We start from the raw sequence: 57671 nt of genomic DNA, 5'->3' as shown, positions 1-57671 counted from the left end.
GCGGGTTTTCGCTTCGTCTTCCCAGTAGCCGTGCATCACCGAGTAGCCACGCGTGCAGAGCTCGCCAGGTGTACCGCGCGGCACCAGGGCACCGGTTTCGGGGTCGACGATCTTGATCTCCAGGTGCGGCTGCACCGTGCCGACGGTCGACACGCGCTGGGCCAGCGGGGTGTTGGTGCTACTCTGGCAGCTCACCGGGCTGGTCTCGGTCATGCCGTAGGCGATGGTGATCTGCGCAAGGTGCATCTGGTCGACCACGCGCTTCATCACCTTGGTCGGGCAGGGCGAACCGGCCATGATGCCGGTGCGCAGCGTGGACAGGTCGAACGCGCCGAAGCGCGGGTGGTCGAGCTCGGCGATGAACATCGTTGGCACGCCGTGCAGACCGGTGCACTTCTCGGCCTGCACCGTTTCGAGCACCATGAGCGGGTCGAAGCCGTCGCTCGGGTAGACGATGGTGGCGCCGTGGGTGAGGCAGGCCAGGTTGCCCAGCACCATGCCGAAGCAGTGGTACAGCGGCACGGGGATGCAGAGCCGGTCGGCCGGCGTGAGCTGCATGCATTCGCCGATGAAGAAGCCGTTGTTCAGGATGTTGCGGTGCGTCAGCGTGGCGCCCTTGGGGAAGCCCGTGGTGCCACTGGTGAACTGAATGTTGATCGGGTCGGTGGCCTGCAGGCCGCTGCCGATCTGCGCGATGCGAGGGTCGTCAGGGCTGCCGCTGGCCAGCAGGTCGGAGAAGCGCCGCATGCCGGGCTGGTCCGCTTCGCCGTCACGGTCGATCCACGCGATGTGGCGCAGCAGCGGCACGCGATCAGGCCCCAGTTCGCGCAGCATGCCCAGGTAGTCGCTGGTCTTGAAGCTGGCCATCGTGACCAACGCTTTAACGCCCGCCTTGTTGAGCGCGTATTCGAGTTCCGAGGTGCGGTACGCCGGGTTGATGTTGACCAGGATGATGCCGACCTTGGCGGTGGCGATCTGTACCAACACCCAGGCCACGTTGTTGTGCGACCAGATGCCGACGCGGTCACCGGGCACCAGGCCCAGGTTCAGCAGAGCGCTGGCGAGGCGGTTCGATGCGGTCTGCAGTTCGCCGTAGCTGAAGCGACGGCCTTCGTGCTGGCTCACCAGCGCCTCGCGCTCGGGTTGCCTGGCGACCATGTTGTCGAAGAATGCGCCGAGCGTCTGCTCGATCAGCGGTACCTCGGTGCTGCCTTGGGCGTAGCTCGGGGTCGGTGCCATGGTGTCTATCCTCACGCCGTTTCTGCAAACAACTCGCGGCCAATCAGCATGCGGCGGATCTCGCTGGTGCCCGCGCCGATTTCGTACAGCTTGGCATCGCGCCACAGGCGTGGCGTGGGGTATTCGTTGATGTAGCCGTTGCCGCCCAGAATCTGGATCGCCTCGCCTGCCATCCAGGTGGCTTTTTCGGCCAGGTACAGGATGGCACCGGCGGCATCCTTGCGCAGCGTACGGGCGTGGTCGGCCCGGTCGCAGGCCGCAGCCACGGCATAGCCGTAGGCGCGGCAGGCCTGCCAGGTGGTGTACATGTCGGCCAGCTTGCCCTGCATCAGCTGGAATTCGCCAATGCTCTGGCCGAACTGCTTGCGGTCGTGCACATAGGGCACCACCACGTCCATGCAGGCCGCCATGATGCCCAGCGGGCCGCCGCACAGCACGGTGCGCTCGTAGTCCAGGCCCGACATCAGCACTTTGACACCCTGGCCCACGCCGCCCAGCACGTTTTCGGCAGGCACTTCGCAGTCTTCGAAAAACACCGGGTAGGTGTTGGAGCCGCGCATGCCCATTTTGTCCAGCTTGGTGCCGAAGCTCAGGCCTTGGAAGCTCTTTTCAATGATGAAGGCGGTCATGCCTTTGGCACCGGCGTGGATGTCGGTCTTGGCGTAGACGATCAGGGTGTCGGCATCGCCGCCGTTGGTGATCCACATCTTGGAGCCGTTGAGCACGTAGCGGTCGCCCTTTAAATCGGCGCGCAGCTTCATGCTGACTACGTCAGAGCCCGCATTGGGCTCGCTCATGGCCAGGGCACCCACGTGGTCGCCGCTGACCAGTTTGGGCAGGTACTGGTCTTTTTGGGCTTTGGTGCCATTGCGGTGCAACTGGTTGACGCACAGGTTGGAGTGCGCGCCGTAGCTCAGACCCACCGAGGCGCTGGCGCGCGAGACTTCTTCCATCGCCACCATGTGGGCCAGATAGCCCATTTCGGTGCCGCCGTACTCTTCCGACACCGTCATGCCGTGCAGGCCCAGGCTGCCCAGCTTCTTCCACAGGTCGGCGGGGAACAGGTTGTCGTGGTCGATGGCGGCGGCGCGCGGGGCGATTTCTGCCGCGGAGAAGCTCTGCACCGTGTCGCGCAGCATGTCGATGGTGTCGCCAAGGTTGAATGAAAGCGAAGGCAGGTGGGCCATGGGGGTGTCTCCTCAAAAAGTTTTGCCTAGTGTCCGCCCGTGGTGCGGTCAATGTATGCCAATGTGGTTGCAAATCGTGCCAAAGTTGATTAGCCTCGGGCCCATGCCACACCGTTCCCCAGCCGTTACTTCCGCCCCCCCCCGCGCCGCCACACCCATCGCCTTTGTGCAGGCGGTTTTGCTGGCCTACGAACGCTACGGCCAAGACCCGGGCCTGGCCTTGCAGGCTGCACAAATTACGCCAGCCCTGTTGGCCGATCCGCAGGCGTGCATCACGGCAGCGCAAATGGAAACGCTGTGCAATGCCGCCATGCGCGAGCTGGACGACGAGGCCCTGGGCTGGTTTTCCCGCAAGCTGCCCTGGGGCAGCTATGGCCTGCTGTGCCGGGCCTCGCTGGGCGCACCCAGCCTGGAGGTGGCCATCAAGCGCTGGTGCCGCCACCACCGCTTGCTGACGGGTGACTTGGAGTTGTCACTGCGCATCGAGGGCGATGAGGCCGTGGTAACGCTGGCCGAACAGCAGGCGTTTGGCCCGCTGCGCGAGTTCTGCCTGGTCACCAGCCTGCGCTACTTGCACGGCTATGCCTGTTGGGCGATTGACTCGCGGATTCCGCTGCACGGGGTGGCGTTTCCGTTCCCCGAGCCCGCCCACGGACAGGTGTATCCGCTGATTTTTCCGGGGCCGACGGTGTTCAACGCGCCGCAGGCGGGCTTTCGCTTCGATGCCCGCTACCTGGGCCTGGCCTTACGCCGCGACGAATCGGCCCTGCAGACCATGCTGGAGCGGGCGCTGCCTTTGACGGTGCTGCAGTACCGGCACGACCGGCTGTTGCAGCAGAGCGTGCGGGCGCTGTTGCGCACCCGTTCTGGCGAGCTGCGCAATGCCGAGGCCCTGGCCATGGCGCTGGGCGTGTCCACCCGCAGCCTGCACCGGCAGTTGCAGTTGGAGGGCGTGTCGCTGCAGGCCCTGCGCGACGAGGTGCGACGCGAAGTCGCCCTGGACCTGCTGCGCCGCACCGACTGGCCGGTGAAGCAGATTGCGCACACCGTGGGTTTTTTGAACGAAAAGAGCTTTTCGCGCGCATTCAAGGCCTGGACCGGGCTCACACCCAGCGAAATGCGCTGAGGTTTAGGTGGTTTTGTCGAGCATTTGCTGGCCCACGCGCCGAAACTCCGGGTGGCCCGATTCCAGCAGCACCGAGCCTACCTTCTGTAAATACGCCGGGGTGGCGGTCAGCGGCACCTTGTTCAGCCACTGCAGTGCTTCCGGCAGCCGCCCGCGCGCGGCCAGCATGCCGGCATAGTTGAACTGGCCACGAAAGTCGCCGCCCTGGGCACCTTCCTGGTAGCAAAAGAAGGCGGTCTCCTCGTCTTTTTCCACCACCAGCCCGTTCTCGTAGTAGCGGCCAATCTTGGTCATGGACTTGGCGTGGCCCAGGTCGGCGGCCTGGCGGTACAGCTGCAGCGCGGCGGCGTGGTCTTGCGGCACGCTTTTGCCCTCGGCGAGCTGGTTGGCCAGGTTGTACAAGCCGGCATCCAGGCCCAGGCTGGCGGCTTTTTTGTACCAGGCCACGGCGGCAAACAGGTCAATGGGTGCGCCCCAGCCGTTTTCCAGGCAGCGCCCGGCCATGTTCATGCCCATGGCGTGGCTGTGTGCGGCGGCTTGCAAAAACCAGTGCAGGGCCTGGGCGGGGTTGCGTTCCATGCCGTGGCCGTCCAGCAGCCACTGGCCCAGCACGGCTTGCGCGTCGGCATTACCCTGGGCGGCGGCGGTTTGTACCCAGGGCAGGGCCTGCGCGGGCGGGCTGGCCAGCACGGCGGTCCATTCGGCTTGGGTGGGGGCGGGGGAAATGGGAGGAAGCGGGGGCAGGGCGGTCATGGGCAGTACAAATGAGACAGATGAGACAGATAAGAATTGGTCCGAATTATGCGTAAGCTATGGTCCTATGAAAGCTTACCGCGCCGCCATCCTCCGTTTTGCCCCCGACCACTCGGCTATTTTTGAAGAAGATGGCCTGCTGGTGGTCGGTCCTGATGCGTCGGGCACCCGGCGGGTGCAAGCCGTGGGGCCGTACCGAACTCTGGGGCCCAAATACCCCGGCCTGCCGGTGGAGCACCTGCCGGGTCGCATCCTGGCACCGGGTTTTGTGGACATGCACATCCACTACCCGCAGACCGACATCATTGGCGCGCCCGCCGACGGCCTGCTGCCCTGGCTGGAGAACTACACTTTTCCTGCGGAAAAACAGTTCTCAGCGCCCGATCATGCTGCGGAAGTAGCTAGTTTTTTTGTAGCGGAGCTGCTGCGCAACGGCGTGACCACGGCGCTGGCCTTTGCAACCTCGCACCCGGCCTCCGTCAATGCATTGTTTGCCGAGGCGCAGAAGAACCACATGCGCTTGATCACCGGCAAGGTGCTGCAAGACCAGAACTCGCCCGACGGCGTGCGCGACGACACCGAGCAAAGCCTGCTCGACACCGAGGCGCTGATCCAGCGCTGGCACGGCGTGGACCGCCTGGGCTACGCTATCACCCCGCGCTTTGTACCCACCAGCACGCCCGCCCAGTTGCGCGGTGCAGGCGCGCTGGCCGCCAAGTACCCCGATGTGTGGGTGCAGTCCCACGTGGCCGAAAACCTGGGCGAAATCGCCTGGGTGCGCGAGCTCTATCCCGATGCGCGCAGCTACCTCAGCGTATACCAGGACTTTGGCCTGCTGCGTCCGCGCGCGGTGTACGCCCACTGCATCCATTTCGACGATATCGACCGCGCCCTGATGCGCGACAGTGGCACCGTGGCCGCCATCAGCCCGACCAGCAACCTGTTTCTGGGCAGCGGCTTTTTTGACTACGAGGGCGCAGACCGCATCGGCTTTGGCTACGGCCTGGCCAGCGATGTGGGCGGCGGCACCAGCTTCAGCCCCTTCCACACCATGCGTGCGGCTTATTACGTGGGGCGAGAGGGCCAAACCAAACCCGGCCTGTCGCTCAGTCCGCAAAATCTGTGGTGGCAGCACACGGCAGGCGCAGCGCAGGCACTGGGCCTGGGCGGCGTGGTGGGCAACCTGGCGGTAGGCTGCGAGGCCGACTTTCTGGTGCTCAACCCGCAGGCCACGCCCTTGCTGGCGCGCAAGACGGCACGGGCGCAGAGCCTGGACGAGCTGTTGTTTGGCCTGATCATCCTGGCCGACGACCGGGCCGTTGAACGCACGGTGATATCCCAAGCCAAATAGACCGTTAGCGCATGTAACGCATGTGCATATAGCTATTACTTTGGTAGCGATGGGGTGTCTGCGCGGTACAATCGTGGCCAACCTCAGAGACTGCCCAATGACTATCAAAAGCGACAAGTGGATTCGCCGCATGGCCGAGCAAACCGGGATGATCGAGCCGTTTGAGCCCGGCCAGATCCGCGAACGCGACGGCAACAAGATCATCAGCTACGGCACCAGCAGCTATGGCTACGACATCCGCTGCGCGCCCGAATTCAAGGTGTTCACCAACATCCACAGCACCGTGGTCGATCCGAAAAACTTCGACGAAAAGAGCTTTGTGGATTTTTCGGGCGACAGCTGCATCATCCCGCCCAACAGCTTTGCGCTGGCCCGCACGGTCGAATATTTCCGCATTCCGCGCAATGTGCTGACCATCTGCCTGGGCAAAAGCACCTACGCCCGCTGCGGCATCATCGTCAACGTGACCCCGTTCGAACCCGAGTGGGAGGGTTACGTGACCCTGGAGTTCAGCAACACCACGCCGCTGCCCGCCAAAATTTACGCGGGCGAGGGCTGCGCCCAGGTGCTGTTCTTTGAAAGCGACGAGGTTTGCGAGGTCAGCTACAAGGACCGTGGTGGCAAATACCAGGGCCAGGTGGGCGTGACTTTGCCACGAGCCTAAACCAGGTATCAGCCGGAATAACAGTCGAAAAGGCCTGATTCTTGCAACTGCGCAGGGCGACTCCAAGGAAATACCATGTGCCAAATGCTCGCCATGAACTGCAACAGTAGCGCCAGCATCAACTTCTCGTTTGCCGGTTTTTCGGCCCGCGGTGGGCAGACCGGCGAACACGCCGACGGCTGGGGCATTGCCTTCCACGAGCGCACCGGCTGCCGGGTGTTCATCGACGACGGACGGGCCAGCGACTCGGCCCTGGCCGACTTTGTGCGCAGCTACCCGATCAAATCCAAGTCGGTGCTGGCGCACATCCGCAAAGCCACCCAGGGCGCGGTCACTTTGTCCAACTGCCACCCGTTCCAGCGCGAATGGCTGGGCCAGCACTGGGTGTTCTGCCACAACGGCGACCTCAAAAACTACCACCCCAACCTGCGCGGCAACTACCTGCCGGTGGGCACCACCGACAGCGAAAAAGCCTTTTGCTGGATGCTGCAAGAGCTGCGCAGCGCATTCAAAGGGGCCTGCCCGCCCAGCTGGAAGCAGGTGGCCCCGGTGCTGGCCGAGCTGTCGCGCCGCATCGCCAGCCACGGCACCTTCAACTTCCTGCTGTCCAACGGCGAGGCCATGTACGCACATTGCTCCACCCAACTCAGCTGGGTATCGCGCCAGCACCCGTTCCAAACCGCCAAGTTGATCGACTGCGACATGACACTGGACCTGCGCCAGGCTAACGGCGAAAGCGACCGCATGGTGCTGGTGGCCACTGAACCCTTGACCGCCGACGAACCCTGGGACAGCTTCGCCCCGGGCGAACTCAAGGTGTTTGTCGACGGTGCCCAGGTCTGGAGCAGCACCAGCCTGCCACCCAAACCCGTGAAGGCTGTGAAAGCCGCTCGGGCCGTGCCGCCCAAGCTGGTTGCCGTGCGTGCCAGCCTGGGAGCGCCTGCGTGACTGCTCCCACAGGGGAGGACAGTCGCCGGGTGCTGGATGTGCAGCATTTGAGCGTGCGGTTTGAAACCAAGGAGCGCGTGGTGGATGCCGTGCGTGACCTGTCTTTTTACGTCAACGCGGGCGAAACCCTGGCGATTGTGGGCGAATCGGGCTCGGGCAAGTCGGTATCGTCCCTGGCGCTGATGCGGCTGGTGGAAAACGGCGGCGGGCGCATCCTCGGCGGCAGCATGCAGTTCCACCGGCGCGACGGCAGCAGCCTGGACCTGGCCCAGGCCAGCCCGGCCACCATGCGCGGCATCCGCGGGGCAGAGATGGCCATGGTGTTCCAGGAGCCCATGACTTCGCTGAATCCGGTGTTCCCCGTGGGCGAGCAGATTGCCGAATCTATCCGCCTGCACCAGGGGCTGGGCCGCGCTGCCGCCCTGGCCGAGGCCCTGCGCATGCTGGACCTGGTGCGCATCCCAGAGGCGAAGAATGTGCTGGGCCGCTTTCCGCACCAGCTGTCTGGCGGCATGCGCCAGCGGGTAATGATTGCCATGGCCCTGGCCTGCAAGCCTCGCCTGCTGATCGCCGACGAGCCCACTACCGCGCTGGACGTGACTATCCAGGCCCAGGTGCTGTCTCTCATCCGCCTACTGCAAGACGAGATGCAGATGGGCGTGGTCTTCATCACCCACGACATGGGCGTGGTAGCCGAGATGGCCGACCGCGTGCTGGTCATGTTGCGCGGCGACAAGGTCGAAGAAAACGACTGCGCCCGCCTGTTTTCCGCTCCCCAACACCCCTACACCCAAGCGCTGCTGGCGGCCGTACCCACGCTGGGGGCCATGCGCGGCACCGACAGCCCGGCCAAATTTCCGCTGCTGGACGCGGCGCATGCCGTGGCTTGGCCGGAGCGCGATACGGTTAAATACGATATGCCGCCGGTGCTGAGTGTGCAGGGTTTGACCACCCGTTTTCCGGTGCGTACCGGAGTGCTGGGGCGCATCACACGCCAGGTGTGTGCGGTGGAGCAGGTCAGTTTCAGCCTGCGGCGGGGCGAGACGCTGGCCCTGGTGGGTGAGTCGGGTTGCGGCAAGTCCACCACCGGGCGCTCGCTGGCGCGGTTGGTGGAGTTCAACGCAGGCAGCGTGGACGTGAATGGACGGGCGATTGCGCCGTTAAAAGGCCAGGCTTTGCAAACCCTGCGGCGCGATGTGCAGTTTATTTTCCAGGACCCGTTTGCCTCGCTAGATCCGCGTTTGACGGTGGGCTTTGCCATCATGGAGCCGCTGTTGGTGCATGGCGTGGTCAAAGGCGCGGAGGCCGAAAAGCGGGTGGCTGCTCTGCTCTATCGCGTGGGCCTGCCCGCCAACGCCGCCCAACGCTACCCGCATGAATTCTCGGGAGGGCAGCGCCAGCGGATTGCGATTGCCCGGGCGCTGGCATTGAACCCCAAGGTGGTGATTGCCGACGAGGCGGTATCGGCACTCGACGTGTCCATCCGCGCCCAGATCGTCAACCTGATGCTGGACTTGCAGCGCGAATTCGGCATCGCTTTTTTATTCATCTCGCACGACATGGCGGTGGTGGAGCGCATCAGCCACCGGGTTGCGGTGATGTACCTGGGCCAGATTGTCGAGATCGGCCCGCGCCGTGCGGTGTTCGAGAACCCGCAGCACGCCTACACCCGCCGCCTGATGGCCGCCGTGCCGGTGGCCGACCCGGCACGCCGCCACAACCGGCGCGAACTGTTGACGGGTGACATCCCCAGTCCGATCCGTGCCCTGAACGACCTGCCGCAGGTGGCCCCGCTGGTCGAGGTGGGCCCCGGCCATTTTGTGGCGCGCCACGCGGTCGGTGGTATTTACTAGTTTTAGTCTTTCGTTTATCGGGATTTTTTGTAACTCTGGAGTTTTGAGCATGCAATACGCTTTATCGCTGTCTAAATTGTCTGCCGCGCTGGCCGTGGCGGCGGCGCTGGCCTTTACCGCTTCTTCTGCTTTTGCCGCCAAAAACGTGGTGATCGCGGTGGATTCGACTTTCACCACCCTGGACCCGTACGATGCCAACGACACCTTGTCGCAAGCGGTGGCAAAGTCGTTCTACCAGGGCCTGCTGGGCTTTGACAAAAGCATGAAGATGGTGCCGGTGCTGGCCGAGAGCTACAAGGCCAGCAAAGACGGCCTGAACTACACCTTTGTCCTCAAAAAAGGCATCAAATTCCAGGACGGCACCGACTTCAACGCCGAAGCCGTCAAGGCCAACTTTGACCGGGTCACCAACCCCGATAACAAGCTCAAACGCTACACCTTGTACAAGAACATCGCCAAGACCGAAGTGCTCGATGCCAATACCGTGCGCATTGTGCTCAAAGAGCCGTTTTCGCCCTTCATTAACTCGCTGGCCCATCCGTCGGCTGTGATGATTTCGCCTGCCGCCATCGCCAAGTACGGCAAGGCCATCGGCCAGAATCCGGTAGGCACCGGTCCCTTCAAGTTTGTCGAGTGGAAGCAGACCGACTTTGTGAAGGTTGAGAAATTCGACGGCTACTGGCGCAAGGGCTACCCCAAGGTGGACAGCATCACCTGGCGCCCGGTGGTAGACAACAATTCGCGCAGCGCCATCATGCAGACGGGCGAGGCCAACTTCACCTTCCCGGTGCCGCCCGAGCAGGTCGAGTTGCTCAAGGGCAAGCCCAACCTGGAGATCACGGTGTCGCCGTCGATCGTCCACCGCTTTGTGACCCTCAACACCCAGCAGAAGCCGTTTGACAACCTCAAGGTGCGCGAAGCCCTGAACTACGCCATTAACAAAGATGCTTTGATCAAGGTGGTGTACGGCGGCTACGCCATCCCTGCCGAAGGCGTGATCCCCAAGGACGTGCAGTTCTCCACCAAACTGGGCCCCTGGCCGTACAACCCGGTCAAGGCCCGCGAACTGCTGAAAGAGGCGGGCTACCCCAACGGTTTTGAGAGCACTCTGTGGTCGGCCTTTACCGATTCCACCTCGCTCAAGGCCATCCAGTTCATCCAGCAGCAACTGCGCGTGGTGGGCGTGAATTTGCAGGTGCTGGCCCTGGAGGCCGGGCAGCGTGCCGAGCGTGTCGAAAGCGCACCCGATGCCGCCACCGCCCCGGTGCGCATGTACTACGTGGGCTGGTCCGCTTCTACCGGCGAGGCTGACTGGGCTATCCGTCCGTTGTTGGCCGCCGAGTCCTTTCCACCCAAGTCGTACAACGTGGCTTACTACAAAAACGATGCGGTGGAAGCCGGTATCGCCAAGGCGCTGGTGACCACCGACCCGGAGGTCAAGGCGCAGATTTACGCCGACGTGCAACAGCGCGTCTGGAAAGATGCGCCCTGGATCAACCTGGCCACACTGCAACTGGTGTCGGCACGCACCAAGAACTTCAGCGGCTTCTACGTGATGCCCGACCGTTCGTTCAACTTTGACGAAATCGAACTGAAGTAGCACCCGGCCCGCATGCTGAATTACATCCTCAAGCGGCTGCTGGGCCTGCTGCCAACCTTGCTGATTGTGGCGGGGCTGGTGTTTCTGTTCGTCCATCTGCTGCCGGGCGACCCGGCGCGGCTGGCCGCGGGGCAGGATGCGGATTTTGAAACCGTGCAGACCATCCGGCGCGACTTGGGGCTGGATTTGCCGATGCACCAGCAGTTCTGGCGCTTTATCAGCCATGCGGTGCAGGGCGACTTCGGCCAGTCGCTGCGCAACAAACGCCCGGTATCCACCGAGATTGCCGAGCGCTTCATGCCCACCTTCTGGCTCACTGTGGCGGCCATGGGCTGGTCGGTGCTGCTGGGGCTGGTGATTGGCACGGTGTCGGCCGTGTGGCGTAACCAATGGCCTGACCGTCTGGGCATGACGCTGGCCATTACCGGTATCTCGTTTCCATCCTTTGCGCTGGGCATGGTGCTGATGGAGGTGTTTTCGGTGCAACTGGGCTGGTTGCCCACGGTGGGGGCCGACACCTGGAGGCATTACGTGCTGCCCTCGCTCACTTTGGGTGCGGGCGTGGCGGCGGTGATGGCGCGGTTTACCCGCTCGTCGTTCATCGACATCCTGAAAGAAGACTATGTGCGCACCGCCCGTGCCAAGGGACTGAACGAGTTTGTGGTGGTGGTCAAGCACGGTCTGCGCAACGCACTGATTCCGGTGGTCACCATGATGGGCCTGCAGTTTGGTTTCTTGCTGGGCGGCTCCATCGTGGTGGAGAAGGTGTTCAACTGGCCGGGTATGGGCCGCCTGCTGGTGGATGCTGTGGAAATGCGCGACTTCCCGGTGATCCAGGCCGAGGTACTGCTTTTCTCGCTGGAATTCATCCTGATCAACCTGGTCGTCGATGTGCTGTACGCCGTCATCAATCCCACCATTCGCTACAAATAAAATAGCTGCTTATGCATATTAAACCTACGCTAGAGCCTGTTTTGACCATGGAAAAAATGCGCACGCCCTGGAGCGAGTTCTGGCGCAAGTTTCAAAGCCAGCGCGTCGCCCTGGTGGCCGGGTTCTTTGTGTTGCTGCTGGTCGTGGTGGCGGTGGCGGCCCCGTGGCTGGTGCCTTTCGATGCCGAGAACTTCTTTGACTACGACGCGTTGAATGCCTCGCCCTCGACCACGCACTGGTTCGGTGTGGATGCGCTGGGCCGCGACATCTTCAGCCGCATCCTGATGGGCGCACGTATCTCGCTGGCGGCGGGCTTCATCTCGGTGGCGGTGGGGGCGGTGATCGGCACGGTGCTGGGCCTGCTGGCCGGGTACTACGAGGGCTGGTGGGACCGCATTGTGATGCGCATCTCGGACGTGCTGTTTGCCTTTCCCGGCATCCTCCTGGCGATTGGTATCGTGGCCATTCTGGGCAACGGCATGGTCAACGTGATTTTTGCGGTGGCTGTGTTCAGCGTGCCCGCCTTCGCCCGGTTGGTGCGCGGCAACACCCTGGTGGTGAAGAACCTGACTTACATCGAGGCCGTGCGTTCGATTGGCGCGTCTGACTGTACCATCATCACCCGGCACATCTTTCCGGCCACCATTTCCTCGGTGGTGGTGTACTTCACCATGCGCATTGGCACCTCGATCATCACTGCTGCCAGCCTGTCCTTCCTGGGCCTGGGTGCGCAGCCGCCTACACCAGAGTGGGGTGCCATGTTGAACGAAGCCCGCGCCGACATGATGAGCGCGCCGCATATTGCGCTGTTCCCCAGCCTGGCCATTTTCTTCACCGTGCTGGCTTTCAACCTGCTGGGCGACGGCCTGCGCGATGCGCTAGATCCAAAATTGGACAATTAATTTAGTGCTTTTTAGACCTCTAGCGTATATCCTATAATCACAAGTAGCTATTTTTTAGATAGCAATCACTTCGGGGCGGCCTGGATGCTGTCAATGACCTTTTGCAGGTCGGTCACGGCCCGACTACGGTTTTCGTCGCTGAGTTTGTCCAGGTCTACCGACAGGCGCAGGCCGGGGTAGCGCTGGTTCAAGTTGTCAGGTGGCACGTCGGTAGCGTGGATGTCGCGCAGTACAAAGCAGCGGATCTCGCGCGACACGCCCTTGGCCGTGAGGGGCTCACGCTCGAGGGCATCAAATTCGTCTTTCACCAGAGCGTAGGTTTCGTACGACATGATGATGCCGTCGGGTTCGCCGTTCTGCTCCAACCGCGCGGCCAGATTCACCTCGCTGCCAATGACGGTGTAGTCCATGCGCTGGTCGCTGCCAAAGTTGCCCACATGGCAAAACCCGGTGTTGATGCCGATGCGGATGTGGAACGGCTGGCGGTCGCCCTTGTCCCGCCAGATTTCGCGCAGGGCGTGCATGCGACGCTGCATCGCCATGGCCATGCGTACACACTGCAAGGCATCTTCCTGCACGCCACGCGTCTCGGGGTCGCCAAAAAAGACCAGGATGGCATCGCCCACGAATTTGTCGATGGTGGTGCCATATTCCAGCGCAATCTTCGACATCTCTGAGAAGTAGCTGTTCAAAAAATAGGTCAGGTCCTCGGGCTGCATGCCTTCCGATGTCTTGGTGAAATCCTTGATGTCCGAAAAGAAGATGGTGAGCTTCTTGCGCACGGCCTGGATGGACACGTCCTGGTCACCTTCGAAAATGGTTTTGTAGACCTGCGGCGAGAGGTAGCGCGAGAGCTTGTTAGACAGCGAATGCAGCATTGCCGTACGCACGTTCAGGGCAATGTGGTTGTGCACCCGGGCCAGCAGGATGGGGGGGCAAATCGGCTTGGTGATGTAGTCCACCGCGCCCAGTTCAAAGCCTTTCTCCTCGGCTTCGTTGTCGGATTTGGCGGTAAGAAAGATCACCGGAATATCGCGTGTGGCCGGATTGGCCTTGAGGCGGCGGCAGACCTCGTAGCCGTCGATCTGCGGCATCATGATGTCAAGCAGGATCAGGTCGGGTGGCGTGCTGGAGGCGACCACTGCCAGCCCTTTTTTACCATTGTTGACTACCTTGACCCGGTAGGTGTCTTTGAGCAGCGCAGCCATCAGTGTCAGGTTGTCGGCAGTGTCGTCCACCACCAGCACGGTGGGTTTTTCGGCGAAGCCCAACATTTTCATACAGTGTCTTCCGAATGCCAGCCCGGACGCATACAACACGCGGGTCGGTGGCTCGCAGAATCGTACACCGCCGGCCGTGTCGAATGTGACATTTTGTGTGCTTTGGCGGCGCTGTACCATGCCGGTCTAGATCAATGGGAGTGTGGCTATGAAATGGGAAGGTAATCGTGAATCCAGCAACGTGGAAGACCGACGGGATGGCGACGACGGCGGCGGCTCGTCGGGTGGCGGCATCATGGGCGGGCGCAGCATTGGCATCGGCACCATCGTGGTGGCTTTGGTGGGCGGGTGGATTTTTGGTATCAACCCCATGACCATCATCAGCCTGATGAGCGGCGGCAGCGCCCCCCAGGTGCAGCAACAGCAGGCACCCGCGCACCGGCCACCTAAAGACGACCAATTGGCGAAGTTTGTATCCACCGTGCTGGCCGATACCGAAGACGTCTGGACCGATGTGTTCGCCAAGGCCGGTGGTACCTACAAAGATCCGACCCTGGTGCTGTTTCGTGGCGCCACCCGCACAGCGTGCGGCCAGGGCCAGGCGGCCATGGGGCCGTTTTACTGCCCGGGTGACCAGAAGGTCTATATCGACCTCGGGTTTTACGACACGTTGAAAAACCAGTTAGGTGCCCCCGGTGAGTTTGCCGAGGCGTATGTGATTGCCCACGAGGTGGGCCACCATGTGCAAAACCTGATGGGCATCAGCGAGAAGGTCGAAGGCATGCGCAGCCGCGCCAGCAAAGCCCAGTCCAACGCCCTGAGCGTGCGCCTGGAGCTGCAGGCCGACTGTTTTGCGGGTTTGTGGGCCAAGCATGCGCAGAATGCGCGCCAGATTCTGGAAAACGGCGATATCGAGTCGGCCATGAATGCCGCGGCCAAGATTGGCGACGACGCTTTGCAGCGCGCCAGCGGTGGCGAAGTGGTGCCCGACAGCTTCACCCACGGCACCAGCGCCCAGCGCCAGCGCTGGTTCAATATGGGCTACCAGACGGGTGTGGTGAAGTCCTGCGACACCTTCAGCGCACGCCAGCTCTGAGCCTCGCGCCGTTCCGGGCTATAATTTCAAGGCTTTGCACAGTGCAAAGCGCACGTTGGTGAGTATTTCCCCTGCCAACGCAAGTCACATTTAACGGATAAAACATGATCGCATCCTCTATCAAGGCCGAAGTCGTCAAGGACAACGCGCGCAGCGCCACCGACACCGGCAGCCCAGAAGTGCAAGTTGCACTGCTGACCGCCCGTATCAACGAACTCACCCCCCACTTCAAGTTGCACGCCAAAGACCACCACGGTCGCCGCGGTCTGCTGCGTATGGTGAGCCGTCGCCGCAAGTTGTTGGATTACCTGAACTCCAAGGACCACGAGCGTTACGTCGCTCTGATCGCGAAACTCGGCCTGCGTAAGTAATCCCAGTTCCCAATGCACAAGCGCCTGAGTTAGTTCACTAGCTCAGGCGTTTTTGTTTGTTTTCCCGTTGAGAGGCGATTTACCCCGTACGCGCTGTGTCATTCCATAAGTCACCCAAGGGTGATTTATGGAATGGCATCGTATGGCCGAACCCTCTTTGTCCCCCGCCAGTCCGTGTGGACTGCAAACCCTCCCAGGAGACCCCAAATGACTATGTTCAATAAAGTAAGCAAGACCTTCCAGTGGGGTGCCAACACCGTCACCATGGAAACCGGCGAAATGGCCCGCCAATCCACCGGCGCTGTGCTGTTGGACATGGACGGCACCGTGGTGCTGGCCACCGTGGTAGCCAAGACTGTCGGCAAGCCCGGCCAAGACTTTTTCCCGCTGACCGTCGATTACCTGGAAAAGACCTACGCTGCGGGCAAGATCCCCGGTAGCTTTTTCAAGCGCGAAGGCCGCCCTAGCGAATTTGAAACACTGACCAGCCGCTTGATCGACCGCCCGATCCGCCCGCTGTTCCCCGAAGGTTTCTTCAACGAAGTGCATGTGGTCATCCACACCCTGTCGCTGAATCCTGAAGTCGATGCCGACATCGCCGCCCTGATCGCTACCAGTGCCGCCTTGTCGGTCAGCGGTATCCCCTTCAGCGGCCCCATCGGTGCATCCCGCGTGGGTTACATCAACGGCGAATACGTGCTGAACCCTGGCCAGACTGCCCGCAAGGATTCCATCATGGATCTGGTGGTAGCTGGTACCGAAACCGCCGTGCTGATGGTGGAATCGGAAGCCCAGCAACTGTCCGAAGAAATCATGTTGGGCGGTGTCATGTTCGGCCACGAGCAGGGCGTCATTGCCATCAACGCCATCCACGAACTGGTGCGTGACGCTGGCAAGCCCGTGTGGGACTGGACTGCACCTGCCAAAGACGAAGTGCTGATCGCTAAAGTTGTGGCCTTGGCCGAAGAAAAGTTGGCTGCCGCCTACCAGAACCGCAACAAGCAAGCGCGTACGCACGCCACCCGTGAAGCCTACACCTGGGTGAAGATGGGCTTGAAGGCCGAAGGCGTGGAGTTCGACCCCGTAGCGGTTGAAGGCATGCTGTTCGACATCGAAGCCAAGATTGTGCGCAGCCAGATTCTGGCCGGTGAGCCCCGTATCGACGGCCGCGACACCCGCACCGTGCGTGCCATCGAAATCCGCAACAGCGTGCTGCCCCGTACCCACGGTTCGGCCCTGTTCACCCGTGGCGAAACCCAGGCTTTGGTGGTCACCACCCTGGGCACCGAGCGCGATGCCCAGCGCATTGACGCATTGGCTGGCGAGTACGAAGACCGCTTCATGTTGCACTACAACATGCCTCCGTTCGCCACCGGCGAAACCGGCCGCGTAGGTACGCCCAAGCGCCGCGAAATCGGTCACGGCCGTCTGGCCAAGCGTGCCCTGGTGGCTGTTTTGCCTAGCAAGGAAGACTTTCCCTACACCATGCGTGTGGTGTCGGAAATAACCGAATCGAATGGTTCCTCGTCGATGGCTTCGGTCTGCGGCGGCTGCCTGTCGTTGATGGACGCTGGCGTGCCGATGAAAGCCCACGTGGCCGGCATCGCCATGGGCCTGATCAAGGATGGCAACCGTTTCGCCGTACTGACCGACATCCTGGGTGACGAAGACCACCTGGGTGACATGGACTTCAAGGTGGCCGGTACCACCAACGGTATTACCGCGCTGCAAATGGACATCAAAATCCAGGGCATCACCAAAGAGATCATGCAGGTTGCACTAGCCCAGGCCAAGGAGGCCCGCTTGCACATCCTCGACAAGATGATGGAAGCCATGTCCGAAGCCAAGACCGAAGTGTCTACCTTCGCGCCCCGCCTGTTCACCATGAAGATCAATCCGGACAAAATCCGTGACGTGATCGGCAAGGGCGGCGCGGTCATCCGTGCGCTGACCGAAGAAACCGGCACGCAGATCAACATCGAAGAAGACGGCACCATCACCATCGCTTCGAGCGACCCTGCCAAGGCCGAAGAAGCCAAGCGCCGCATTGAGCAGATCACCGCAGAAGTCGAAATTGGCAAGGTCTACGAAGGCGCGATCACCAAGATACTGGACTTCGGTGCACTGGTTAACCTGCTGCCCGGCAAGGACGGTTTGCTGCATATCAGCCAGATCGCTCACGAGCGTGTCGAGAAGGTCACCGACTACCTGTCCGAAGGCCAGATCGTCAAGGTCAAGGTCATGGAGACGGATGAAAAGGGTCGTATCAAGCTGTCCATGAAGGCCTTGCTGGACCGCCCAGCGTACAACCCGGAAGCCCAGCGCTAAATCCAGCGTTCAGCGGCTGTGGCAACGCAGCTGCGCGCATGGAAACCGCCCTCCTATGAAAGCCATTGAAATCACCGCGTACGGCGCGCCGGATGTGCTGCGTGTGGCAGAGCGTCCCGTGCCCGTGCCGGGCGTGGGTGAATTGCTGATTCGTGTGTCTGCCAGCGGTGTGAACCGGCCTGACGTGCTCCAGCGCACGGGCAACTACTCCGTGCCTGCGGGGGCTTCAGATATTCCCGGTCTGGAGGTGGCGGGTGTGGTGGTGTCGGGCGATGCCGATGCGATGGCGCAGGCCGGGTTGCAGATCGGCGACCGCGTGTGTGCGCTGGTGGCCGGTGGTGGCTATGCGCAAATGTGCGTCGCTCCGGTGGCGCAGTGCTTGCCCACCCCGCAAGGTTTGAGCGATATTGAAGCGGCATCCCTGCCTGAGACCTTCTTCACGGTGTGGAGCAATGTGTTTGACCGGGCCCGTTTGCAAGCAGGTGAGACGCTGTTGGTGCAGGGTGGTTCCAGCGGCATCGGTATCACGGCTATCCAGCTCGCCAAGGCCATGGGTGCCAAGGTGCTAGTGACGGCAGGCAGCGATGCAAAATGTGCGGCCTGTCTCGCCCTGGGGGCGGACTACGCCATCAACTACAAGACCCACGACTTTGTGGAAGAAGTGCAGCGCATCACCCAGGGTGCGGGTGTGGACGTGGTACTCGACATGGTGGCTGGCAGCTATGTGGCCCGGGAAATCCACTGCCTGGCTGAAGATGGCCGACTGGTCATCATCGCCGTGCAAGGGGGCACCCACAGCGAGATCCACGCCGGTGTGGTCTTGCGCAAGCGCCTGACCATTACCGGATCGACCTTGCGTGTCCGCTCGATTGCGTTCAAGGCGGCGATTGCGAAGGCTCTGCGCCAACAGGTGTGGCCGATGCTGGCTGATGCGCGTATCAAGCCGGTGGTCTACCAGGTATTTGCTGCAGAAGAGGGTGGGGCCCCCCAAGCGCATGCGCTGATGGAGTCGGGTGCAAACATTGGAAAAATCGTTTTGACATGGTGATGCTATGAAGAAAAAACTGATTGTTGGTAATTGGAAGATGAATGGCGGCCTGGCTGCGAACCAGGCTTTGCTGCAGGCGCTGCTGGCGGGCGTGGGCCAGTCGGCATGTGGTGTAGCCGTTTGCGTTCCTGCGCCTTATTGGGCCCAGGCGCAGGTTCTACTGGTATCTGGCGCTATTGATTTGGGAGCGCAAGACGTTTCGCAGCATGCAGTAGGCGCATTCACGGGTGAAGTGTCAACAGCCATGCTGAAGGAGTTTGGCGTGCGCTATGCCATCGTCGGTCATTCGGAGCGCCGCCAGTACCATGGTGAAACCGATGCTGTGGTGGCCTTGAAAACCCAAAGCGCCTTGGCCGCAGGCATCACACCCATCGTTTGCGTGGGCGAAACCTTGGCAGAGCGCGAAGCGGGTAAAACCGAAGAAGTCGTGAAGCGTCAGTTGGCCGCAGTAGTGCATACCAACGGCCACTGCATCAGCGAAATTGTGCTGGCGTACGAGCCGGTGTGGGCGATTGGTACAGGCTTGACGGCCACCCCCGAGCAAGCCCAGCAAGTGCACGCTTTACTCCGTGCCCAGCTCCATTCTGCCACCAACCAAGCCGATCGGATCCAGATTTTGTATGGCGGCAGCATGAACGCAGCCAATGCCGCGCAATTGCTGGCCCAGGTGGATATCGACGGTGGCCTGGTCGGCGGCGCATCGCTCAAGGCGGCAGATTTTTTGGCGATTGTGTCGGCGGCCCAATAAGTTGGACGCATCGTTTTCATATTTTCGAGTTTGATTTAGGAGTATTGAGATGAATTTTTTGTTGACCCTGTTACTGGCGGTCCAGATGTTGGCCGCGATCGGCATGATTGGCCTGATCCTGGTCCAGCACGGCAAGGGTGCCGATATGGGTGCAGCGTTTGGCAGCGGTAGCTCGGGCAGTTTGTTCGGTGCCAGCGGAAGCGCCAATTTCTTGTCGCGCACCACTGGCATTTTGGCCGCAGTGTTTTTTGCCTGCACTTTGGCATTGGCGTACTTCAACGGCGCGCGTACCGTTAGCTCTGGCAGTGTTCTGGAACGTGCGGCTGTCTCTGCACCTGAAGTCGCAGCCTCGGGTGTAGCAGGGCAAATTCCTGGCTCGACACCTGGAGCGGTGCCTGCTGCACCCGCAGTTGCAGCTTCCGGCGCGGGGCAAATTCCGACTAAATAATATGGGTTGAATTTCTCGGTCACCCTAAGAACGTCAGGGTAATCGAGTAAAATTCATAGCTGTGCAGAAAGCCACAAACCGCAAGGTTCCTCATGCCATCTGTACAGAAAAACCGCCGTCGTGGTGAAATTGGTAGACACGCTATCTTGAGGGGGTAGTGGCGAAAGCTGTGCGAGTTCGAGTCTCGCCGACGGCACCAACAAAAAGACTTGTCGAACCTGTGTTCGGCAGGTCATAGCGGTGATCAGAACCTCAAGATGAACTTAGATCAGTACCTCCCAGTCCTTTTGTTCATCTTAGTCGGCATAGGTGTCGGCGTAGCACCTCAGGTGCTCGGTCATATATTTGGCCCCAACAGGCCCGATGCGGCCAAAAACTCCCCTTACGAATGTGGCTTTGAAGCATTCGAAGATGCACGCATGAAATTTGACGTGCGCTACTACCTTGTAGCCATTCTTTTTATATTGTTCGACTTGGAAATTGCATTCCTTTTCCCTTGGGCGGTCGCGCTCAAAGAGGTGGGTATTGTGGGTTTCTGGGCCGTCATTCTCTTTCTGGGTATTCTTGTTGTAGGCTTTGTCTACGAGTGGAAAAAAGGGGCCCTTGACTGGGAGTAGCACGATGATTGAAGGTGTCATGAAAGAAGGGTTTGTCACCACGTCTTACGACTCGGTGGTGAACTGGGCAAAGACGGGGTCGTTGTGGCCTATGACGTTTGGCTTGGCTTGCTGTGCGGTCGAAATGATGCATGCTGGTGCTGCGCGCTACGACATGGACCGTTTTGGCATGTTGTTCCGCCCTAGCCCGCGCCAGAGCGATTTGATGATTGTTGCCGGTACGCTTTGCAACAAGATGGCGCCTGCTTTGCGCAAGGTGTACGACCAGATGCCCGAGCCACGCTGGGTGTTGTCCATGGGTTCTTGCGCCAATGGGGGTGGCTACTACCACTACAGCTATTCGGTGGTGCGTGGCTGTGATCGTATCGTGCCTGTGGATGTGTATGTACCTGGCTGCCCGCCTACCGCAGAAGCTTTGCTGTATGGTGTGATTCAGTTGCAGCAGAAGATCCGTCGCACAAACACGATTGCGAGGGTCTGAGATGACTGTATTTGCTGTTCAGCCCGAAGCTTTGAAAGACACCTTGGTTCAGATCCTAGGTGCCCAGGCAAGCCGTGTCAGCGTGGCTTTGGGTGAGGTGGAAGTCGTGGTGCTTGCACCGGACTATATGTCGGTTGCAACGCTTTTGCGTGATGCTCCTGGTTGCAAGTTTGAGCAGTTGATCGACCTTTGTGGCATGGACTATTCTTCGTTTCGGGACGGAGCTTACGAAGGCCCGCGCTACGGTGTTGTGTTGCAGTTGTTGTCCGTTAGTCTGAACCAGCGCGTGCGCCTCAAGGTGCTGTGTCCGGATGATGATTTTCCGGTGGTTGATTCCATCAACGGTGTCTGGAATGCCGCCAACTGGTTTGAGCGCGAAGCGTTTGACCTGTTCGGCATCATCTTTGAGGGCCACAATGATCTGCGCCGTATCCTGACGGATTACGGCTTCACCGGCCATCCGTTTCGCAAAGACTTCCCGACGTCGGGCCATGTCGAAATGCGCTACGACCCTGAGCAAAAACGTGTCGTCTACCAACCTGTATCGATTGAACCGCGCGAAATTACACCCCGCATCATCCGGGAAGATAATTACGGGGGCCTGCATTAAGCGCAGGATGTCTCATGGCTGAAATCAAAAATTACACGCTCAATTTTGGGCCGCAGCACCCTGCTGCACACGGTGTTTTGCGTCTGGTGTTGGAGCTGGACGGCGAAGTGATCCAGCGGGCTGATCCGCATATTGGCTTGTTGCACCGTGCCACCGAAAAGCTGGCTGAAACCAAGACCTTCATCCAATCGTTGCCCTACATGGACCGTCTGGACTACGTGTCCATGATGGCCAATGAGCAGGCTTATTGCCTCGCCATCGAAAAGATGATGGGTATCGAGGTGCCCATCCGGGCCCAGTACATCCGCGTCATGTTTGCGGAAATCACCCGGCTGCTGAACCATTTGCTGTGGTTGGGCGCGCACGGGCTCGATTGCGGCGCCATGAATGTGCTGATCTACTGCTTCCGTGAGCGGGAAGATCTGTTTGACATGTACGAGGCGGTGAGTGGTGCGCGTATGCACGCCGCCTATTTCCGTCCTGGTGGCGTGTACCGCGATCTGCCCGATGCAATGCCCCAGTACAAGGTCAGCCGCATCAAGAATGCCAAGGCCATGGCGCAGTTGAATGAAAACCGCCAAGGCAGCTTGCTCGACTTCATAGATGACTTCTCTGCGCGCTTCCCCAAGTGTGTAGACGAATACGAAACCTTGCTCACGGAAAACCGTATCTGGAAACAGCGTACGGTAGGGATTGCTGTGGTCACGCCCGAGCGCGCGCTCAATCTGGGTTTCACCGGCCCCATGTTGCGTGGCTCGGGTATTGCTTGGGATTTGCGCAAGAAGCAACCCTACGATGCCTATGACAAGATGGATTTTGATATCCCAGTGGGTAAAACCGGCGATTGCTACGACCGTTATCTGGTGCGCGTGCAAGAAATGCGTGAGTCCAATCGTATCATCAAGCAGTGCGTGGATTGGTTACGCGTGAACCCTGGCCCTGTCATTACCGATAACCACAAAGTGGCGGCTCCTGCTCGCGAATTGATGAAGGCGAACATGGAGGAGTTGATCCACCATTTCAAACTCTTCACGGAAGGCTTCCACGTGCCGCTGGGCGAGGCTTATGCGGCTGTCGAGCACCCCAAAGGTGAGTTCGGTATTTATTTGGTCAGTGATGGTGCCAACAAGCCCTACCGCTTAAAAATCCGTGCTCCGGGCTTTGCCCATTTGGCTGCGATGGACGAGTTGTCTCGCGGCCACATGATTGCGGATGCCGTAGCGGTGATCGGCACGATGGACATCGTGTTTGGCGAAATTGACAGGTAATGCACGCATGATTTCTGAATCCACCAAAGCCCGTTTCGCCCGCGAAGTGGCCAAGTTTCCCGCTGACCAAAAGCAATCTGCCGTGATGGCCTGCCTCTCCATCGTCCAGCAAGAGCTGGGTTATGTGAGTGCAGAGAGTGAAAACGTCGTTGCGGAGATTCTGGGCATGCCACCCATTGCGGTGCATGAGGTCACGACCTTCTACAACATGTACAACCAGGCTCCGGTGGGGCGTTTCAAGCTGAACGTTTGTACCAATTTGCCATGTCAGTTGCGTGATGGTGTCAAGGCCTTGAGGCATCTGGAGCACAAGCTGGGTATTTCCATGAACGAGACCACGGCAGATGGCTTGTTCACCTTGCAGCAAAGCGAGTGCCTGGGTGCCTGTGCGGACTCTCCGGTGATGCTGGTCAATGACCGCACCATGTGCAGCTTTATGAGCAATGACAAGTTGGACCAGTTGGTGGATGGATTGCGTGCGTCTGGTACCCCGTCTGCGGAGGCTAAGTAATGTCAGCAGAACAGATTCTTTCCCAGTTCAAGGCAACTGGGGTCCAAACCAGTTTCCATGGCCGCCATATCAATCCGCAAATCATGGCGGACCTGGATGGCACAAACTGGCATCTCAAGGATTACGAAGCCCGCGGTGGCTACCAGGCCTTGCGCAAAATTTTGGGTAAAGACGGAGGCGAGGGCCTTACCCAAGACCAGGTCATTGCAACCGTCAAAGAGTCGGCATTGCGCGGCCGAGGCGGTGCAGGTTTTCCCACGGGCTTGAAGTGGAGTTTCATGCCCCGCCAGTTCCCCGGGCAAAAGTACCTGGTCTGCAATTCGGACGAAGGTGAGCCGGGTACGTGCAAAGACCGCGACATCATGCAGTACAACCCGCATATCGTCATCGAAGGCATGGCGATTGCGGCGTATGCCATGGGTATTTCGGTGGGTTATAACTATATCCATGGTGAGATTTTCGGCACCTACGAGCGCTTTGAAGAGGCGCTGGAAGAAGCCCGTACAGCCGGTTTGTTGGGTAACAACATCCTGGGCAGCAACTACTCGTTCCAATTGCATGCGTCGCATGGGTTTGGTGCCTATATCTGCGGTGAAGAAACCGCCTTGCTCGAATCACTGGAGGGCAAAAAAGGCCAGCCACGCTTCAAACCACCGTTTCCAGCCAGCTTTGGTTTGTATGGCAAACCCACAACCATCAACAATACGGAAACTTTCGCGGCAGTGCCGTGGATCATCCGCAATGGTGGGCTAGCGTATCTGGAATGTGGCAAGCCCAACAACGGTGGCACCAAGATCTACTCGGTCAGCGGAGACGTGGAGCGGCCTGGTAATTACGAGATTCCGATGGGAACACCGTTCTCCAAGTTGCTCGAATTGGCTGGCGGCGTACGCAAGGGGCGTACCCTCAAGGCGGTGATCCCTGGTGGCTCTTCCGCACCGGTTCTGCCCGCCGACACCATGATGCAATGCACCATGGACTATGACTCGATTGCCAAGGCTGGTTCCATGCTGGGTTCCGGGGCGGTGATTGTCATGGACGATTCACGCAACATGGTCGAGAGCCTGCTGCGCTTGTCCTACTTTTATTCCCACGAATCGTGCGGGCAATGCACGCCTTGCCGTGAGGGTACGGGCTGGATGTGGCGGGTGATCGACCGTATCTGGCGCGGGGAAGGCCGTGCGACAGATTTGGATTTGCTCAACTCGGTTGCAGACAATATACAAGGCCGCACGATTTGCGCGCTGGGCGATGCAGCGGCCATGCCGGTGCGCGCCATGATCAAGCATTTCCGCCCTGAATTCGAGGCGTTGATCCAGAACAAAAAACCCCAGGCTGCGGCGCACGCCTGATTGAGGTAAGAGCACATGGTAGAAATCGAACTCGACGGTAAGAAGGTAGACATTCTTGAAGGCAGCATGATCATGCATGCGGCTGAAAAGGCGGGAACCTATATTCCCCATTTTTGTTACCACAAGAAGCTGAGCATTGCGGCCAACTGCCGCATGTGCCTAGTGGATGTGGAAAAAGCGCCCAAGCCCATGCCCGCATGCGCTACGCCTGTCACGCAAGGCATGATTGTTCGCACCAAGAGCGAAAAAGCCATCAAGGCTCAGCAGTCGGTGATGGAGTTTCTACTCATTAACCATCCGTTGGACTGCCCGATTTGCGACCAGGGCGGTGAATGCCAGTTGCAGGATTTGGCTGTGGGCTATGGTGGTGGTTCTTCACGCTATGAGGAAGAAAAGAGGGTGGTTTTCCACAAGGATGTGGGTCCTCTGGTGTCCATGGAAGAAATGAGCCGTTGCATACATTGCACCCGCTGTGTGCGATTTGGCCAAGAGGTGGCAGGCGTGATGGAGCTAGGCATGATCCACCGCGGTGAGCATTCCGAGATCACCACCGTGTTGGGCGAAACCATTGACTCCGAGCTCTCGGGCAACATGATCGATATTTGCCCGGTGGGTGCTTTGACGAGCAAGCCTTTCCGTTACAGCGCCCGTACCTGGGAGCTGTCGCGCCGCAAATCGGTCAGTCCCCATGACTCGACCGGCGCGAATTTGGTTGTGCAGGTCAAAAACAACAAAGTCATGCGCGTGGTACCGCTCGAAAACGAAGCGGTGAATGAATGCTGGATTGCCGACCGTGATCGTTTTTCCTACGAAGCACTGAACAGCCCTGAGCGCTTGACCACTCCTATGCTCAAGCAGGGCGGAGAGTGGAAAGCCGTTGATTGGCAGGTTGCGCTTGAATACATTGCCAATGGCCTGAAGCAGATCAAGACCCAGCATGGCGCTGCCAGTATTGGCGCTTTGGTCAGTCCGCATAGCACGCTCGAAGAGCTGGTTCTGGCGGGAGCGCTGGTACGCGGCCTAGGCAGTGAAAACATTGACTACCGGTTGCGCAATGCGGAGTTCCCGCGAGCTGAAGGTATCCGTTACTTGGGTTCGTCTATCGCTTCCTTGAGCCAACTGCAACGTGTGCTGGTGGTCGGCTCGAATCTGCGCAAAGACCACCCCTTGTTTGCACAACGTATTCGGCAGGCTGCGCGCAAGGGTTGTGTGGTGAGTTCTATTAATTCTGTAGTGGAATTGGCAAAGGCCGATGCCTGGGCCATTCCTGTTGCAAATTTTGTACAAAGTCCGGCAGACCAATGGTTGCATACCTTGGCAGATGTTGCTGCTGCAGTGGCGGAAGCTACGTCTGCTGCTGCTCCGGTAGCAGGTTCTGTCACGGATGCGGCAAAGGCGATTGCCAAGTCGTTGTTGGGCGGTGAACGCAAGGCGATTTTGTTAGGTAACGCGGCTGCGCACCACGCCCAAGCCTCCAGTCTGCTGGCATTGGCGAACTGGATTGGCGAGCAAACGGGTGCTACGGTCGGTTACCTGACCGAAGCTGCCAATACGGTAGGCGCCCAACTAGCACATGCCCAGCCTGCCCAAGGCGGCTTGAATGCCGGGCTAATGCTGGCTGGTGGACTCAAGGCTGTTTTGCTGCTGAACAACGAGCCAGAGTTTGATTCGGTGGCGGGCGCTGCACACAACGTGGGGCGCGCTGAAATGGTGGTCACCATGAGCCCATTTAAGTCGAACATGGCGTTCAGCGATGTGCTGCTGCCGATCGCTCCGTTTTCGGAAACTTCCGGCAGTTTCGTTAATGCCGAAGGGCGTGTGCAAGGCTTCCATGCGGTTGTAAAACCTTTGGGCGATACCCGTCCCGCATGGAAGGTGCTGCGCGTGCTGGCCAATGTGCTGGGTCTGCCTGGTTTCGACTTTGAATCTTCGCAAGACGTGCTGTCAACTTTGCACGCTGACTTGTCTGAAGGGGCGACACACGTTCTAGCTGACAAGTTGGGCAACAAGACACAAGCAGGCATCGATACGGGAGCACATGCTTCGTCGGTGCCTGTAGTGGCAAGCCTGTACCAGTTGGATGGCATCGTGCGCCGTGCCAGCGCTTTGCAGATGACGGCAGATGCCCGCCAAGCGAATGTCGCGCAAGAGGTGGTCGCATGATTGATGCAATTTTTGCCTTCGGACAAGGTCTTGTGGGTGCTAGCTGGTGGTCCAGTGGTGCTTGGCCCGTGATCTGGAATTTGATCAAGATTGTGCTGGTACTTTTGCCGTTGATGGGCTGTGTGGCCTACCTGACGCTGTGGGAGCGCAAAGCCATCGGTTGGACCCAGATCCGTATTGGCCCTAACCGCGTTGGTCCTTTGGGTTTGTTGCAGCCCATTGCCGATGCGTTGAAACTGCTCACCAAGGAAATTATTCTTCCTACGGTGGCGAACAAAGGCCTTTTCTTTCTCGGCCCCATCATGACCATCATGCCCGCTTTGGCGGCATGGGCAGTGATCCCCTTCGGCCCTGAAATTGCGCTATCGAACATCAACGCAGGTCTGCTGTTTCTGATGGCGATCACCTCGATGGAAGTCTATGGGGTCATCATTGCGGGTTGGGCTTCCAATTCCAAGTACGCTTTCCTGGGTGCGCTGCGGGCCTCTGCGCAGATGGTGAGCTATGAGATCGCCATGGGTTTTTGCCTGGTAATTGTATTGATGGTGTCTGCCAGCTTGAACCTGACGGATATCGTCATGGGCCAAGCTAAGGGTATGTTTGCTGAAAAAGGGCTTACCTTTTTGTCCTGGAACTGGCTGCCTTTGTTGCCAGTGTTTCTGGTTTATTTCATTTCGGGGCTGGCCGAGACCAACCGCCACCCGTTTGACGTGGTGGAAGGCGAATCGGAAATTGTGGCCGGCCACATGGTGGAGTATTCCGGTATGAGCTTTGCCATGTTCTTTTTGGCCGAGTACGCCAATATGTGGCTCGTATCGATCATGACGGTGCTCATGTTCCTCGGTGGCTGGTTGTCGCCGATTGACAGCGTGCTATTCAACTGGATTCCGGGCTGGATTTGGCTCGGGCTCAAGACCTTCGCCGTCGTCACCATGTTCTTGTGGGTGCGTGCTAGCTTCCCACGTTTCCGTTATGACCAGATCATGCGTCTGGGCTGGAAGATTTTTATCCCTGTCACCCTGGTGTGGTTGGTGGTGGTGGGTGGCTGGATGCAGACCCCATTTAATATCTGGAAGTAAAGAGAGTCACTTATGTCCACGTTGGCTACTCCTGCCTTTTCGCTCAAAGATTTTCTCTCCAGCTTCATGTTGGCAGAGTTGTTCAAAGGCTTGGCACTGACCGGTAAGCACGCGTTTCGGCGCAAGATCACGGTGCAGTTTCCAGAAGAAAAAACGCCGTTGTCCCCCCGTTTCCGTGGCCTGCATGCTCTGCGCCGTTATGAAAATGGCGAAGAACGTTGTATTGCCTGCAAATTGTGCGAGGCCGTATGTCCTGCGATGGCGATCACCATCGAATCGGATGTGCGGGCCGATGGTTCGCGTCGTACCAGCCGGTATGACATCGACCTGACCAAATGTATTTTTTGTGGCTTCTGCGAAGAAAGCTGCCCGGTGGACTCCATTGTGGAAACCCATGTGTTTGAGTACCACGGCGAAAAACGCGGCGATCTGTACTTCACCAAAGACATGTTGTTGGCAGTGGGTGACCGTTACGAAAAAGAAATTGCAGCGGCACGTGCTGCCGATGCCAAATACCGCTAAATCTCGTTCTCAGCTACTGGCTGCTGCCTCCGATTCAACACAATAAGAACTGCTCCATGGACGTTAAGACAGGCCTCTTTTATCTCTTCGCCACAGTGCTACTGTTTGCCGGGTTTCGGGTGATTACTTCACGCAACCCTGTGTATGCAGCGCTGTATCTGGTCCTAGCATTTTTCCAGGCCGCCGCTATTTGGATTTTGCTCAAGGCAGAATTCTTGGCAATCACCTTGGTGCTGGTCTATGTGGGCGCGGTGATGGTGCTCTTCTTGTTTGTGGTGATGATGTTGGATATCAACGTTGATGCGTTGCGGCAAGGCTTCTGGAAGCACTTTCCATTGGCTGCAGGCGGTGGGGTTTTGCTCGCGCTCGAAATGGCGATGGTGCTGATGGGCGGCTTCCGCACCAATGAAGATTCACGCGTCCTCACTGGCGGTGCGAATATTGGGGCCCAGGTATCCAACACCAAGGAGCTGGGCAAGTTGCTTTACACCGAATATCTTTATCCGCTCGAAATTGCTGCGGTTATTTTGTTGGTAGCCATTGTGGCTGCCATCGCGCTGACCCTGCGCCAGCGTAAAGACAGTAAGCACGCGAATCCATCCGACCAAGTGCGTGTCAAAGCCCGTGACCGGGTGGAGATCATCAAAATGAAGGTAACCCAGCCTGCGGTGGAAATTCCTGCGCCTGTTGCCCAAGCAGCTGCGGTTGTGGAGAAAAAAGCATGACCTTGACGCTTGGACATTTTCTTTCACTCGGGGCCATTTTGTTTGCCTTGTCGGTGATCGGCATTTTTCTGAACCGCAAAAACCTTATCGTCTTGTTGATGGCAATCGAGTTGATGCTGTTGGCGGTGAATATGAATTTTGTGGCGTTCTCGTACTACCTGAACGATATGCGCGGCCAGATATTTGTCTTCTTTATTCTCACGGTGGCCGCAGCCGAGTCGGCCATTGGCTTGGCTATCTTGGTGCTCCTGTTCCGTAATAAGTCCAGCATCAATGTGGATGAACTCAATACGCTCAATGGTTAATAAAAAATGAGTCAAACCCTCGTAGCTTCTACTTTACTGGCTGTTCCGCTGGCACCCCTGGCGGGTGCTTTGCTTGCCGGTGTTTTAGGTACCGCGTTCGGCGGTAACGTGATTGGCCGACGCGCCAGCCATACACTGACCATTTTGGGTGTGTTCATTGCCTTCGTTTTGTCGGCCATGACGCTCAATAGCGTAGTTAATGACGGTGCCCGCTTCAATGAAACGCTCTACACCTGGATGGATGTAGGCGGTCTTCGCATGGAGATTGGTTTCATGGTGGACGGCTTGACCGCCATGATGATGTGCGTGGTGACCTTTGTGTCGCTGATGGTGCATATCTACACCATTGGCTACATGGAAGAAGATGCGGGCTACAACCGTTTCTTTGCGTACATATCGTTGTTTACCTTCTCAATGTTAATGCTGGTGATGAGCAACAACATGCTGCAGTTGTTCTTCGGCTGGGAGGCGGTGGGCTTGGTATCCTATCTGCTGATCGGTTTTTGGTTCAACCGTCCTACCGCTATTTTTGCCAACATGAAGGCCTTTTTGGTTAACCGTGTGGGTGACTTCGGGTTCATTCTGGGCATTGGCTTGATAGCCGCCTACGCCGGTACTTTGAACTACACCGAAGCGTTTGCGAAGAAGGAAGAATTGGCGCAACTGCTGCTGCCAGGCACCAACTGGATGCTGGTGACGGTGATCTGCATCTGCCTGTTCATTGGTGCCATGGGCAAGTCGGCACAGTTTCCGCTGCATGTGTGGCTACCCGACTCCATGGAAGGCCCTACACCTATTTCGGCCCTTATCCACGCGGCCACCATGGTGACCGCAGGTATCTTTATGGTGGCGCGCATGTCGCCCCTGTTTGAGCTGAGTGAAACCGCCTTGAATTTCGTCATGGTGATTGGTGCTATCACAGCACTGTTCATGGGCTTTTTGGGCATTATCCAGAACGACATCAAGCGCGTGGTGGCGTATTCCACGCTGTCGCAGTTGGGTTACATGACGGTGGCCTTGGGTGCCTCGGCCTACTCGGTCGCTGTGTTCCATCTGATGACCCACGCGTTCTTCAAAGCTTTGTTGTTCCTTGCTGCCGGCTCGGTCATCATGGGTGTCCACCACAACCAGGATATTCGCTGGATGGGCGGACTGCGCAAGTACATGCCGATCACCTGGATTACCTCTTTATTGGGTTCGCTGGCCCTGATTGGTACGCCGCTATTTTCCGGTTTTTACTCTAAAGACAGCATTATTGAAGCGGTTCAAGCTAGCCATTTGCCCGGTGCAGGCTTCGCAAGCTTTGCGGTGTTGGCCGGTGTGTTTGTGACGGCTTTTTATTCGTTCCGTATGTATTTCCTGGTGTTCCACGGCAAAGAGCGGTTTGACCAGAATCCGGACGCACACCATGGTCATGACGACCACCACGGTGACCATGGCCATGGCGAAAGCAAGCCGCATGAGTCGCCTTGGGTGGTGACGCTGCCACTGATCTTGTTGGCGATTCCCTCGGTGGTGCTGGGTTACTTCACCATCGATCCTATGCTGTACGGTGACTTCTTCAAGGGCGCTATTTTTATCGACCTTGAAAAGCATGCTGCGATGGAAGAGTTGGCACATGAGTTCCACGGCGCATGGGCGATGGCTGTGCACGCTCTGACATCCATGCCATTTATCTTGGCTGTTGCCGGTGTGGCCACTTCCTATTACATGTACCTAGTCAACCCGGCTCTGCCAGCTGCTATCAAACGCGCTTGCCAGCCGATCTACACCCTGTTGGAAAACAAGTACTACTTAGATTGGTTCAATGAAAACGTATTGGCACGGGGTGCCCGTGGTCTGGGTACTGGTCTGTGGCAGGTGGGTGACCGCACCATTATTGATGGTGGTGTGGTGAACGGTTCCTGGAAAATCGTGGGTTGGATTTCGGGCATGGTGCGTTGGGTCCAAACCGGATTCATTTACGACTATGCGTTTGCCATGATTGTGGGTGTTTTTGCGCTGATGACGTATTTCGTTTGGCTCAACCAGTAGAGGAATAAGAAAAATGGGATTGTTGAGCCTTGCCATCTGGATACCTATCTTTTTTGGCGTTGTACTTTTGGCCTTAGGCCGTGATGAACAGGCCGGGGCCGTCCGTTGGGTCGCTCTGGTAGGTTCTGTAGTGAGTTTCCTGGTGACTTTGCCGCTGTACAGCGGTTTCAAGCTGGGCACTTCCGTAATGCAGTTTGTGGAGAACACTAGCTGGATTGAACGCTTCAATGTGAACTACCACCTGGGCGTAGACGGCATATCGGTTTGGTTTGTGATCCTGACGGCATTTATCAATGTCATCGTGGTCATCGCCGGTTGGGAAGCCATTACCCACAAGGTCAACCAGTACATGGGAGCCTTCTTGATCCTCAGCGGATTGATGATTGGTGTCTTTTGTGCGCTGGACGGGATTTTGTTTTACGTCTTCTTTGAAGCCACCCTCATCCCGATGTACCTGATCATCGGTATTTGGGGTGGGCCCAACAAGATATATGCAGCTTTCAAGTTCTTCTTGTACACGCTGCTGGGTTCCTTGTTGATGCTGGTTGCGCTGATCTTCCTGTACGTCAAGTCGGGTGGCAGTTTTGATATCGCCAGTTGGCACCAGTTGCCTTTGGATAGTCGCACCCAGGCCCTGCTGTTCTTCGCCTTCTTATCGGCGTTTGCGGTCAAGGTGCCGATGTGGCCGGTGCACACTTGGTTGCCAGATGTGCACGTGGAAGCCCCCACTGGTGGTTCTGCCGTGCTGGCGGCCATCATGCTGAAGTTGGGTGCGTATGGTTTTCTGCGTTTTTCCTTGCCGATTGCCCCCGACGCGGCCCATGAATGGTCCGGCTTGATGATCGGTCTGTCACTCACTGCGGTGGTGTATGTCGGTTTAGTGGCGATGGTGCAGGAAGACATGAAGAAGCTGGTGGCCTATTCGTCGGTCGCCCACATGGGTTTTGTGACCTTGGGTTTCTTCATCTTTAACCCGCTGGGCATTGCGGGCGGCATCGTGCAGATGATCGCCCACGGTTTTGTGTCCGCCGCCATGTTCTTGTCGATCGGCGTGCTGTACGACCGCATGCATTCGCGTGAAATTGCCAGCTATGGCGGCGTGGTCAACACCATGCCCAAGTTTGCGGCCTTTGCCTTGCTGTTCGCCATGGCCAATTGCGGCTTGCCCGCCACGGCTGGCTTCGTGGGTGAGTGGATGGTGATTTTGGGTGCAGTCAAGTTCAACTTCTGGGTCGGTTTCGCTGCCGCCACCGCACTGATTTTCGGTGCCGCCTACACCCTGTGGATGTACAAGCGCGTTTACCTGGGCCCGGTGACGAATGACCACGTGAAAGAGCTGAAGGACATTAACGGACGCGAGTTCTTCATGCTGCTCTTGCTGGCGATCGCGGTATTGGCCATGGGCCTGTACCCCAAGCCTTTCACCGATGTGATGGACGCCTCGGTGGCCGATTTGATCAAACACGTTGCAGTTTCCAAGCTCAACTGACCCCACTGGATTGAGAACGAAAAGATGATTGACACAATCAGTTGGATCACGGTTTACCCTGAAATCGTGCTGTTGGCGATGGCCTGCATCATTGCGCTGGTCGACCTGGGGGTGAAAAGCCCACGCCGCACCGGCACCTATGCCTTGACCTTGCTGTCGCTGGGTGTGGTGGCTATTCTGCAAGGTCTGTACGCCAGCGGCAACACCACCTTGTACGGCTTTGGAAATATGGTCGTCAGCGACCCGATGGGCAATTGGCTCAAATGCTTTGCCACCATCGCAGTCATGATTACTCTGGTGTACGGTCGGCCGTATGCAGGCGACCGCGGCATGCTGCAAGGCGGCGAAATGTTCACCCTGAGCATGTTTGCGCTGCTGGGCATGTCGGTGATGATTTCGGGCAACAACTTCCTGGTCATTTACATGGGCCTGGAGCTGTTGACCTTGTCGAGCTACGCCTTGGTGGCTCTGCGCCGCGACAACGCCACCGCTAGTGAAGCAGCCATGAAGTACTTTGTGCTGGGTGCTCTGGCTTCGGGCTTCCTGCTTTACGGCTTGTCCATGATGTACGGTGCCACCGGCACGCTGGAAGTCGGTCAGGTCTTCAAGGTTATCGCCTCCGGCCAGGTCAAGCACCAAGTACTGGTGTTTGGTTTGGTGTTTGTGGTGGCCGGTTTGGCTTTCAAGCTGGGTGTGGTGCCATTCCACATGTGGATTCCCGACGTGTATCAAGGCGCACCGACCGCCGTAACGCTGATGATTGGTGGTGCCCCCAAGCTGGCGGCGTTTGCCATCTGCATCCGTTTGCTGGTCGAAGGCATGCTGCCGCTGGCGATCGACTGGCAGCAGATGCTGGTGGTCTTGTCGGTAGGCTCCTTGGCGCTGGGTAATCTGGCGGCCATCGCCCAAACCAATCTGAAGCGTATGCTGGCCTACTCCACCATTTCGCAGATGGGCTTTGTGTTGTTGGGCCTGTTGTCGGGCGTGGTCAACGGCAACACCTTGTCGGCTGCCAATGCTTACAGTTCGTCCATGTTTTACGTCATCACCTATGTGCTGACCACCCTGGCCAGTTTCGGCGTGATCCTGCTGCTGGCCCGCGAAGGTTTTGAGAGCGAAGAAATCTCCGATCTGGCTGGTTTGAACGAACGCAGTCCCTTGTATGCCGCGGTGATGGCGATCTGCCTGTTCTCCATGGCCGGGATTCCGCCCATGGTCGGTTTCTACGCCAAGCTGTCGGTGCTGCAGGCGTTGATCGCCTCGGGCTACACCGGCTACATCGCGCTGGCGGTGTTCGCAGTGATGATGTCGCTGATTGGTGCCTTTTACTACCTGCGCGTGGTCAAGGTCATGTACTTCGATGCGCCTATTACTGCGACCACCGTGTCCGCACCTTTGGATGTGCGGGCCGTGTTATCGATCAACGGCGCGCTGGTGCTGATTCTGGGCATCGTGCCTGGCGGCCTGATGACCTTGTGCGCACGGGCAATCGTGTTGACGTTGGGCACCTGACAGATGGGTGCGAGCTGGGTGGCAGGCGGGTGGTTTAAGTGACCCAGACAGTTTCCGTGTGGTTGGTGCTGTTGGCGGCCGTGTGTGCTGCCAATCTGCCGTTCCTGAGCCGTCGCCTGTGTCTCGTGTTCAAGCTGGCCCAGCCCAAGTCTTTGGCCATACGGCTGGGTGAGCTGGTGGCGTACTATTTTGCGGTGGGTGGCCTGGGCTTGCTGCTGGAAAACCACGGCGGGCAGATCGCTCCCCAGGGATGGGAGTTCTACGCCATCACCGGCACCCTGTTCATCACCCTGGCGTTTCCTGGCTTTATTGCCCGGTATCTGCTCAAGCAGCGCACTTAAGCTCTGCTGAACTACCGCCAGCAACGCTGTCGGTTCTTCCGAATGCCCTCCATGCCTACCCCCGACCAGCACCTCGTTGAGCACAAGACCGGTAGTGAAGAGCTGCTCAAGGGTCGTTTCCTGCACGCCTTTCGCGATACTGTGCAACTGCCCGATGGCAGCAGCTCCACCCGTGAATTCATCAAGCACCCCGGCGCGGTGATGGTCATCCCCATGCTGGACGATGGCCGTCTGGTGCTGGAGCGCCAATACCGCTACCCGCTGCAAAGGGTGATGGTTGAATTTCCGGCGGGTAAGCTGGATGCGGGGGAGTCCACCTTCACCTGCGCCCAGCGGGAGTTGCTTGAAGAAACCGGTTATTCCGCTACCGAATGGGCGCGTGCCGGCATGCTGCACCCGGTGATTGCCTACTCCACCGAATTTATCGATATCTGGTTTGCCAGGGGCTTGAGCTTGGGTGAACGCAAGCTCGACGCAGGCGAATTTCTGGATGTATTTACCGCCACCTTGCCCGAGCTGCTGGACTGGTGCCGCCATGGCCAGGTAACCGATAGCAAAACCCTCACAGCTGCCTTGTGGCTGCAAAACCTGGCCTCGGGTGCCTGGTCGCTGGATTGGCAACCCACTGCGTCTGTAGTAGCCTAACCATATGAAAGTCCTGGACCTCCAATGTGCCCACCAGCACACCTTTGAAGGCTGGTTCGGGTCAGAGGACGATTTCCAGAGCCAACTTGTCCGCGGCCTGGTGGAATGCCCGCTGTGCGGCAACAGTCAAATTGTCAAAAAACTCAGTGCCCCGCGCCTGAATCTGGGTGCCGTGCAAGTGTCCGCCAAGACCGATGGTGCACTGGTGGCCGAGCCCAACTCTGCCATAGCCGCCCCGGCACCATCACCCGAAGCCCAAGCCGCCTGGATGAAGATGGTCCGCCATGTCATCGCCAACACCGAAGATGTCGGCAGCCAGTTTGCCGAAGAGGCCCGCAAGATCCATTACGGCGAGCGCAAGGAGCGCAATATCCGCGGCGAGGCCACAGCGGAAGAAACCGAAGCCTTGCTGGACGAAGGAATTGACGTGCTGCCGCTGCCGATTCCTGCAGCACTAAAAAGGCCGCTGCAGTAGCCAAACACGGCTGGACGGCCGTGCTATATTTTTTGCAAAAATAAAGATAGCACGCCACGCATGCAGAATATGCACATGCTGCTGATTCGATGCCAAAAAAATGCCTGAAAACTGCTTATTCAGCGTTTCCAGGCCTTTCCCGAACCGCAGCAGACTGGTCAGCGCCGGCCCACTGCTGCCATAGGGCTTAGGGGTACAAACCGCGCAGTTCGCGGGTGTGCAGAATCCGCTTGCAGGCCACAATGAAGGTGGCGGTGCGCAAGGTCACCTTGTTCTCTTGCGCCACCAGCCAGACGGCGTTGAAGGCTTCTTTCATGATGCGCACCAGGCGGGCGTTGATTTCGTCTTCGTCCCAGAAGAAGCTCGAAAAGTCCTGCACCCATTCAAAGTAGCTCACCGTCACGCCACCCGCATTGGCGATCACGTCGGGCAGCACCAGGATGTTGCGTTCTTGCAGGATGTCATCCGCCTCGGGGGTGGTCGGGCCGTTGGCGCCCTCGATCACCATGCGGGCCGTGATGCGCCCGGCGTTTTCTTTGGTGATTTGCTGCTCCAGCGCAGCGGGGATCAGGATGTCGCAGGGCACGTCCCAGAACGCGTCTTTGGCAATCACCTCGCCACCAGCAAAGCCGCCTACGCCGCCCGTCTCTTTTACATGCTGCAGCAGGGCGGGCACGTTGAACCCGGCTTCACAGAAGATGGTGCCGCTGTGGTCCTGCACGGCCACCACGCGGGCACCGGCTTCGGCAAACAGCTTGGCTGCCACGCCACCCACATTGCCGAAACCTTGCACTGCGAGGCGGGCGGTGGATACGTCCAGACCGATGTGTTTGGCCGCTTCCACGCCCACGGTGAACACGCCGCGGCCCGTGGCTTCACGTCGGCCCAACGAGCCACCCAGATCGACCGGCTTGCCGGTGACCACGCCGGTGGCGGTGGAGCCCTGGTTCATGGAATAGGTGTCCATCATCCAGGCCATGATCTGCTCGTTGGTGTTCACGTCGGGCGCCGGAATGTCCTTGTTCGGGCCGATGATGATGCCGATCTCGCTGGTGTAGCGGCGCGTCATGCGCTCCAGTTCGCCACGCGACAGGGTTTTCGGGTCGACGCGGATGCCGCCCTTGGCACCGCCGTAGGGAACGTTGACGGCCGCGTTCTTGATCGACATCCAGGCCGACAGCGCCATCACTTCCGACAGGGTTACGTCCTGGTGGAAGCGCACGCCGCCCTTGCCCGGGCCGCGCGAGGTGTTGTGCTGCACGCGGTAGCCTTCAAAGTGGGCCACCGAGCCGTCGTCCAGGTGGATTGGCACATCAACCACCAAAATGCGCTTGGGGCGCTTCAGGGTTTCGACCCAGCGTGCCAGGTTGCCCAGATATGGTTCGACCCGGTCCACTTGCTGGAGAAAAATGCCCCACGGACCTACATGGTCCGGGTTCAGGTACGAGGGCAGGGCGTGCACAGTAGGCGCTTGGTTGGACATGGAATAAATCCCTTATGGTGACAGAAAGCCGAAGCTTAAAACCCGCACCACCATCTGTCCAAGGCCAGCTTTAAGGCCATCTATGCAAAAAATGTATGGGGATGAGGGGCCGTTTCAGCCCACCGTGTCCACCGCCAGCAGCCGCCCGGCTTGCACCCGTAGCGGCGGCAGCAACTGGCCGATCTGCGCCAGTTGGCTTTGCACTACCCGGTGGGCTGCATCGGTGGGTGCGGCGCACAAGGCCTCCAGCACAGCCTCTTCGTCGGGTTTGGCGGGCGGCACGGGCTGGCTAGCGGCCAGACTGGTGGCCAGTTCGTCCAGCACCTTGCTGACCAAGGCCGTGGCCTGCTCGGTAGACGCATCGCCCGGGGCGTTTTGCAAAGCCTCGCGGTGCGCGCCCAGGCCCGACAGGTAGTTCAGCAAGGTGTGCGACAGCAGCAAAAACCGCAAGCCGCTGTCGCTGCGGCCCTGCAAAAAGCCGGGCTCCTGGAACAGGTTGGACAGCGCGGTGGACAGGGCCGCATCGGCGTTGTGCGCGTTGCGCCGGGCCGTGCGGTAGGCCAGGTCGTCGCGCTGGCCGCCTTGGCCGCTTTTGTACTGCGCCATGATCTGGCGCAGGTACAGGTTGCAGGTGGCCAGGGTGCGGGCTGCCACTTCGTGCATGCGGCGGCCCTGCCAGTCGGGCAGGATCAAAAACACCGCCAGCCCGGCGATCAGGCTGCCCACCACGGTGTCCACCATGCGCGGCACGATCAGGCCGTAGCCGTCGCCAATCTGGTTGAAGCTCAGCATCACCAGCAGCGTCATCGAGCCCGTGGCCACCGCGTAGTGCCGGGTGCGGTTGCCAAAGAACACCACCCCTGCCGCCACCGCAAACATGGCCTGCAGCAGCAGGCTGGGGAACAGCCGAAACAGCGCCCAGCCCACCACCAGCCCGGCCATGGTACCCACCACCCGCTGCACCATGCGGCGGCGGGTGGCGCCAAAGCTCTGCTGGCAGACAAACACCGTGGTCAGCAAGATCCAGTAGCCCTGGCGCGCATGCAGCCAGTGCAGCAGCCCGTAGCCCACCGCTAACGCAATGCTCAGGCGCACCGCGTGGCGAAACAGCGGCGTGGCCGGGGTGAGCTGCCGCCACACGCGGTCAAACGCATCGCGCAGCGACTGGGGCGAACGGTCCAGCAGCGCGTGGTCTTGCACCTCGGCTTCGGGTGCGGGCAGGCTGGCGCTGGTCAGGCGGGTTTGCAGCGTGCCCAGGTTCTTGGCCAGCGCCGTCAGCGTGGCGAGCAGGCGTTGCCAGTGCGGCTGCTGCAGGCCCTCCAGGTGCGCCAGCGCGTCTTGCAAGTCCTGCTGGGCCTGTGCGCTTACCGTGTCGGGAATCACCGCCACGCGCAGCAAAATCGCCCGCGCCAGCCGCTCGCAGGCATGGCCTTGCAGTTTCAACAGCCGCTGGCAGCGGAACAGCACATCGCTGTGGAAAAACGTCTCGGTCAGCTCGCTGTACGGCGAGTGCGACGAGCTGGCCCGTTCATGCACCTCTTGGGCGATGAAATACAGCCGCAGGTAGTACTGCATGCGGTGGCTGGGCACGGCCTCCAGCCGGTTCAGGATGCTTTCCTTGGTAACGTTCAACGCCGTCACCACCGCGCCGTTGCGCTGCGCCAGAGCTAGGCGTTTGACCTCCTGGTCCACGCCGCGCACCGGCTCGAACAGGGATGCCTTCAGCGTCAAATAACCGCCCAGCACCCGGTACAGGGCCGCCAGGTTTTGCTGCACCGGCTGGTGGGTGAACAGTACGCACCACAGCACCGAAAGCAGCCCGTACCAGGTCGCCCCGGTCAGCAGCAGTGCGGGCTCCAGCCACAGCGCGTTGCCCATGCCGCTGCGCTGGTCCATGCCGATGGTGGTGTAGATCGACAAGATCAGCGTACCGTAGGCAATCGCCTGGTAGCGCGGGCTGATGGCGCCCAGCATGGTCAGGCAAAACGTGGCCAGCACCAGGCTGATAGGGAACAGCACGGGGTGGGGAAACAGCGTCTGCACCGCAAAGGCCGCCAGCGCAAAGCACAGCAGCGTGACCAGCAGGGCTCGCAGCCGCCCGCGCCAGTTGTCGTCGGTCTCGGCCAGGGCGCAGGCAATGGTGCCCAAAAACACCGGCATCACCAGCGCCATCTGGTCGTTCACCCAGCCCACCACCATGGTGGTGCTCAGCGCGATGAAGATGCGCAGGCTGTAGGGAAAAGTGTCCAGCGCCCACAGGCGGCGCAGGGACTGGGAAAGGGGAAGGAAGGGCATGCGGGCGTTGTGTACTATTAAAAATATAGCTGCTAGCGTAGGTGCAATCTGCGCTAGCAGCCTATTTTATGCACAAACCATGCCAAATCCTAGACGGTAAATTGCAGCGCTGCCAGCCGCGCGTACACCCCATCCTGCGCCACCAGCGCCGCGTGCGTGCCCTGTTCGACGATGCGGCCATGCTCCAGCACCACGATGCGGTTGGCCTGCTGTACGGTGGCTAGGCGGTGGGCAATCACCAGGGTGGTACGGCCACGCATGGCGGATTCCAGGGCGGCCTGCACCATGCGTTCGCTTTCTGCGTCCAGCGCGCTGGTGGCTTCGTCCAGCAGTAGCAGCGGGGCGTTTTTCAGCATGGCGCGGGCAATCGCCACGCGCTGGCGCTGGCCACCGCTCAAGCGCACACCGCGCTCGCCCAAGAAGGTGTTGTAGCCCTCTGGCAGGGCGGTGATGAAGGCGTGGGCAAAGGCCGACTCGGCAGCGGCCATCACCTCGGCATCGGTCGCGTCGGGGCGGCCATAGCGGATGTTTTCCATGGCGCTGGTCGAGAACATCACCGCGTCCTGCGGCACGATGCCAATGTGCTGGCGCAGGTCGTTGAGGGCCAGGTCGGGTGTGGCCACGCCGTCTAGCCGGATGCTGCCGTTTTGCGGGTCATAAAAGCGCAGCAGCAGCTGGAACACCGTGCTCTTGCCCGCACCGCTGGCCCCCACCAGGGCCACGGTTTCGCCGGGGGCCACGGCCAGGCTGAAATCGGCGAGGGCGGGCTGCAGCGGGCGCGACGGGTAGTTGAAGTTGATATTTTCAAAAACGATAGCGCTACCTGCAGACGTAATAAGCGCTGGAGTCGGATTTTGTGCAGATTTTATCGGTGACTCGGTGGCCAGCAGCTCCATTAGCCGCTCGCTGGCACCCGCTGCCCGCAGCACGTCGCCATACACCTCGCCCAGCACCGCGGTGGCGCTGGCCAGGATGATCACGTACACCACCGTCTGCCCCAGGTGCCCGGCGGTAATGCTGCCCTGCAAAACGGCCTGCGTGCCCTGGTACAGGCCCCACAGCAGCGCGGCAGACGTGGCGATGATGATGAAGGCCACCAGCACCGAGCGCGCCTTGCTGCGCCCCACGGCGGTCTGGAAGGCCGCGGCGGTGGAGGCGTTGAAACGCGTCGCTTCGCGCCCCTCGGCGGTGTAGCTCTGCACCACGGGAATGGCGTTCAGCACCTCGGCGGCGATGGCGCTGCTGTCGGCCACCCGGTCCTGGCTGGCGCGCGACAGTTTGCGCACCCGGCGGCCAAACCAGGCGCTGGGCAGCACGATCAGCACCAGGATGCCAAACACCTGGGTCATCACCACCGGATTCGTCCACACCAGCACACCCAGCGCGCCCAGGCCCATCACTGCATTGCGCAGGCCCATGCTCAGCGACGAGCCCACTACGGTTTGCACCAGCGTGGTGTCCACCGTCAGGCGCGACAGCACTTCGCCGGTCTGGGTAGTTTCAAAAAACTCCGGGCTCTGGCGCAGTACGTGGGCGTAGACGGCATTGCGGATGTCGGCGGTGACGCGTTCGCCCAGCCAGCTCACGGTGTAGAAGCGCGCTGCCGAAAACAGGCCCAATGCTGCCGCCACCGCAAACAACTCGAAGAAATGGTCGCGCAACGCCAGCACCTGCGCGCCCCGGTCCACGCTGCCGTCGGCACCGGTGTGCACCAGCCCCTGGTCGATCAGCGTGCGCAAGGCCAGTGGAAACGCCAGCGTGGCCGCTGCCGCCAGCACCAGGAACACGATGGCCAGCCCGATACGGAAGCGGTAGGGCAGCAGGAACGGTAGCAGGCCCGACAGCGAGCGCGGGGACCCCTTGGCCCCGGCCGCGGTGGAAGCGGACGCAGAGGTCGGGGAGGGTGATGAGGGGAGTGCAGAGGTAACCATCCCATAAGTGTAGCCAAATCAAATGATCAAACAAACAAAGACTTGACAGTAATTGCTTAGGCAATTAATATTCTGGCCCATGACTACACGCCCAACCCCCATGCCGGAACCTGCGCTGGTGTTCTACGCCGCAGACAACTATGTTGCCGGCGGCACCGGAGTCGGTCACCTGCTGGCGCGCGTCTTCAACATGCTCACCCAGGAGCTGGAGCGTCAGTTCGAGCCCAGCGGCCTGACCAATGCGCAGTGGAAACCACTGTTTAAGCTGTCCACTGGCGAGGTGTCCACCGTGGCCGAGCTGGCCCGTGTGTGCACGCTGGATGCCGGTGGTATGACCCGCATGCTCGACCGCCTGGAGGCCAAAGGCCTGTGCCATCGGGTGCGCTCCAGCGAAGACCGCCGGGTGGTTAACCTGGAGATCACCGAAGCCGGGCGCGATGCCGCCAAGGTCATCCCCGAAGTGCTCAGCCGGGTGCAAAACGCCTACCTCGCAGGCTTCTCGGTCGAGGAGTGGGAGGCTCTGAAAAGCTACCTGCGCCGCATGCTCGACAACGCCAACGATTTCCAACAAGCCCAACAAACAACATCCGCTGCCGGAGAAAACAATGCCTCTTAAATCTATCTCCGCCATGCCCCGCGTGGCTTTCCTGCATGTGCCGCGCCTGGCCTTGGCCGCCGTCGCGCTGGCCAGTTTGGCGGCCTGCGCCAATTTCTCGGGCATCACGCCACAGGCCCAGATGCAGCCCGCCACCGTGGCCGGTGCGTCGGATGTGGCCGCGGTCGATGCCGAGTGGTGGCACGGGTTTGCCGACCCGCAGCTCGACCGCCTAGTCACCCAGGCACTGGACGGCAGTCCCAGCCTGAAGCTGGCGCAGGCCCGCCTGCGCCGCGCCCAAGCCGCCACCGACGGTGCCCGCTCGGCCACATTGCCCCAAGTGGGTGCCGATGTGGAAGGCATGCGCCAGCTCTACACCGCCAACGGCCTGTACCCGGCCCCTTTGGGTGGCGGGATTTACAACAGCGGCACGGCCCAGCTCACCGCCGGTTGGGAGCTTGATTTCTTCGGTAAAAACCGCGCGGCACTCGATGCAGCCCTGGGTCAGGCCAAAGCCGCCCAGGCCGACACCCAGGCTGCCCGCGTGCTGCTGGTCAGCCAGGTGGCGCGTAGCTACTTCCAGCTGTTGCGTCTGAACGGCCAGCTGGAGCTGGCCAACCGCACCCTGGCCCAGCGCAGCGAACTGCTGTCGCTGGTGCGCGACCGCGTCAACGCCGGGCTGGACACCCGCCTGGAGCTGAACCAAAGCCAGGGCAGCCTGCCCGAGGCCCGCCAACAGATCGAAGCCCTGAACGAGCAAATCGCTCTGGCCCGCAATGGCCTGTCGGCCTTGGTTGGGCAACCGAATGCGGCGGATGCGCTGGTACTGCCTGCGCTGTCAGCTATTAAAGCCGCAGCAAATGCGCAGGCCATTCCGGCCGATCTGCTGGGCCGCCGGGCCGACATCGCTGCCGCCCGCTGGCGCGTAGCCGCCGCTGGTGCCGATGTCAGCAGCGCCAAGGCGCAGTTCTATCCCGACATCAACCTGGTCGGCTTTGCCGGTTTCTCCAGCATCGGCCTGGGCAACCTGCTGCATGCGGGTAGCGAGCAGTGGGGCATTGGCCCGGCCATCCATCTGCCGATCTTTGATGCAGGCCGTTTGCGCGCCGGTTTAAAGGTCAAGACTGCCGACCTAGATGCCGCGGTCGAGAGCTACAACGCCGCGCTGATCGATGCCGTGCGCGACGTGGCCGACCAGCTCACTTCGCAGCAGTCCATCGTCCGCCAGCAAACCGAGCAGCGCGCTGCGCAGCAGGCCGCTGAAGCCGCGTACGAGATTGCCGTGCAGCGCTACAGCGCCGGGCTGGGCAACTACCTCAACGTGCTGACATCCGAGACCGCCGTGCTGGCCCAACGCCGTTTGCAGGTCGATCTGGCCGCCCGCGCGCTGGATACCCAGGTGGCGCTGGTGCGCTCCTTGGGTGGCGGCTATAGCGCATCTGCTACTGAATCCATAGCTTCTAGTGCATATTGAATATACGCTAGAGCCCAATTTCTTATAAATTTATCTGAGGTGAACACCATGTCTGACTCCACAAACAACGCCCCTGCTGCCGCCACTTCCGCCAATCCCCAGCGTAAAAAATCCCTGATCACCATCGCCGCCGTGGTGGTGCTGGCCGGGCTGGGCTGGATTGCCTACGATGCCGTCATCGCCAGCCATTACGAAGACACCGACAACGCCTACGTGCAGGGCAATGTGATCCAGATCACCCCGCAGGTCGGCGGCACCGTGATGGCCATCCTGGCCGACGACACCGACTTCGTGAAGGCTGGCCAGCCGCTGGTCAAGCTCGACCCAGCCGACTCCAAGCTGGCCCTGGACCAGGCCGAGGCCAACCTGGCCCAGGCCGTGCGCCAGGTGCGCACCCTGTACGCCAACAACGGCACGCTGACCGCCCAGATCGCCCTGCGCACCGCCGACGTGACGCGCACCCAGACCGACATCGCCCGCGCCCAGGCCGAGGTGGCCCGTGCCCAGGATGATTTGCGCCGCCGCCAGGCCCTGACCGGCAACGGCGCGGTCTCTAAAGAAGAACTCAGCCACGCCCAAACCCAGTTGGCCAATGCCCAAAGCGGCCTGTCCACCGTGCAGGCCAGCGTAGCCGCGGCCCAGGCCGGTGTGGCTGCTGCCAAAGAGCAGCTCACCAGCAACCAGGCCATGACCGACGGCACCAGCATCGACCAGCACCCCAGCGTGCTGGCCGCTGCGGCCAAGGTCCGCGAGGCCTACCTGGCCAGCCAGCGTGCGGCCATCCTGGCCCCGGTGGACGGCTATGTGGCCAAGCGCACCGTGCAGCTCGGTCAGCGCATCGCTGCAGGCGCGCCCCTGATGTCCATCATCCCGCTGAGCCAGGTGTGGGTGGATGCCAACTACAAGGAAGTGCAACTGCGCAACATCCGCATCGGCCAAAGCGTCAAGCTGACCGCCGACTTGTATGGCAAAAAGATGGAGTACACCGGCACGGTAGCCGGGTTGGGCGTAGGCACGGGCGCGGCCTTTGCGTTGCTGCCGGCACAAAACGCCACCGGCAACTGGATCAAGGTGGTGCAGCGCGTGCCGGTGCGCATCGCCCTGGACCCGGCGCAGCTGGTCAGCCATCCGCTGCGCGTCGGCCTGTCAATGGATGCCACGATTGACGTAACCAAGCAAGATGGCCAGATGCTGGCGGAAGCGCCGCGCACCGCCGCCTTGTCCACCATGCAGGTGGGGGCCACGCCAGAGAGCGGTGCCGATGCCGACGTGCAGCGCGTGATCACCGCCAACCTCGGCCACGCCCTGGCCAAGAGCAGCGGCAAGGTGATGGACGCACCGGCCAAGCTGGCAGCCGTCCCGCTCGCCGCCGTGGCGCAAGCGCAGTAAACCTTCCGGACGGATTGCCCTCCCATGTCCACTGCACCTTCTGCATTTGCCTACACGCCGCCGCCCCCGCTAGAGGGTTCGGCCCGCATGTGGGGCACCATCGCCTTGTCCACCGCCACGTTCATGAACGTGCTGGACTCGTCGATTGCCAACGTGTCCCTGTCGGCTATCGCCGGGGACCTGGGCGTCAGCCCCAACCAGGGCACCTGGGTGATTACCAGCTTTGCCGTGGCCAACGCCATCTCGGTGCCACTTACCGGCTGGCTGTCGCAGCGCTTCGGCCAGGTGCGGCTGTTCGTCATCAGCATTTTGCTGTTCGTGCTGGCTTCGTGGATGTGCGGACTGGCCCCCAACATGAGCACGCTGATCGCTTTCCGCATCTTGCAGGGCTTTGTGGCCGGGCCGATGATTCCGCTTTCGCAGGCGCTGTTGCTCTCCAGCTACCCCAAGGCGCTGGCGGGCACGGCGATGGCCATGTGGGCCATGACCACCTTGGTTGCGCCCGTGATGGGCCCGCTGCTGGGCGGCTGGATCACCGACAACATTTCTTGGCCGTGGATTTTCTACATCAACATCCCGGTCGGCTTCCTGGCCGCCGGGGCCGCCTGGAGCCTGTACCACAAGCGCGAGTCGCCGACCCAAAAGCTGCCGATCGACAGCGTAGGCCTGGCCCTGTTGGTGGTCTGGGTGGGCGCGCTGCAGATCATGCTGGACAAGGGTAAGGAGCTGGACTGGTTCAACTCCACCGAGGTGCAGATTCTGGCCGCGGTGGCGCTGGTGGGCTTCTTGTTCTTTGTGGCCTGGGAGCTGACCGATAAGCACCCGGTGACCGATCTACGGCTGTTTGCCCGGCGCAACTTCTGGGCGGGTACGCTGGCCACGTCGGTGGGTTACGGCTTGTTCTTTGGCAACGTGGTGCTGCTGCCGCTGTGGTTGCAGCAGTACATGGGCTATACCGCCACGCAGGCCGGCTTCATCCTGGCACCGGTGGGGCTGTTGGCGATCATTTTGTCGCCGGTGGTGGGCAAGAACATTGCCAAGTTTGACCCGCGCCTGTTTGCCACCATGGCCTTCATCGTGTTTGGCATCGTGCTGTGGATGCGATCGCGCTTCAACGTGCAGGCCGACGAGGCCACGCTGATGGTGCCCACCATCATCCAGGGTATTGCGATGGCGTGCTTCTTCATCCCGCTGAGCATCCTGACGCTGTCCGGTCTGACGCCAGACCGTATTCCGGCGGCTTCGGGCCTGACCAATTTCGTGCGGATCACCGCCGGTGCCATGGGTACATCCCTGGTCACCACGGTGTGGGAAAGCCGCACCACCTTGCACCACGCCCAGTTGACCGAGTACATCAACGTGGGGCGGCAAACCGCTACCGGCGCGTTGAACGGCCTGGCCAGCGCGGGCATGGAGCCGCAGCAGGCGCTGGAAACAGTGAACCGCCTGATCGGCCAGCAAGCAGCGACTTTGGCGGCTAATGATGTGTTCTTTGCCTCGTCCATCCTGTTCCTGTTGCTGATCCCGTTGGTGTGGATCACCCAGCGCCCGGCAGCCATGGGCAAGGCGGCGGCGGCGGCGGCGGCGGGCGCGCACTGATCCGTGGTTAAAATCAGGGCCCGATTCCTTTTACAAGAGCTAGAAAGGCATTCCAGGTTATGACACCGCGAACTACAACCTCTTTGGTTACAAGCACTATCAGGTCGTAGTCCGCGCACCTTGAGTGCATCAAGCTATTTAATTGTGAGCAAGCGTGGTCTGTGTACCGCGCTTTTTGCTTTCTGCAGTTCCGGCATTTAAAGAATTCCCACACCATGATCCACATCACGCTTCCCGATGGCTCCGTCCGCGAATTTCCTGGCCCGGTGACGGTGGCCGAAGTGGCTGCTTCCATCGGCAGTGGTTTGGCCAAGGCCGCGCTGGCTGGCAAGATCAACGGCACGGTCGTCGACACCAGCCACCAGATCACGGTGGACAGCCCGCTGGCCATCATCACCGCCAAGGATGCGGATGGCCTCGACGTGATTCGCCATTCCACCGCCCACTTGCTGGCCTACGCCGTCAAGGATCTGTTCCCCGACGCGCAAGTCACCATCGGCCCGGTGATCGAAAACGGCTTTTTCTACGACTTCTCGTACAAGCGCCCGTTCACGCCCGACGATCTGGTCGCCATCGAGAAGAAGATGACCGCCCTGGCCGCCAAAGACGAGCCCGTGACCCGCCGCGTATTGCCACGCGACGAGGCTGTGGCTTACTTCAAAAGCCTGGGTGAGTACTACAAGGCCGAGATCATCGCCAGCATCCCGGCCGACCAGGATGTCTCGCTGTACCGCGAAGGCGCGTTCGAGGATCTGTGCCGCGGCCCCCACGTGCCCAGCACCGGCAAGCTCAAGTTTTTCAAGCTGATGAAGCTGGCCGGTGCCTACTGGCGCGGCGACCATAACAACGAAATGCTGCAACGCGTCTACGGCACGGCCTGGGCCAGCAAAGACGATCTGCAAAACTATCTGACGCAGTTGGAAGAAGCCGAAAAGCGTGACCACCGCAAGCTGGGCCGTGAGCTGGACCTGTTCCATATCGATGACCACGCCCCCGGCCTGGTGTTCTGGCACCCCAAGGGCTGGACCGTCTGGCAGGGCGTGGAGCAGTACATGCGCAAGGTGTACCAGGACAACGGCTACCAGGAAGTCAAAGGCCCGCAGGTGATCGACAAGACGCTGTGGGAGAAAACTGGCCACTGGGATAAGTACCGCGAAAACATGTTCACCACGGAATCGGAAAAGCGCGAATACGCCCTAAAACCGATGAACTGCCCCGGCCACATTCTGATCTTCAAGCAGGGCATCAAGAGCTACCGTGACCTGCCATTGCGTTACGGCGAATTCGGCCAGTGCCACCGCAACGAGCCATCGGGCGGCCTGCACGGCATCATGCGCGTGCGCGGTTTCACGCAGGATGACGGCCATATCTTCTGTACCGAAGACCAGATTTTGCAAGAGTGCGTGAACTACACCACGTTGCTGCAAAAGGTCTATGCCGATTTCGGTTTCAGCAACATCATCTACAAGGTGGCCACGCGCCCTGAAAAGCGCATTGGCTCGGACGAGAGCTGGGACAAGGCCGAGCATGCCTTGATGGAATGCCTGCGCGCCTCCGGGGTAGAGTTTGAAATTTCTCCCGGCGACGGTGCCTTCTACGGCCCCAAGATCGAATACACCCTGAAAGACGCGATTGGCCGCCAGTGGCAGTGCGGCACCATGCAGGTCGATTTCTCTATGCCCGAGCGCCTGGATGCCGAGTTTGTGGGGGAGGACGGTGCCCGCCATCGCCCGGTCATGCTGCACCGCGCCATCCTTGGCAGCTTGGAGCGTTTCATCGGCATTTTGATCGAGCAACATGCGGGCGCGCTGCCTACTTGGCTGGCTCCGGCGCAGGTTTCCATCCTCAATATCTCCGAGTCACAGGACGCATACTGTCGTGAAATTGCCAAAACGCTGCAAGATCAAGGGCTTAGGGTGCAATTGGATTTACGCAATGAAAAAATAACGCGTAAAATACGTGAGCATTCGATGCAAAAGCTTCCTTACATCTTGGTCATTGGTGACAAAGAAAAAGAAGCTGGGTCCGTCGCAGTGCGCGCCCGGGGCAATATTGACCTTGGTGTGATGTCGCTACAGGACTTCCAGTCCAAAATTGCCAGTGACATCGCTCTGAAACTGTAGTTTTTAAATAAACCTAGGCTTTAGTGCACGCCCTGTCTGCGGTAGTTGCTATATTTATTATAGCATTCTGATTTTTAAGGATTTGAGCCATCGCTACTGAATTTCGTGACCGCCGTCACCGCGAAGAACGCAAACACCGTCTGAACCGTGAAATCATGGCCCCGGAAGTTCGTCTTTCCGGCCCGGAAAATGAGCCCTTAGGCATCGTCAGCCTGATGGAGGCTTTGCGTTTGGCCGGTGAATACGATGTGGATCTGGTTGAAATTGTTGCCACGGCGAACCCGCCGGTCTGTCGTTTGATGGACTACGGCAAGTTCAAATACCAGGAACAAAAGAAAGCGGCCGACGCGAAGTCCAAGCAGACGGTGATAGAGATCAAGGAAATCAAATTCCGTCCCGGTACTGACGATGGCGACTACAACATCAAGATGCGCAATATCAAGCGTTTCCTGGCCGACGGCGACAAGTGCAAGATCACTCTGCGTTTTCGGGGGCGAGAAATCACCCACCAGGAAATCGGTATGGCCTTGCTGCAACGCATCCGCAACGACTTGCAAGACCTGATCATCGTGGAGCAGTTCCCTAAGTTGGAAGGCCGCCAGATGATCATGATGATCGCGCCCGGCAAGAAAAAGCCAGCGTCCAGCAAGCCTGCAGCGGAAGCCGCGCCAGCGCCTGTCACGGCATCGTAAGAATTTCAGCCCACAGGCTTCGGCTTGTGGGTTGTAAATGCAGAGAAACGCAAGTTTCCCTGCCCAAAATAGCGGGTCAAACCGCTGTTTTGAAAGTGAAAAGCGCGAGCAATTCACTAAGAAGTGGCTCGGGGCCAACAAGTCTGGGATCGGTTTCCAGCGCCTCACGAGCACAATGAACAGGAGCATTGAAATGCCCAAAATGAAGACCAAGAGCGCGGCGAAAAAACGCTTTCGCGTTCGTCCAGGTGGTACCGTTAAACGCGGCCACGCCTTCAAACGTCACATCTTGACCAAGAAGACCACCAAAAATAAACGCCAGTTGCGCGGTACGACTGCAGTTCATGAGACCAACATGGGTCACATGGCGCAGATGCTGCCCGGCCGTGGTATTTAATTTAACGACGAACAAGGAGTAAATACATGCCTCGCGTCAAACGTGGTGTAACGGCTCGCGCCCGCCACAAAAAAGTTCTCGCCCTTGCAAAAGGTTTCCGCGGTCGCCGCGGTAATGTTTACCGCGTCGCCAAAGAAGCGGTAATGAAGGCTGGGCAATATGCCTACCGTGACCGTCGGACCCGCAAGCGAGTGTTCCGTCAGCTGTGGATTGCCCGTATCAACGCCGCTGCGCGTGAATGCGGTCTGACCTACAGCCAGTTCGCCAATGGCCTGAAGAAGGCAGCCATCGAGATCGACCGCAAAGTGCTGTCCGATATCGCTGTGCACGACAAGGCGGCTTTTGCCAGCATCGTGGAGCAAGTCAAGGCCCGTCTGGCTGCTTGATTCCCCACGCTAGTTTGCTATTCTTTGAGTAGCATTCTGTGCAAGTAAACCAAGGGCTAGAGCTTGAAAAAGCGCTAGCCCTTTGTCATTTCCAAGAGATCTTATGAACGAGTTGGACGCGATTGTCAGTGCAGCACACAGCAGTTTCCAGGGGGCCAGCACGCCCGCCGATCTGGAGAATGCCAAAGCCCAGTTTTTAGGTAAATCCGGCCGCATCACCGAACTGATGAAGGGCATGGGGGCCCTGAGCGTAGAAGAAAAAAAATCACGCGGTGCCTCCATCAACCTGGCCAAACAAGCCATCGAAGCCGCCTTGACTGCGCGCCGCAAAGCCTTGGCCGATGCCGAGCTGGAGCAGCAACTCAAGGCTGAAGCACTCGACGTGACCTTGCCAGGCCGCCAGCGCGGGCAGGGCGGTTTGCATCCTGTGTCTTTGACGCTGGAGCGCATCGAGGCCATCTTCGGCTCCATGGGTTTTGAAGTGGCCCAGGGCCCCGAGATTGAGTCCGACTGGTTCAACTTCACCGCACTGAACACGCCCGAAGACCATCCCGCGCGCTCCATGCACGACACGTTTTACGTCGAAGGCGGCACAGCCACTGCGCCCAACCTGCTGCGGACCCACACCAGCCCGATGCAGATCCGCCATGCGGTCACGCATGTCAAGAAACACCGCGCTGCGATCGATGCGAGCCAGGTGATGCCCGAGATTCGCGTGATCGCGCCCGGCCGTACTTACCGCGTTGACAGCGATGCCACCCACTCGCCGATGTTCCACCAGTGTGAAGGCCTGTGGATCGGCGAGAACGTCAGCTTCAAAGACCTGAAAGTGGTCTTCACCGATTTCTGCCGCACCTTCTTTGAATCGGACGACCTGGTGCTGCGTTTCCGCCCCAGCTTCTTCCCGTTCACCGAGCCCAGCGCCGAGATCGACATCCAGTTCCAGAGCGGCCCCCTGTCGGGCCGTTGGCTGGAAGTGGCGGGCTCCGGCCAGGTGCACCCGAACGTGGTGCGCAATATGGGTCTGGACCCCGAAAAATACATCGGCTTTGCCTTTGGCATGGGCCCCGACCGTCTGACCATGCTGCGCTACGGCGTGAACGACCTGCGACTGTTTTTTGATGGCGACATCCGTTTCCTCAGCCAGTTTCAATGATTCTTCAGCCGTACTAGATAGACCAAACCATGCAATTTCCTGAATCCTGGTTGCGCGCTTTCTGCAACCCCGACCTGACCACCGAGCAACTGGCCGAGACCTTGACCATGGCCGGGCTGGAAGTCGAAGAACTCAAACCCGTGGCCCCGCCGTTCACCGGCATCGTCGTGGGCGAAATCAAAACCGCTGAACAACACCCCAATGCGGACCGCCTGCGCGTCTGCACCGTGGATGTCGGCCAGCCCGAGCTGCTCAACATCGTGTGCGGCGCACCGAATGCCCGTGTGGGTATCCGCATACCCTGCGCGCTGGTCGGTGCCGAGTTGCCTCCCGGCGAAGACGGCAAACCTTTCCTGATCAAGGTCGGCAAGCTGCGCGGCGTGGAAAGCCAGGGCATGCTGTGCTCGGCCCGCGAACTCAAGCTGTCCGAAGACCACGGCGGCCTGCTGGAGTTGGCAGCCGATGCCCCCCTGGGCCAGAACATCCGCGAACACCTGGCGCTCGACGACACCTTGTTCACTCTCAAGCTCACGCCCAATTTGGCCCATTGCCTGAGCGTCTATGGTGTGGCCCGCGAAGTCGCCGCGCTGACCGGTGCGCCTCTGCTGCAGCCCAGCTTCCCTGCGGTGCCTGTCAAGATTACCGACCGCGTGCCGGTCAAGATCAGTGCCCCCGATCTGTGTGGCCGTTTTTCGGGCCGTGTGGTGCGCAAAGTCAACCCCAAAGCCGCCACCCCGCAGTGGATGGTGGACCGCCTGTCACGCTGCGGCCAGCGCAGCGTGACAGCGCTGGTGGACATCTCCAACTACGTGATGTTCGAACTGGGCCGCCCGTCGCACATCTTTGACTTGGACAAGATCCATGGCGGGCTCGACGTGCGCTGGGGCCAGTCTGGTGAACAGCTCAAGCTACTCAACGGTAATACCGTCACCATCGATGAAAAAGTCGGCATCATCGCCGATGACCGCCAGGTCGAATCGCTGGCCGGCATCATGGGCGGCGATGCGACGGCGGTGTCGGACGACACGGTCAACATCTACGCTGAAGCCGCCTTTTGGTGGCCCAAGTCGATTGCGGGCCGTTCGCGTCGCTACAACTTCTCTACCGACGCAGGCCACCGCTTCGAGCGCGGCGTGGATGCCAGCTACACGGTGGAGCACCTGGAGCGCATCACCCAGCTGATTCTGGATATTTGCGGCGGCGAAGCCGGTCCGATGGACGACACCCAGGTCAACGTGCCGCAAGCTGTGCCCGTCACTTTGCGCGTGGCACGCGCCGTCAAAGTCATCGGCATGCCGCTGACCCAGGCGCAGTGCGCCGATGCCTTGACCCGCCTCGGCTTGCCGGTGGTGGAGGGCGATGGCGTGCTAATCGTCACCCCGCCGTCGCATCGCTTCGACCTGACCATCGAAGAAGACCTGATCGAAGAAGTGGTACGCATGGTGGGCTACAACCAGTTGCCCACCACGCCACCGTTGGCCCCCATCACCGCCAAAATCCGGTCCGAAGCGCAACGCAGCCCGTTTGCGGTGCGTCGTGCGCTAGCCGGTTCGGGCTACCAGGAAACCATCAACTTCAGCTTTGTCGAAGAACGCTGGGAGAAGGAGCTTGCGGGCAATCCCAACCCCATTCAGCTTCTCAATCCGATTGCAAGCAAAATGAGCGTTATGCGCTCGTCCCTCATGGGTTCCTTGCTACAGGTTTTGAAGTTCAACCTGGACCGCAAGGCCAACCGGGTGCGGGTGTTCGAACTGGGCCGAGTGTTTTTGCGTGATGCCAATGCCGTGAATTCCGACACCACCGTGGCAGGTTTCCACCAGCCCATGCGGGTGGCGGGTATCAGCTTCGGCGCGGCCGACCGCTTGCAATGGGGCCGTAGCGAACAGGCTGCCGACTTCTTTGACATGAAGGGCGACGTGGAGGCACTGCTGGCCCCGTTGGCCGTTCAGTTTGAGGCGGCTGAGCATCCCGCTTTGCACCCTGGCCGCTGCGCTCGGGTGCTGGTGGCCGGGCAGGCGATTGGTTTTATCGGTGAGTTGCATCCGCAATGGCGACAGGGCTATGACTTGGCGCTGGCACCGGTGCTGTTCGAGCTGGAACTGGATGCGGTGTTGCAACGTCCCGTGCCGGTGTTTGCCCCGGTGGCCAAGCACCAAGCGGTCGAGCGCGATATTGCCGTCATCGTGGAGGAATCAGTGGGCCATGACGCGCTGCTGGCGGCTACACAAGCTGCAGCCACGAATGGTTTGCTGCGCGACACCGTGGTGTTTGATATCTACCGCCCCAAGCCCGTAACCAAAGGTACGGAGCCAGTGTCCACTAGTGGCTTGGCGCAAGGCGAGAAGAGCGTGGCCTTGCGCCTCACGCTCAACAGCACGGATGCCACGCTGACTGAGCCGCAGATCGAGTCTGCGGTGCAGGAGATACTGGCCCAGCTCAGCACGCAATGCGGTGCGCGTCTGCGCGCTTGAGTCCCGCGTTTTTGACCCCACACGACAACCTGGAGAAAGCCGTGGAAATTGCGGTTGAAAGTCTGGAAACCCCAGCCCTGACCAAGGCCCAACTGGCCGATTTGCTGTTTGAGCAAATCGGCCTGAACAAGCGCGAGTCCAAAGACATGGTGGATGCATTTTTTGACCTGGTGAGTACCAGCCTAGTCGAGGGTACAGATGTCAAGATTTCTGGTTTTGGCAACTTTCAAATCCGCATCAAGGCTCCCCGGCCTGGGCGCAACCCGCGTACCGGCGAAGCCATCCCCATCGACGCGCGCCGGGTCGTGACCTTCCACGCCAGCCACAAGCTCAAAGAGCAAATCCAGGGTTGAAAGACTCTTCTTAACGCCAGTGCCCGTGTGATATTTGTCACACGGGCAGCCTAGGTGCTGCGAAGTAATTTTCCGTCCATGTGTTACTTCGGGTAACCTCATCGGTTGCTCACGTATTCCACAGGACCATATTGATTTTTATGGGAAATTCCCTCCCGCCCATCCCCGCCAAACGCTACTTCACCATCGGCGAAGTAGCGGACCTGTGCGGCGTGAAACCGCACGTGCTGCGTTATTGGGAGCAAGAATTTACCCAGTTACGGCCCATGAAGCGGCGTGGCAACCGGCGTTACTACCAGCACCATGAGGTGCTGATGATCCGCCGCATCCGCGACCTGCTATACGACCAGGGCTTCACCATCAGCGGCGCGCGCAACAAACTGCAGGAACTGGTGCAGGGCGAACGCGACAAGCAGCGTCTGGGGGATGTGGTGTTGGATGGCATGCATGCGCTGGACGACGGGGACACGTCGTTTGAGCGCCTGGAAGATGTGGTCACGTTGGACTATGATGAGGCCACCACCCAGCACCTTCTGTCGGTGCGCCAAGAATTATTCGAAATTCGTGACATGCTCTCAGAAGTGCTCTAAACGCAGGCTATAATTCGAGGCTTGATCGGTGTGTGGCGCAGCCTGGTAGCGCACTTGCATGGGGTGCAAGGGGTCGAAGGTTCGAATCCTTTCACACCGACCATATAAATCAAGGACTTAGCTTCGAAAGGGGCTGAGTCCTTTCTTCTTTGTGGCTCCAGAATCATCTATTGTCCCAACCGTTGTCCCAACTGCGGGCAAAGCTGGGGATGACGCAGTCGTATCAAATACACATCGTATCCATTTGCTACTATTTTGATAGCTTCTTACGCAATGAGTACTAAGGCTAGAGGCTGATTTTGTATATAGACAGTGTTGCGCAAGGGTTTGATCAGCTACCGCGATGGCGGCAGACAGTGACGAACCTTCGGCACTCGCAGTTGACGTGTGATCTCCAACAGCGCGGTCATGCCGGGCGCGCTGCCTGTTGAATTGCACTGCGCGCTGGTGGCAGCGCACCCAACCTCACCGCTTTGCTATTGCGTGAGTCTGTAGTTCTGGTCAGTGGCCAATGCGGAGTACCGCAATGGCCAGGCAGCACCAGGCTGTCGCGTAGCTTCGGCCAGCAGCGCGGTCATGCTGGGCGGCCTGTTTTTTGATTGAGCTGCGCTGCGCGCTGTGGGCCAGTCCACTCAGCATCACCGCTTTCGTTTTGCCAGCGCTTTGGTGTCAGTCAGTGCGCGCGGCGCTGCTGCGCCCCGCACAGTTGCCGGGGAGTTACATCGCCAGTGCTTCGTAAGTGTTTGCCAGTGCGCTGGAGCGCAGATAGGGTGTCGCCTCGCTTGCGCCTCGTGCTGGTACAGCCATCGCCTGCGGCACGGCCTGGGCACTGATCGACGTTTGGTGCTGCACTCCCGCTACGGCCACCCGCTGCGCTTTTACATAACGCCGCATTTTGGAAAGTGCTCGCCAGTCGCTGCGCTAAAGCTCCACTTGGTGCCGCCCACCGCTTCGCGCCCTCACGGGTTTCCAAAACAGGCGTTATGTAAAGTGGCCTTCGCTAGCAGCGGGCGCGTCAGCCGTCGGCGCTCCCCGGTCGCATTCGCGCCCTACGCGCCGCCGGCAGTACGCCCTTGTGATCGCGGTGGCACCTGGGCATTAGTCAGGCGCTGCGCGCCGTGTTTTGATCAGTGGCCTACGGCCAGTTATTTGGTGTGTGCCCCCGCCCACCCTTGTGCTTCGCCGCTGCGCCGCATCAGCCTTGCGCGCTGGTCTGCCCGTCCGCCCCCCGTGGGGGCTCCCTCAGCCCGCGCGCCTTTGCTTTTTGGCTTTTGCTACAGGTTTGGTAGCTGGTCACGCACGGAATTTAGGGGCTACAGGCCTAACGGCCTGTAGCCCCTCGCCTTCAGATAATGCCAATGCGGCATCATCGGCGGACTGCTGGTGTATTCATCCGAATAACCTGCCGTACCAAGTCAGCAGCGATCTGAATTAGGTCGGCTGTAACACGCGCCTTCAAAAGCTCGTCATCAAGGCTCTTGGCTTGTACCCAAATCTTGGGAAGCGAGACTTCAAGACATTCCCTATTCGGAAAATTCACCTTGAACGCTGCCCAAAATCCGGTTAGCTGGTCACCGTATATCGCTGGGCACGAAGAATATGGAAGGAGTTCCTCGGGCCACTCAGTTTCTTCCTTCGCTCTGTCCATTGCTTTGTCCCGTTCATAGTTGAACAGGGAGTTTTCAAACCTGCATTCTTCCTCTTCCTTTGAGCAGAAAGTTGAGTCATCGATCCGCCGTTTTTGATCGTCACTCAGCTCGACATAAGGCTTGCCGAATATGGACACTGCAAGATGATCCTCCAGTTTGTGAAGCGCCTTATCGGCCTTGTCTGCACGGATAGCAAAATCAGCTTCAAATTGCGTTTGCCAAACCACTGTGCCGACCAACTCGGTCAGCCCCCGAACGTACAGTCGGTGCCAATCAGTCTTTCTATACCTGAAAAGACTGCCAAAGGCTGCGTCGGCATGTGAAATGCGAATGAGCGGAATGCCAAAGTGCGCAAGGACAGCGTCTTTCAGACGGTCCTTCCGTTGCTGCTTTGGATCATCATGGTGCGGTCCATCGAACTCAACCGCCAACAGCGGTTGGCTTAGTGGCGGCGGCGCATGCACCAAAATATCGACCGATGAGGTCGACCGAATGTGTTCTTCCTCAGATGTGAGCAGGCTGCCGATCAAATCGCTGGTACAAATTCTGTGAAGTGCGACTTCGTGTAAGAGCTTCATGCTTTTACTTTCAAAATGCCGACGCATCTCCTTCTTTGAGGGTTCATCAGCGAACAACCGTTCGTATTCGATGATCCGAACGCCGTTGCGCAGCGACTCTGCAACATCATTTTCAGAGGGATTAATAAGGGATTTTGCTGATGCAGACGATTGAAACTGGAAATCAATTTCGTCGAGAATTACTTTTGCAAAGTCCTCATCGTCCAATAGCGCGTTGTATGCAATATGTGGAACTTCAAGTCGGTCCAGGCACCGCTCCATAGTTTCCTCCGCAGTGTCCAAGACCAATAGCCGCACCGCGCCCCGTGGAGCCATTGTCACAACTGCAAAAAGGACCGAACTTCGCCAGAGCGCGGCTGGCATTGGATGAAGTCTTGGATCAATTATTGCTGTCAGCGGCACACCGGACAGTATTGCCAGTCCACGGGTTGCAAGCTCCCGCTTCAGCCCAACGAATATTGACCATTGACGATCTGACATAACTGAATTCGCCATGAACGCACGGACGTTGTTTTTTCTATATTCGTCTTCCATCCGCAGCAACGCTTTGGCGACGTCAACATCGC

At 59.6% G+C, this 57671-nt stretch carries 51 protein-coding genes and 2 tRNA genes (1 of these 53 running past the window's edge); 45 read left to right on the top strand and 8 right to left on the bottom strand.

Going from position 1 to position 57671, the window contains the following annotated elements:
• Positions 1–1239, bottom strand: partial view of an AMP-binding protein gene (locus Q0T48_RS12940; protein WP_295956967.1) — the 5' portion only. The gene continues 426 nt to the left of window position 1, outside the view; 1239 of the gene's 1665 nt are visible here — the first part of the coding sequence; the start codon lies at positions 1237–1239; its stop codon lies off the left edge, out of view.
• An 11-nt stretch (positions 1240–1250) separates the two neighbouring features.
• The gene (locus tag Q0T48_RS12935) at positions 1251–2426 is read right to left on the bottom strand and encodes an isovaleryl-CoA dehydrogenase (protein WP_295956965.1); all 1176 of its coding nucleotides are present in this window, start codon (positions 2424–2426) and stop codon (positions 1251–1253) included.
• Between the two features lie 103 nt (positions 2427–2529).
• Between Q0T48_RS12935 and Q0T48_RS12930 the strand changes: the two genes are divergently transcribed.
• The gene (locus Q0T48_RS12930; protein ID WP_295956963.1) at positions 2530–3552 is read left to right on the top strand and encodes an AraC family transcriptional regulator; all 1023 of its coding nucleotides are present in this window, start codon (positions 2530–2532) and stop codon (positions 3550–3552) included.
• A 3-nt stretch (positions 3553–3555) separates the two neighbouring features.
• Here the strand turns inward: Q0T48_RS12930 and Q0T48_RS12925 are convergent, their stop codons facing one another.
• Positions 3556–4305: a tetratricopeptide repeat protein gene (locus Q0T48_RS12925; protein WP_295956962.1), complete on the bottom strand. Its 750-nt coding sequence runs from the start codon at positions 4303–4305 to the stop codon at positions 3556–3558.
• A 67-nt stretch (positions 4306–4372) separates the two neighbouring features.
• Between Q0T48_RS12925 and guaD the strand changes: the two genes are divergently transcribed.
• From guaD to gsiD, 7 genes are all read left to right on the top strand, one after another.
• Positions 4373–5656 (top strand): guanine deaminase, encoded by a 1284-nt coding sequence (gene guaD, locus Q0T48_RS12920; RefSeq protein ID WP_295956961.1) that lies wholly within the window; start codon positions 4373–4375, stop codon positions 5654–5656.
• Positions 5657–5753: 97 nt separating this feature from the next.
• Positions 5754–6320 (top strand): dCTP deaminase, encoded by a 567-nt coding sequence (gene dcd, locus Q0T48_RS12915; protein WP_295956959.1) that lies wholly within the window; start codon positions 5754–5756, stop codon positions 6318–6320.
• A 75-nt stretch (positions 6321–6395) separates the two neighbouring features.
• On the top strand, positions 6396–7268 hold the full coding sequence (locus Q0T48_RS12910; protein WP_295956956.1) for a class II glutamine amidotransferase: 873 nt from the start codon (positions 6396–6398) through the stop codon (positions 7266–7268).
• Positions 7265–9121, top strand: a complete 1857-nt coding sequence (locus Q0T48_RS12905; RefSeq protein WP_295956954.1) for a dipeptide ABC transporter ATP-binding protein — start codon at positions 7265–7267, stop codon at positions 9119–9121. The genes Q0T48_RS12910 and Q0T48_RS12905 overlap by 4 nt, the downstream gene beginning before the upstream one ends.
• A gap of 49 nt (positions 9122–9170) precedes the next feature.
• Entirely contained in the window at positions 9171–10721 is a 1551-nt protein-coding gene (gene gsiB, locus Q0T48_RS12900; RefSeq protein ID WP_295956952.1) for a glutathione ABC transporter substrate-binding protein GsiB, read from the top strand.
• A gap of 12 nt (positions 10722–10733) precedes the next feature.
• Positions 10734–11654: a glutathione ABC transporter permease GsiC gene (gene gsiC / locus Q0T48_RS12895; RefSeq protein WP_295956951.1), complete on the top strand. Its 921-nt coding sequence runs from the start codon at positions 10734–10736 to the stop codon at positions 11652–11654.
• 11 nt (positions 11655–11665) lie between these two features.
• Positions 11666–12556 carry a glutathione ABC transporter permease GsiD gene (gsiD, locus tag Q0T48_RS12890; protein ID WP_295956949.1) on the top strand — a complete coding sequence of 297 codons (891 nt, stop codon included), beginning with the start codon at positions 11666–11668 and terminating at the stop codon, positions 12554–12556.
• Between the two features lie 65 nt (positions 12557–12621).
• On the opposite strand, the gene Q0T48_RS12885 is transcribed toward gsiD, so the two are convergent.
• Positions 12622–13836, bottom strand: a complete 1215-nt coding sequence (locus Q0T48_RS12885) for an adenylate/guanylate cyclase domain-containing protein (RefSeq protein WP_295956947.1) — start codon at positions 13834–13836, stop codon at positions 12622–12624.
• 148 nt (positions 13837–13984) lie between these two features.
• Here Q0T48_RS12885 and Q0T48_RS12880 point away from each other — a divergent pair, with 148 nt between their 5' ends.
• The 24 genes from Q0T48_RS12880 to Q0T48_RS12765 all read left to right on the top strand — a co-directional run bounded on the left by Q0T48_RS12880 (position 13985) and on the right by Q0T48_RS12765 (position 35944).
• Positions 13985–14872 (top strand): neutral zinc metallopeptidase, encoded by an 888-nt coding sequence (locus tag Q0T48_RS12880; RefSeq protein ID WP_295956945.1) that lies wholly within the window; start codon positions 13985–13987, stop codon positions 14870–14872.
• 104 nt (positions 14873–14976) lie between these two features.
• Complete coding sequence (gene rpsO, locus Q0T48_RS12875; protein WP_295956943.1) at positions 14977–15243, top strand: 30S ribosomal protein S15; 267 nt, start codon at positions 14977–14979, stop codon at positions 15241–15243.
• A gap of 207 nt (positions 15244–15450) precedes the next feature.
• Positions 15451–17571 carry a polyribonucleotide nucleotidyltransferase gene (gene pnp, locus Q0T48_RS12870; protein WP_295956941.1) on the top strand — a complete coding sequence of 707 codons (2121 nt, stop codon included), beginning with the start codon at positions 15451–15453 and terminating at the stop codon, positions 17569–17571.
• A 55-nt stretch (positions 17572–17626) separates the two neighbouring features.
• Positions 17627–18619, top strand: a complete 993-nt coding sequence (locus tag Q0T48_RS12865; protein WP_295956939.1) for an NAD(P)H-quinone oxidoreductase — start codon at positions 17627–17629, stop codon at positions 18617–18619.
• Between the two features lie 4 nt (positions 18620–18623).
• A complete protein-coding gene (gene tpiA / locus Q0T48_RS12860) occupies positions 18624–19367 on the top strand; it encodes a triose-phosphate isomerase (protein ID WP_295956936.1) in 744 nt (247 codons plus the stop codon).
• Positions 19368–19416: 49 nt separating this feature from the next.
• A complete protein-coding gene (gene secG / locus Q0T48_RS12855; RefSeq protein WP_295956934.1) occupies positions 19417–19815 on the top strand; it encodes a preprotein translocase subunit SecG in 399 nt (132 codons plus the stop codon).
• Positions 19816–19929: 114 nt separating this feature from the next.
• A tRNA-Leu gene (locus Q0T48_RS12850) sits at positions 19930–20014 on the top strand.
• Positions 20015–20072: 58 nt separating this feature from the next.
• Complete coding sequence (locus tag Q0T48_RS12845) at positions 20073–20432, top strand: NADH-quinone oxidoreductase subunit A (RefSeq protein ID WP_295956932.1); 360 nt, start codon at positions 20073–20075, stop codon at positions 20430–20432.
• Between the two features lie 4 nt (positions 20433–20436).
• Positions 20437–20913 carry an NADH-quinone oxidoreductase subunit B family protein gene (locus Q0T48_RS12840; RefSeq protein WP_295956930.1) on the top strand — a complete coding sequence of 159 codons (477 nt, stop codon included), beginning with the start codon at positions 20437–20439 and terminating at the stop codon, positions 20911–20913.
• A 1-nt stretch (position 20914) separates the two neighbouring features.
• Complete coding sequence (locus tag Q0T48_RS12835; RefSeq protein WP_295956926.1) at positions 20915–21523, top strand: NADH-quinone oxidoreductase subunit C; 609 nt, start codon at positions 20915–20917, stop codon at positions 21521–21523.
• A 14-nt stretch (positions 21524–21537) separates the two neighbouring features.
• A complete protein-coding gene (locus tag Q0T48_RS12830; protein WP_295956925.1) occupies positions 21538–22791 on the top strand; it encodes an NADH-quinone oxidoreductase subunit D in 1254 nt (417 codons plus the stop codon).
• A gap of 7 nt (positions 22792–22798) precedes the next feature.
• Positions 22799–23302 carry an NADH-quinone oxidoreductase subunit NuoE gene (gene nuoE / locus Q0T48_RS12825; RefSeq protein WP_295956922.1) on the top strand — a complete coding sequence of 168 codons (504 nt, stop codon included), beginning with the start codon at positions 22799–22801 and terminating at the stop codon, positions 23300–23302.
• Entirely contained in the window at positions 23302–24654 is a 1353-nt protein-coding gene (gene nuoF, locus Q0T48_RS12820) for an NADH-quinone oxidoreductase subunit NuoF (protein ID WP_295956921.1), read from the top strand. The genes nuoE and nuoF overlap by 1 nt, the downstream gene beginning before the upstream one ends.
• Positions 24655–24669: 15 nt before the next feature.
• Positions 24670–26817, top strand: coding sequence for an NADH-quinone oxidoreductase subunit NuoG (gene nuoG / locus Q0T48_RS12815; protein ID WP_295956919.1), 2148 nt, complete (start codon positions 24670–24672; stop codon positions 26815–26817).
• Positions 26814–27896: an NADH-quinone oxidoreductase subunit NuoH gene (nuoH, locus tag Q0T48_RS12810; protein ID WP_295956917.1), complete on the top strand. Its 1083-nt coding sequence runs from the start codon at positions 26814–26816 to the stop codon at positions 27894–27896. The genes nuoG and nuoH overlap by 4 nt, the downstream gene beginning before the upstream one ends.
• Positions 27897–27908: 12 nt before the next feature.
• Positions 27909–28418 carry an NADH-quinone oxidoreductase subunit NuoI gene (gene nuoI, locus Q0T48_RS12805; protein ID WP_295956916.1) on the top strand — a complete coding sequence of 170 codons (510 nt, stop codon included), beginning with the start codon at positions 27909–27911 and terminating at the stop codon, positions 28416–28418.
• 56 nt (positions 28419–28474) lie between these two features.
• The gene (locus Q0T48_RS12800; RefSeq protein WP_295956914.1) at positions 28475–29143 is read left to right on the top strand and encodes an NADH-quinone oxidoreductase subunit J; all 669 of its coding nucleotides are present in this window, start codon (positions 28475–28477) and stop codon (positions 29141–29143) included.
• Entirely contained in the window at positions 29140–29448 is a 309-nt protein-coding gene (gene nuoK / locus Q0T48_RS12795; protein WP_295956912.1) for an NADH-quinone oxidoreductase subunit NuoK, read from the top strand. The genes Q0T48_RS12800 and nuoK overlap by 4 nt, the downstream gene beginning before the upstream one ends.
• Before the next feature lie 6 nt (positions 29449–29454).
• Complete coding sequence (gene nuoL / locus Q0T48_RS12790) at positions 29455–31482, top strand: NADH-quinone oxidoreductase subunit L (protein WP_295956910.1); 2028 nt, start codon at positions 29455–29457, stop codon at positions 31480–31482.
• Between the two features lie 13 nt (positions 31483–31495).
• On the top strand, positions 31496–32971 hold the full coding sequence (locus tag Q0T48_RS12785) for an NADH-quinone oxidoreductase subunit M (RefSeq protein WP_295956908.1): 1476 nt from the start codon (positions 31496–31498) through the stop codon (positions 32969–32971).
• A 24-nt stretch (positions 32972–32995) separates the two neighbouring features.
• Positions 32996–34483 carry an NADH-quinone oxidoreductase subunit NuoN gene (gene nuoN, locus Q0T48_RS12780; RefSeq protein WP_295956906.1) on the top strand — a complete coding sequence of 496 codons (1488 nt, stop codon included), beginning with the start codon at positions 32996–32998 and terminating at the stop codon, positions 34481–34483.
• A 38-nt stretch (positions 34484–34521) separates the two neighbouring features.
• Complete coding sequence (locus tag Q0T48_RS12775) at positions 34522–34824, top strand: DUF2818 family protein (protein ID WP_295956904.1); 303 nt, start codon at positions 34522–34524, stop codon at positions 34822–34824.
• Positions 34825–34866: 42 nt separating this feature from the next.
• Positions 34867–35469 carry an NUDIX hydrolase gene (locus Q0T48_RS12770; protein ID WP_295956902.1) on the top strand — a complete coding sequence of 201 codons (603 nt, stop codon included), beginning with the start codon at positions 34867–34869 and terminating at the stop codon, positions 35467–35469.
• Between the two features lie 4 nt (positions 35470–35473).
• On the top strand, positions 35474–35944 hold the full coding sequence (locus Q0T48_RS12765; protein WP_295956900.1) for a DUF1178 family protein: 471 nt from the start codon (positions 35474–35476) through the stop codon (positions 35942–35944).
• Positions 35945–36131: 187 nt separating this feature from the next.
• Here Q0T48_RS12765 and Q0T48_RS12760 read toward each other — a convergent pair whose 3' ends face one another.
• The 3 genes from Q0T48_RS12760 to Q0T48_RS12750 all read right to left on the bottom strand — a co-directional run bounded on the left by Q0T48_RS12760 (position 36132) and on the right by Q0T48_RS12750 (position 41653).
• A complete protein-coding gene (locus Q0T48_RS12760) occupies positions 36132–37427 on the bottom strand; it encodes a Glu/Leu/Phe/Val dehydrogenase (protein ID WP_295956898.1) in 1296 nt (431 codons plus the stop codon).
• A gap of 114 nt (positions 37428–37541) precedes the next feature.
• Entirely contained in the window at positions 37542–39722 is a 2181-nt protein-coding gene (yccS, locus tag Q0T48_RS12755) for a YccS family putative transporter (protein ID WP_295956896.1), read from the bottom strand.
• Between the two features lie 89 nt (positions 39723–39811).
• Positions 39812–41653 carry an ABC transporter transmembrane domain-containing protein gene (locus tag Q0T48_RS12750; RefSeq protein ID WP_295956895.1) on the bottom strand — a complete coding sequence of 614 codons (1842 nt, stop codon included), beginning with the start codon at positions 41651–41653 and terminating at the stop codon, positions 39812–39814.
• Between the two features lie 100 nt (positions 41654–41753).
• On the opposite strand from Q0T48_RS12750, the gene Q0T48_RS12745 reads away from it, so the two are divergent.
• From Q0T48_RS12745 to Q0T48_RS12685, 13 genes are all read left to right on the top strand, one after another.
• The gene (locus tag Q0T48_RS12745) at positions 41754–42269 is read left to right on the top strand and encodes a MarR family transcriptional regulator (protein WP_295956983.1); all 516 of its coding nucleotides are present in this window, start codon (positions 41754–41756) and stop codon (positions 42267–42269) included.
• On the top strand, positions 42259–43722 hold the full coding sequence (locus tag Q0T48_RS12740; RefSeq protein ID WP_295956893.1) for an efflux transporter outer membrane subunit: 1464 nt from the start codon (positions 42259–42261) through the stop codon (positions 43720–43722). Before Q0T48_RS12745 ends, Q0T48_RS12740 begins: the two co-directional genes overlap by 11 nt.
• Positions 43723–43770: 48 nt before the next feature.
• On the top strand, positions 43771–45111 hold the full coding sequence (locus Q0T48_RS12735) for an efflux RND transporter periplasmic adaptor subunit (protein ID WP_295956891.1): 1341 nt from the start codon (positions 43771–43773) through the stop codon (positions 45109–45111).
• A gap of 24 nt (positions 45112–45135) precedes the next feature.
• A complete protein-coding gene (locus Q0T48_RS12730; protein ID WP_295956889.1) occupies positions 45136–46710 on the top strand; it encodes a DHA2 family efflux MFS transporter permease subunit in 1575 nt (524 codons plus the stop codon).
• A gap of 215 nt (positions 46711–46925) precedes the next feature.
• Positions 46926–48833, top strand: a complete 1908-nt coding sequence (thrS, locus tag Q0T48_RS12725) for a threonine--tRNA ligase (RefSeq protein WP_295956887.1) — start codon at positions 46926–46928, stop codon at positions 48831–48833.
• Between the two features lie 89 nt (positions 48834–48922).
• Positions 48923–49525: a translation initiation factor IF-3 gene (gene infC, locus Q0T48_RS12720; RefSeq protein ID WP_295956980.1), complete on the top strand. Its 603-nt coding sequence runs from the start codon at positions 48923–48925 to the stop codon at positions 49523–49525.
• A gap of 193 nt (positions 49526–49718) precedes the next feature.
• Positions 49719–49922 carry a 50S ribosomal protein L35 gene (rpmI, locus tag Q0T48_RS12715; protein ID WP_295956885.1) on the top strand — a complete coding sequence of 68 codons (204 nt, stop codon included), beginning with the start codon at positions 49719–49721 and terminating at the stop codon, positions 49920–49922.
• A 26-nt stretch (positions 49923–49948) separates the two neighbouring features.
• Positions 49949–50308: a 50S ribosomal protein L20 gene (rplT, locus tag Q0T48_RS12710; RefSeq protein WP_295956883.1), complete on the top strand. Its 360-nt coding sequence runs from the start codon at positions 49949–49951 to the stop codon at positions 50306–50308.
• Between the two features lie 103 nt (positions 50309–50411).
• The gene (gene pheS / locus Q0T48_RS12705) at positions 50412–51464 is read left to right on the top strand and encodes a phenylalanine--tRNA ligase subunit alpha (protein WP_295956881.1); all 1053 of its coding nucleotides are present in this window, start codon (positions 50412–50414) and stop codon (positions 51462–51464) included.
• A gap of 29 nt (positions 51465–51493) precedes the next feature.
• Entirely contained in the window at positions 51494–53935 is a 2442-nt protein-coding gene (gene pheT / locus Q0T48_RS12700) for a phenylalanine--tRNA ligase subunit beta (RefSeq protein ID WP_295956879.1), read from the top strand.
• Between the two features lie 41 nt (positions 53936–53976).
• Positions 53977–54288 (top strand): integration host factor subunit alpha, encoded by a 312-nt coding sequence (locus Q0T48_RS12695; protein WP_295956877.1) that lies wholly within the window; start codon positions 53977–53979, stop codon positions 54286–54288.
• A 140-nt stretch (positions 54289–54428) separates the two neighbouring features.
• Entirely contained in the window at positions 54429–54878 is a 450-nt protein-coding gene (locus Q0T48_RS12690) for a MerR family transcriptional regulator (protein ID WP_295956874.1), read from the top strand.
• Positions 54879–54904: 26 nt separating this feature from the next.
• Positions 54905–54981: transfer RNA gene (locus Q0T48_RS12685), tRNA-Pro, on the top strand.
• 1263 nt (positions 54982–56244) lie between these two features.
• On the opposite strand, the gene Q0T48_RS12680 is transcribed toward Q0T48_RS12685, so the two are convergent.
• Positions 56245–57671 (bottom strand): DUF2726 domain-containing protein (locus Q0T48_RS12680; RefSeq protein WP_295956872.1); only part of this gene is annotated, 1427 nt, incomplete at its 5' end.

This window comes from Rhodoferax sp., assembly GCF_025354435.1.
In the GTDB taxonomy this organism is placed as follows: Bacteria; Pseudomonadota; Gammaproteobacteria; order Burkholderiales; family Burkholderiaceae_C; genus Rhodoferax_B.
The sequence above is the reverse complement of the archived record's forward strand: the minus strand, read 5'-3'. Positions and strand labels throughout refer to the sequence as shown.

Excerpts from the sequence above, each read along its gene's own strand:
- Q0T48_RS12935 (WP_295956965.1), bottom strand. The coding sequence starts at position 2,426 with ATGGCCCACCTGCCTTCGCTTTCATTCAACCTTGGCGACACCATCGAC.
- Q0T48_RS12930 (WP_295956963.1), top strand. The coding sequence starts at position 2,530 with ATGCCACACCGTTCCCCAGCCGTTACTTCCGCCCCCCCCCGCGCCGCC.
- Q0T48_RS12925 (WP_295956962.1), bottom strand. The coding sequence starts at position 4,305 with ATGACCGCCCTGCCCCCGCTTCCTCCCATTTCCCCCGCCCCCACCCAA.
- guaD (WP_295956961.1), top strand. The coding sequence starts at position 4,373 with ATGAAAGCTTACCGCGCCGCCATCCTCCGTTTTGCCCCCGACCACTCG.
- dcd (WP_295956959.1), top strand. The coding sequence starts at position 5,754 with ATGACTATCAAAAGCGACAAGTGGATTCGCCGCATGGCCGAGCAAACC.
- Q0T48_RS12910 (WP_295956956.1), top strand. The coding sequence starts at position 6,396 with ATGTGCCAAATGCTCGCCATGAACTGCAACAGTAGCGCCAGCATCAAC.
- gsiB (WP_295956952.1), top strand. The coding sequence starts at position 9,171 with ATGCAATACGCTTTATCGCTGTCTAAATTGTCTGCCGCGCTGGCCGTG.
- gsiC (WP_295956951.1), top strand. The coding sequence starts at position 10,734 with ATGCTGAATTACATCCTCAAGCGGCTGCTGGGCCTGCTGCCAACCTTG.
- gsiD (WP_295956949.1), top strand. The coding sequence starts at position 11,666 with ATGCATATTAAACCTACGCTAGAGCCTGTTTTGACCATGGAAAAAATG.
- Q0T48_RS12885 (WP_295956947.1), bottom strand. The coding sequence starts at position 13,836 with ATGAAAATGTTGGGCTTCGCCGAAAAACCCACCGTGCTGGTGGTGGAC.
- Q0T48_RS12880 (WP_295956945.1), top strand. The coding sequence starts at position 13,985 with ATGAAATGGGAAGGTAATCGTGAATCCAGCAACGTGGAAGACCGACGG.
- rpsO (WP_295956943.1), top strand. The coding sequence starts at position 14,977 with ATGATCGCATCCTCTATCAAGGCCGAAGTCGTCAAGGACAACGCGCGC.
- pnp (WP_295956941.1), top strand. The coding sequence starts at position 15,451 with ATGACTATGTTCAATAAAGTAAGCAAGACCTTCCAGTGGGGTGCCAAC.
- Q0T48_RS12865 (WP_295956939.1), top strand. The coding sequence starts at position 17,627 with ATGAAAGCCATTGAAATCACCGCGTACGGCGCGCCGGATGTGCTGCGT.
- tpiA (WP_295956936.1), top strand. The coding sequence starts at position 18,624 with ATGAAGAAAAAACTGATTGTTGGTAATTGGAAGATGAATGGCGGCCTG.
- secG (WP_295956934.1), top strand. The coding sequence starts at position 19,417 with ATGAATTTTTTGTTGACCCTGTTACTGGCGGTCCAGATGTTGGCCGCG.
- Q0T48_RS12845 (WP_295956932.1), top strand. The coding sequence starts at position 20,073 with ATGAACTTAGATCAGTACCTCCCAGTCCTTTTGTTCATCTTAGTCGGC.
- Q0T48_RS12840 (WP_295956930.1), top strand. The coding sequence starts at position 20,437 with ATGATTGAAGGTGTCATGAAAGAAGGGTTTGTCACCACGTCTTACGAC.
- Q0T48_RS12835 (WP_295956926.1), top strand. The coding sequence starts at position 20,915 with ATGACTGTATTTGCTGTTCAGCCCGAAGCTTTGAAAGACACCTTGGTT.
- Q0T48_RS12830 (WP_295956925.1), top strand. The coding sequence starts at position 21,538 with ATGGCTGAAATCAAAAATTACACGCTCAATTTTGGGCCGCAGCACCCT.
- nuoE (WP_295956922.1), top strand. The coding sequence starts at position 22,799 with ATGATTTCTGAATCCACCAAAGCCCGTTTCGCCCGCGAAGTGGCCAAG.
- nuoF (WP_295956921.1), top strand. The coding sequence starts at position 23,302 with ATGTCAGCAGAACAGATTCTTTCCCAGTTCAAGGCAACTGGGGTCCAA.
- nuoG (WP_295956919.1), top strand. The coding sequence starts at position 24,670 with ATGGTAGAAATCGAACTCGACGGTAAGAAGGTAGACATTCTTGAAGGC.
- nuoH (WP_295956917.1), top strand. The coding sequence starts at position 26,814 with ATGATTGATGCAATTTTTGCCTTCGGACAAGGTCTTGTGGGTGCTAGC.
- nuoI (WP_295956916.1), top strand. The coding sequence starts at position 27,909 with ATGTCCACGTTGGCTACTCCTGCCTTTTCGCTCAAAGATTTTCTCTCC.
- Q0T48_RS12800 (WP_295956914.1), top strand. The coding sequence starts at position 28,475 with ATGGACGTTAAGACAGGCCTCTTTTATCTCTTCGCCACAGTGCTACTG.
- nuoK (WP_295956912.1), top strand. The coding sequence starts at position 29,140 with ATGACCTTGACGCTTGGACATTTTCTTTCACTCGGGGCCATTTTGTTT.
- nuoL (WP_295956910.1), top strand. The coding sequence starts at position 29,455 with ATGAGTCAAACCCTCGTAGCTTCTACTTTACTGGCTGTTCCGCTGGCA.
- Q0T48_RS12785 (WP_295956908.1), top strand. The coding sequence starts at position 31,496 with ATGGGATTGTTGAGCCTTGCCATCTGGATACCTATCTTTTTTGGCGTT.
- nuoN (WP_295956906.1), top strand. The coding sequence starts at position 32,996 with ATGATTGACACAATCAGTTGGATCACGGTTTACCCTGAAATCGTGCTG.
- Q0T48_RS12770 (WP_295956902.1), top strand. The coding sequence starts at position 34,867 with ATGCCCTCCATGCCTACCCCCGACCAGCACCTCGTTGAGCACAAGACC.
- Q0T48_RS12765 (WP_295956900.1), top strand. The coding sequence starts at position 35,474 with ATGAAAGTCCTGGACCTCCAATGTGCCCACCAGCACACCTTTGAAGGC.
- Q0T48_RS12760 (WP_295956898.1), bottom strand. The coding sequence starts at position 37,427 with ATGTCCAACCAAGCGCCTACTGTGCACGCCCTGCCCTCGTACCTGAAC.
- yccS (WP_295956896.1), bottom strand. The coding sequence starts at position 39,722 with ATGCCCTTCCTTCCCCTTTCCCAGTCCCTGCGCCGCCTGTGGGCGCTG.
- Q0T48_RS12750 (WP_295956895.1), bottom strand. The coding sequence starts at position 41,653 with ATGGTTACCTCTGCACTCCCCTCATCACCCTCCCCGACCTCTGCGTCC.
- Q0T48_RS12745 (WP_295956983.1), top strand. The coding sequence starts at position 41,754 with ATGCCGGAACCTGCGCTGGTGTTCTACGCCGCAGACAACTATGTTGCC.
- Q0T48_RS12740 (WP_295956893.1), top strand. The coding sequence starts at position 42,259 with ATGCCTCTTAAATCTATCTCCGCCATGCCCCGCGTGGCTTTCCTGCAT.
- Q0T48_RS12735 (WP_295956891.1), top strand. The coding sequence starts at position 43,771 with ATGTCTGACTCCACAAACAACGCCCCTGCTGCCGCCACTTCCGCCAAT.
- Q0T48_RS12730 (WP_295956889.1), top strand. The coding sequence starts at position 45,136 with ATGTCCACTGCACCTTCTGCATTTGCCTACACGCCGCCGCCCCCGCTA.
- thrS (WP_295956887.1), top strand. The coding sequence starts at position 46,926 with ATGATCCACATCACGCTTCCCGATGGCTCCGTCCGCGAATTTCCTGGC.
- rpmI (WP_295956885.1), top strand. The coding sequence starts at position 49,719 with ATGCCCAAAATGAAGACCAAGAGCGCGGCGAAAAAACGCTTTCGCGTT.
- rplT (WP_295956883.1), top strand. The coding sequence starts at position 49,949 with ATGCCTCGCGTCAAACGTGGTGTAACGGCTCGCGCCCGCCACAAAAAA.
- pheS (WP_295956881.1), top strand. The coding sequence starts at position 50,412 with ATGAACGAGTTGGACGCGATTGTCAGTGCAGCACACAGCAGTTTCCAG.
- pheT (WP_295956879.1), top strand. The coding sequence starts at position 51,494 with ATGCAATTTCCTGAATCCTGGTTGCGCGCTTTCTGCAACCCCGACCTG.
- Q0T48_RS12690 (WP_295956874.1), top strand. The coding sequence starts at position 54,429 with ATGGGAAATTCCCTCCCGCCCATCCCCGCCAAACGCTACTTCACCATC.